The organism is Enterobacter cloacae complex sp. HYC003_NIDB (assembly GCF_056673375.1).
The window spans coordinates 3,952,395-4,010,065 of record NZ_CP114220.1 but is presented as its reverse complement, the minus strand read 5'-3'; the positions used below and the strand labels follow the sequence as shown (position 1 = coordinate 4,010,065).

Genomic DNA, 57,671 nt, shown 5'->3' with positions numbered 1-57,671 from the left:
CAGGAACAACCAGCTTACCGTTGCTACGATCAAGCACGAAGATGTTACCGGTTTTCGCCGGGGCGTAAATCACCGGTACGGTTTTACCGTTAACGGTAATGTCCGCCAGCGTCGGCTGGGACGGCATATCCATATCCCACAGATCGTGGTGAACGGTCTGGTAGCTCCATGCCAGTTTACCGGTCGTTGCGTTCAGCGCCACGATGGAGCTGGCGTAACGTTCCTGCTCCGGCGTACGGTTACCGCCCCAGATATCCGGCGTGGTCACGCCCATCGGCAGATAGACCAGGTCCAGCTTCGCGTCATACGCTGCCGGTGCCCAGGAGTTCGGTGAGTTAAAGGTAAAGGTGTGTTCATCCGATGGGATCGCGTTAGGATCTTTCGCGCCCGGGTCGAAGGCCCACAGCAGTTTACCGGTGTTCACGTCGAAACCACGGATAACGCCGGAGGTTTCACGGGTGGAGAAGTTATCCGTTACCGAACCGGCAATCACGATGGTTTTATCGGTGATGATTGGCGGGGAGGTCGGCTCATACAGGCCCGGCGTGGTGTCCGGCATGTTGGTCTGAAGATTCAGAATGCCTTTATTGGCGAAGGTTTCGCACAGCTTGCCGGTCTCAGCGTTAATGGCAAACAGGCGGCCATCGTTCACCGGCAGCATAATGCGGCGAGGACAGTCGGCAATGACTTCCGGGCTGGCATTATCGGCGCGCGCTTCGTGGTAAGAGACGCCGCGGCAGGTAATGTGCTGGAACGACGGGTTGGAGTTCAGCTGTGGATCAAAGTGCCATTTCTCTTTACCGGTAGCCGCGTCGAGCGCGAACAGACGCTGGTGCGCCGTACACAGGTAGAGCATGTTGCCCACTTTAATCGGGGTCACTTCGTTGGTCAGCTCACCCGGATCGTTTGGCATCTTCAGGTCGCCGGTACGGAATACCCAGGCTTCCTTCAGGTTTTTCACGTTGTCCGCGTTGATCTGCTTCAGCGGAGAGTAGCGTTGACCTTCCTGGTTACGACCATAAGCAGGCCAGTCACCGTCCGCCACCTGCGAAATAGCCGCAGCCGGCGTGGATTCCGCGTTCAGCGTACCGTTGATCTCCTGCGGGTCGTTAAAACCGGCCCAGGTCAGGATGCCGCCACTAATCAGCAGGGCAACGACCAGACCGGCCACGGCGCCACTGGAAGGGACGATCAGACGACGCCAGACAAACGGCAGGATCAGCCAGATACCGAAGAAGACCAGAATGTCGCTGCGCGGCGTCAACGCCCAGAAGTCGAACCCGACTTCCCAGACGCCCCAGATCATGGTTGCGAGCAGTAACGCTGCGTACAGCCACAGAGCAGATTGTTTTCTGCGTAAAAGCAGGACGGTTACGCCAACCATAACCAGACCCGCAATCGGGTAGTACCAGGAGCCGCCAATCGCGACCAGCCATACGCCACCGATTAACAAATACAGCGCGCAGAATGCGGCAAACGCGGCTGTTAATGTCACCAGTAGACGCGGCTGTTTAGTTTTTGTTTCAGCCATAGAAAAGTACTCGTCAGTTTTGTTAATTATTTGCTAGCAATTAATTATAGGTATTAACAACTGTGATCGGAATCACAAATATTGCTTTTTATAACTCATACGCCAGGCTTATCCATTTACTGGTATAATGGCTGGCTTGCGTATCGATGCCGGAGCGAGAGTCATCCGCATTGAGAGATTTTCACTAAAATCATTTGGTTAGTAATATGAAACATACTGTTGAAGTGATGATCCCGGAAGCCGAGATCAAAGCGCGTATCGCCGAACTGGGTCGTCAAATCACCGAACATTACAAGGACAGCGGCAGCGAAATGGTGCTGGTCGGTCTGTTGCGTGGCTCTTTCATGTTCATGGCAGACCTGTGCCGTGAAGTGCAGGTGCCGCACGAGGTCGATTTTATGACCGCCTCCAGCTACGGCAGCGGCATGTCCACAACCCGTGATGTGAAAATCCTGAAAGATCTGGATGAAGATATTCGTGGCAAAGATGTGTTGATTGTTGAGGACATCATCGACTCCGGCAACACGCTCTCTAAAGTGCGTGAGATCCTGAGCCTGCGTGAACCAAAATCACTGGCGATTTGTACTCTGCTGGATAAGCCTGAGCGCCGTGAAGTGCAGGTGCCGGTGGAGTTCGTTGGTTTCTCCATCCCGGACGAATTCGTGGTGGGTTACGGCATTGATTACGCGCAGCGTTATCGCCATCTGCCGTATGTTGGGAAAGTAGTGATTCTGGACGAATAATTGCGGGCTGATGCTCTCACCCCAGCCCTCTCCCACAGGGAGAGGGTGAAAACCCCCGGCTTTGTTATTTATGGTTAACGTGCTTAAGCTTGAGGTTGGCAATTCCCGAGCGGTAACGCTGTTCCAGCGTTTCGCGGTTGGTGGCGGTCACTTCCAGATTGCGTAGCAGGCCGTCGTGAATACCGTACGCCCAGCCGTGGATGGAGACCTTCTGTCCGCGTTTCCAGGCAGACTGCATAATCGTCGAGTGGCCCAGGTTATAGACCTGCTCCATCACGTTCAGCTCACACAGCGTGTCGAGACGGCGCTCCTGCGGCATTTCGCCCAGCAGTGAGCTATGTTTGAACCAGATATCACGGATGTGCAGCAGCCAGTTATCGATTAACCCCAGCTCTGTATTTTCGACCGCCGCCTGTACGCCGCCGCAGCCGTAGTGGCCACAAATAATGATGTGCTCAACCTCCAGAACGTCAACGGCATACTGAACAACCGAAAGGCAGTTGAGATCGGTATGAATAACGAGGTTAGCCACATTGCGGTGAACAAACAGTTCGCCCGGTTCAAGACCGGTCAGACGTTCGGCGGGGACGCGGCTGTCGGAACATCCAATCCAGAGAAAGCGCGGGTTCTGCGCCTGTGCCAGTTTTCCAAAAAATCCGGGGTCTTCCTCCACCAGCATTTTTGACCATAGTGCATTGTTGCTGATGAGTGTATCTATGTCGTTCATGGAGGTTAGCGACCTGTAACCAAGTGATTGCGTTGCGCTACTATAGGGTAACCCGACTTTTAATGAAACCACACAACGTGTGTCAGAACTTAAGGTAAGTTGAATTCATGGCGATTGCACTGGAGCTTGAACAGCTCAAAAAAACCTACCCGGGGGGCGTCCAGGCGCTGCGCGGGATAGATCTTAAAGTCGAAGCGGGAGATTTCTACGCGCTTCTGGGGCCGAACGGGGCGGGAAAATCGACCACCATCGGGATTATCAGCTCGCTGGTCAATAAAACGTCTGGCCGCGTTAGCGTGTTTGGCTACGACCTGCAAAAAGACGTGGTCAACGCCAAGCGCCAGCTGGGGCTGGTGCCGCAGGAGTTCAACTTCAATCCGTTTGAGACGGTACAGCAGATTGTTGTTAACCAGGCGGGTTACTATGGCGTTGAGCGCAAAGAAGCGCTGGAGCGCAGCGAAAAGTATCTCAAACAGCTTGACCTGTGGGAGAAGCGTAACGAGCGCGCGCGGATGTTGTCCGGGGGGATGAAGCGCCGCCTGATGATTGCTCGCGCGCTGATGCACGAGCCAAAGCTGCTCATTCTTGATGAACCGACCGCTGGCGTGGATATTGAACTGCGTCGTTCCATGTGGGGCTTCCTGAAGGATCTGAACGACAAAGGCACCACCATCATTCTGACCACGCACTACCTTGAAGAGGCAGAGATGCTGTGCCGCAACATCGGCATCATTCAGCACGGCGAGCTGGTGGAAAACACCTCGATGAAGAACCTGCTCTCCAAGCTAAAATCAGAGACCTTTATCCTCGATCTGGCGGCGAAAAGCGCCCTGCCGAAGCTGGAGGGGTATAACTATCGCCTGGTCGATACCTCGACGCTGGAGGTAGAAGTGCTGCGCGAGCAGGGCATCAACAGCGTGTTCTCCCAACTGAGCGCGCAGGGCGTTCAGGTATTAAGCATGCGTAACAAAGCGAACCGACTGGAAGAGCTGTTTGTCTCTCTGGTGCACGATAAACAAGGAGACAAGGCATGACGCATCTTTACTGGGTCGCGCTGAAAAGCATCTGGGCGAAAGAGATTAACCGCTTTATGCGCATCTGGGTGCAAACCCTGGTGCCGCCGGTGATCACCATGACGCTCTACTTCATCATTTTCGGCAACCTGATTGGCTCCCGCATTGGTGAGATGCACGGCTTTACCTATATGCAGTTTATCGTGCCGGGCCTGATCATGATGGCAGTGATCACCAACGCTTACGCGAACGTAGCGTCCTCATTCTTCAGCGCCAAGTTCCAGCGCAACATTGAAGAGCTGCTGGTGGCGCCAGTGCCGACGCACGTCATTATCGCCGGTTACGTGGGCGGCGGCGTGGCGCGCGGGCTGTGCGTGGGTATTCTGGTGACGGCGATTTCGCTGTTCTTCGTGCCGTTCCAGGTGCACTCGTGGCTGTTCGTGGCGCTCACGCTATTGCTGACGGCGATCCTGTTCTCACTGGCCGGCTTGCTGAACGCCGTGTTCGCCAAAACGTTCGATGACATCAGCCTGATCCCGACCTTTGTGCTGACGCCGCTAACCTATCTGGGCGGGGTGTTCTACTCCCTGACGCTGCTGCCGCCGTTCTGGCAGGCGCTGTCGCACCTGAACCCGATTGTCTATATGATCAGCGGCTTCCGCTTTGGTTTCCTCGGCATTAACGATGTCCCGCTGTTCACCACCGTTGTGGTGCTGGCGGTATTTATCGTGGCGTTCTATCTGCTGTGCTGGTATCTGATCCAGCGTGGACGTGGGCTGCGTAGCTAATCTTCTGCCCGGCGACGTTCTGTTTGCCGGGCACTTTCTTTGACAGTTATCACCGTAAACTAACCTTCACCTGGATAAACTACTCGCCTGCTAAGGAGAGACGTTATGCTGGGATGGGTTATCACCTGCCACGATGAAGAGGCACAGGAAATGCTCCTGAAGCTGGAGGCGCGATTTGGCCCTCTGGCGCAATGTCGTGCGGTAAATTACTGGCGAGGGCTGAGCACCAATATGCTAAGCCGGATGATGTGCGACGCGCTGCATGAAACCGACACCGGTGATGGCGTGATTTTTCTCACCGACAGATCGGGCGCGGCGCCTTACCGTTCAGCGGCGTTAATGAGCCATAAGCATGATAACTGTGAAGTGATCTCCGGTATCAGCCTGCCTTTACTCGAAGCGATGTATCCGCTGCGCGCAACGTTGAGCAGCGCTGAGTTTCGTCACGCCATTGTGGCGCAAGGCTCGCCGGGCGTGAGCAGCCTGTGGCACCAGCAGCAGAAGAATCCGCCTTTCGTTCTGCTTCACGATCTGTATAAGCATTAAACATTGGTATTGATGTCGCTTTTGCTACAATGGCGACTGATTTTCCGTATCGATTTATATCCCATGCTCATGCGCGTTATCTTTATCCTTCTGCTACTGGTCTCCGGTGGTGCGTCTGCCAGCCTGACCAGTCAGCAAGGCCTTCCTGCCCAATATATGCAAACCACCGAAGATGCGGCCATCTGGGCGCAGGTGGGAAATGCCGTCGTGAACGTGGGCAATGTCCGCGCCGGGCAGATCCTCGCCGTCTTTCCGGCCGCGGCGGATTACTATGAATTTCGTTTCGGATTCGGTACGGGGTTTATTGATAAAGAGCACCTGGAAAAAGTGCAGGGTAAGCAACGCGTTGAGGATAGTCTGGGCGATCTGAACAAGCCGCTCAGCAATCAAAACCTCATCACCTGGAAAGACACGCCAGTGTATAATGCCCCCAGCAGCGGAAGCGCGCCCTTTGGCACCTTAAGCGCCAATCTTCGCTATCCGATTCTTAATAAGCTGAAAGATCGCCTGAACCAGACCTGGTTTCAGATCCGCATCGGCAATCGTCTGGCGTGGATCAGCAGCCTGGATGCACAGGAAGATAACGGACTGCCGATTCTGACCTACCACCATATCCTGCGTGATGAAGAGAACACCCGTTTTCGACATACCTCCACGACAACCAGCGTACGTGCGTTTAATAATCAGATGGCCTGGTTACGCGATCAAGGCTATACCACGCTGACAATGTACCAGCTTGAAGGGTACGTGCGTAACAAGATGAACCTCCCCGCGAAAGCGGTGGTGATCACTTTTGATGATGGCCTGAAATCGGTGAGCCGCTACGCGTATCCGGTGCTGAAAGAGTATGGCTTCAACGCGACGGCGTTTATTATTTCATCCCGAATCAAAGGTCACCCGCAGAAGTGGGATCCCCGATCGCTACAGTTTATGAGCGTTCAGGAAATTAAGGCTATTCAGGATGTGTTCGACATTCAGTCTCACACCCACTTCCTGCATCGCGTAGATGGGTATAAACACCCCATCTTATTGAGCCGCAGCTATCACGTGATCCTGTTCGATTTTGAACGCTCACGGCGTGCACTGGCGCAGTTCAACCCGCGCGTGCTGTATGTTTCGTACCCGTTTGGCGGGTATGACAATAAAGCGATTAAAGCCGCGAATGATGCCGGTTTTCATCTGGCGGTGACAACGGTGAAAGGGAAGGTGAAGCCGGGGGATAATCCGTTCTTACTGAAGCGGCTGTATATTCTGAGAACGGATTCGCTGGAGACGATGTCGCGGCTGATCAGCAATCAGCCGCAGGGGTGATTACAAATACTCTATTGAGAATGTCGCCACCGCTTTGAAATTACCGGCAGCAATATCGCTGGTATATTCCATAAAATAGGCATTAAAAGGTAAATCAATGTTTTCGCTGGTGCCTACCGTGCGAAGAGGTGCATAAATTGGTGTGGGATCGTTAATTATCGGTTCTCCATGTCCCCCTGGGTTGGAGGGAAACTCTTCGTTTATTAAGACACCAACCCCTCTCGCGGCATTCGAAGTCAAGATATTGGTCAACACAACCCCCGTCCCGGGAACAGAGGTGGTTGTATTGGAGCTGACTTTATAATAAATACCCACCGTATTAGCACAACCTTTGAGCTGCAAATTAAATTGTTTATGTGGATACCAGCCGCTGTTTTTCACATCGGAGAACATAACTTCACCAAAATCAACGTTATTACTGCCGCCATTGACCATGGCTGCCTGACAGGTGGCGGCGGCAACCGGAATGCTAAAAGATGACGGCGTAATATTAAACCACCAGGGTTGGTTGTCGCTGTCCGTATGCCCTCCAATGGACATCCCACCGATTTTTTTTGACCCTTGTGGGGTTATTACCGAAACATGTTCAGGGTTACCCAGAATACTGTCTCGCTGATAAAGCTTGATTTGGATTTTCCAATTATGATCTGTTTTCGACGCGTTTATGGGAAGGTTTATCCATTGACCAGAGGAATATTGAAAATATGCTCCAGGGTTGCTATCGCTATAAACCCTCACTGCATAAGCAATCCCGTCAATATTGGTTGGCCAAAGCGCGTACCCTTCGTCGGTAGTCCCAACCACGTCGTAGGTGATATTTGACATTTGTTCACCTTCGTTTCCTGCATCGCACTGAGACCAAAGCCCTGGGGAAAGTTGTGCATTAAAGGGGCCCGCAATCTCACTAAAATGGCCCGGTATTCCCGTGTTGTAACTGGATTTAAAATAGACAGGTGAATTTGCAAGGGTATTGACAATCGTTGAGGTCCCGCCCTCGCCACTATAGCCAAAATGGCATTCACCCCAAGCATACCCTTGCAGTAGCAGTAGACTTGCCGCGAACAGTCTTGCCCATGCAAAAATATTAAACCATCCTGTGTTACTCATGAGTATATTCTTCCTGTTTACTCTAGTTATAGGTGGCATTAACCACAACACTACTCGTCACTCTTCCCGCTTTCACGAGGCCGACGTTCTGTAAGCGTGCATAAAATGGATAATCTTTCACCCAGCTATCTGCGCCTGCATCGATTAACACGCTGGAGCTACCGTCCGCGTTCAGTACATTGGTGTTTAACGCTTTTGAAAAGATAACGACACCCGTGTTTTCTGCTCCGCCTTCCAGGACCTTGGTTTCGTTGATAAACACCTGGCGAGTGCCAACCGGCCACTGCTTGCTTTGTGGCTGGAAACTGAAATCCACCGCATTTACCGAGATATTATCGCCAGAGCAACTTTCTACCCGCACTGTAAACGGGGTGCCGCTTGCTGCATCTGTAGGCTGCAAACGCGAGCTTCCATCGGGGTTATAAAACCAATTCTTACTGACCGTCGGCAGATGTACTTTTCCTCCATCTGGAATCGAAATCTGGCAGGTGTTTTCGACAATATTGGCATCAAGCGTGACATCCATGCCTGTTTCCGCTGACAGGCATGGGGCAGACCAGTGCCAGGCAATGAGTCCTGCGAAGATCACCGATCTTTTGAGAACCTTATTTTTCTGTTTGTTTGACATCTCTGCTCTGCCCATGATTATTACTGGTAAGTGACGACAAACGTCACGGGCGCGCTAACGTCACCGGCGGTGACATCTGCGATCGTTTTATCTTTTGCGATCACGATACGTGCATTCATATCTACACTAGCGGATGCACCGCTAATAGTGACGGCTTGTGACGGTTTTGTACTACAGTTCATCAGCATTCCTGATCCAGACGTTCCTTTCCAGACTTCAAAGGCCGCGCCATTACTGGCGTTAAATGAATCACCATTTTTCGCATCGCCAGAACACTCCCCTCCCGCTCCGGTGGTTGCTTGTACGCTCGCAGTTTTCACACCTGCACAGCTGCTAAAAACGATTTTGAATGGTTCGCTTCGGCTTTGAGCCACAAGGTCTGACTTAAAAACATCTCCAAATGGCAACGTCGTAATTTGTTGACCACCGCTGTTTTGGATCTGCGCAGTACAGGTCCCCGCCTCAACCGTAGAGGTAAAGGTTGCCTGAACGCTGGTAGTACCTGTAATCGCGCTACTGGCGGCGCTGAAGAGACCGGAAGAAATTGCCAGAGCAATCAGTGTGGACGATTTTATGTTCATCTTTGCGTATCCTTCCGCTTACTGGTATTCAAAGTTAAAAGTGGCAACTGCACTGAAGTCACCCGTAGTTGCAAGACCTGCTTTTGTTTCCGCCATACGGGCAATAAGGGAGACTTCTTTGCTACTGATTTCGGCCGCCGTCCAGACCAGACGTTTAGCATCATCAGTGGCATTGATGGTAAATGGCGCAGTAGGTGCAGCAGAGCGGGCGATAGACACACCGGTATAGTCTGCTTTTGTTCCGGTCGCACTATTGTTAATGATGGTATCGGAATATACCGACTTGATGCCGGTGATCGTGGTTTTTAATGACTGTAGGCTGGATGGACACTCAACGATTTTAAGCTTAAACGTTGTGCTGGCCACGTCTGAGCCCGCAGTGATATCTGCTAGCGAGGTCTTGCCACTAGTACCGATTGGAATAGTGTTATTTTTTCCATCACCTGCGCCGCCCTCAATTTTTACATCGCAGGTGGTTTCCCGCAGTGAGGCGGTAAACGTAACATCCAGATTCGTTGTTGCTGCCATAGCCTGTGAACTTAACGCCAGAGCAAGCAATGTGCTGAGGCTTGTCAGTGACAATGTTTTCTTCATTAAAAATAACTCCCTGTTAAAAAATCGTTATATCTGGCAAGTTTGGTTAGCGAGTACCGTCATCAGACCCACTTTCTGAGCAGAGGGAGTTATGTGGTAAGTCACGGTACATGTGCTGTTTGCATCACTGCCCCATACCACCCGCAGCGTTCCATTGTCTTCTACTCCACGCACATAAGCCTGACCCGCCTGACCAACGGAACCAATCGACAGCCCCTTTTCATCCAGCACGTTGGCTCCTAACGGTATAAATCCGTTATCAGAGCGATGAAGGTCGAGCAGCAATGAGCGGCCCTGGTCGGTTTCAAAATCCACCTGTACGATGGCACCACTGCGCGGCACTGACACTGTGCTGGTGCTTTTTACCTCCACGTCTGATTCCAGACTGGAAATATCGATACCTACAGTGTTCTCCCGATAGGCCGTCAGATAGGGCATAATGGCGTAACCAGAGCTGCCAATGACACCGTCACCGATGGTCAAACGAGCCCCTTTTGCACCTGGCGCATTGACCAGTGCCAGCGTATCGGTGTCACCTATACTTCCTGGTGCCAGCGTTAGACCGCCTGCATGTACCATCATTCCCCCGCTGTAACTCATGGAGTACTGACGACTGCTGTCATCGGAAGCCGAAGCAGAAAGGCTTAGCGGACCATAGGAACTGTTGTAAGTGCCATACCCGCCTAGCTGGTTAATATCACCGCTATCAGAATGGGTCGTACTGGTGTTTACGCTGTAACTGAAGCGGTAATCATCTGTATTGCCATTGGCGCTGGTGTTGAAGGAGGTATTCTTTTTAAAATCAGAACTCATACTTGTGTTAATGCTGGAGAAACCGGCTGGATGGCGCTTATGGCCCAGCAGATTCTCCAATGGAATCGTCAGATTCAGGTAAACACTGTCATCTTTCTCGCCATACTCGTCGTAGCTGCGCTGTAACGATACGCTATAGCTACCCAGCCAGAATGAGTTGTTATAACCAACGGAATATTGTGAAGTGGAACTGGTATTATTCCAGTAATCCTGCCAGCTTCCCGTCAGATATAATGAACCATAAGCATCTTTTCCGGAGCTGAGCGGTTGACTGATGTTTAGCTGAATTTGGTTCTTCATACGTTGGAAGTGATTGTATACATCGTTGCCCGTGTGCTCTGGATTACGCGATATATCCCGGTATTTAACGTCTTCTGACAGCGAAGCCGCATCGTTTAACGTCAAATAGTCTTCGGTGGAGAAGCGATACGCTGCAACGTTGAACGAGGTCTGCGTCTCTTCAACGAGCTTACTCCATGAAAGGCGATAACTTTGACCTGTCAACGTTCCTATACCATCCACATCCGCATCGGAATGTGTCACGTCGAAGGCGAACGCGCCTATATACGTGTTCATCGCAATGCCAAGCAGACCTGAGAAATAGCCCGTGTCCATATACTGCACGCCAGCGTAACCGGTAAACAGATTGCTTAAGCCGTAATAACCAGTGGCATAACCCAGACGAGGCTTATCACGAAGGCCATTGTCATTTAATTCACCAGCGCCGATATCCCAGCGGCTATACCCGGGGCGCAGTAGTTGGCTGACGGAGGAGTAGGGCACTGAAAAGGTACGTGTGCTGCCGTCTGACTCTTCAACCGTGACGATCAGGTCACTGCCATAGCCGGTTGTGCTGAGGTCATTAAGCTCGAAAGCGCCCGGTGGCACCGTGCTTTCATAAATCTTGTTTCCGTTTTGGCTAACGGTAACTTTAGCGTTACTTTTCGCTACGCCACGGATAGTGGGGGCGTAGGTTGAAATACCGCCAGGGAGCATGCGATCGTCGTTATACATGCGTAATCCACGCAGATTTAACGAGTTAAACGTATCCCCACGCGTATAGGAATCACCCACCAGTAACTGAGCTCGCAGGGAAGTGATATCACGCTGTAGATAAATATCCTGGCTTGAATAGTCGGAGCCACTTTCCTGATCCCAGTTCAATGTCCCGCGTGAACGTAAGCGCCATGGTCCCATATTCAGGCCATATTTAAGCCCGGCGTAAGCAGTATCGCTCGAACCGTCAGGCGTGTCGGAATGCCAGGCGTTAAGATCGTAGGATAATGTTCCCGCGGTAATGCCGTCTTCCCACAGAGAGGGATCGACATATCCCCCAGGACGATGTTCAACATAAATTTGTGGAACAATCAGACTCAATTCTTGTGTACCTGCATCGAAATCCCAGGAGGCACCCGTAAAAGCGTGCTGTAATTCGACACAGGTTTCCTCAGCATTTTCAACAGCACTGTCTTTGCCTGTCGCAGCCTGAATAGCCTCTGCTTTAAGGCCAATTTGCATCAATATTTTCGGGGTGAAGCAAGGTTGTGCGCGGGGAGTCCCGTTATCTTTGAAGGTGAAATCGGTAAGCAGTTTCTTTTGCCCATTAAGAACAAGCTGCGTTTTGAATGTGCCTGGTACTACCGGGTTCCCGCGGGAAAAGCGGCTAACATCAATATTGGTTCCTGTTTTGTACAGGAACTGATCGTTGAATTCGACCTCTTCACTACCAGAGGATGGCACAGCCGCACTCTCAGCGGCAAAACTTGCAGTCTGAAGGGCTGTGCATATGGCAATACAAAGAAACGAGTGGCGAAATAACATTGCTATCACTAATCCGTTAGCTACTAATTAATGTACAGTTCTTCTTAATTAACGGTGGTCTCGTGAGGTTCAGCGCCGCCGTAATCATTTATAGATGTGTAGGTCATTTTTTTAACCTTGATGGAGCCAGCCTCTTTCAGTGCGTACGACTGGCTTGCAAAAGGAGCGACCACATGCGGATCGATTTCGATTTTTTTGCCGCCGGCGCTGATATCGATTTTTGCGACGGAGACGTAATATGGGGAGTCATTACGCGCTACCAGCGCATTATTTTGCTGCGTCCATTTAAGCTGTGCTGCTGCTACAGAAGAATCGCCTTTCAAACCATCAGGCCGGAAGAACATTTTTATGCGTGTTCTAAACGCCAGCTGCAGCATATTCTGGCTGTCGGTGTCTTTGGTTTTCGGTGGCACTTCAAGCACGTTAAACCAGTACATGGTTTCGCGGTCCTGGGGCATTGCTTGTCCAAGCCATGTAATACGCACGGTTTGGCCTTTAGCTGGATCAACGCGTGAAACGGGGGGGGTGACGATAAACGGAACTTTTAGCTCTTCTGGGTTAGTGGTATCACGACCATCATCGAGCCATACCTGGACCAAAAGTGGCTTATTACCGCGGTTTTCCATTTTGACAGTAACGTCTTTTGCAGACTGCGGATAAATAACGCGCGTGCCGGAAATCACGATATCTGCAAATGCAGAGCTAGAAACTAAAAAAGCCGCGCTGCAAAACAGTGCGGTAACATTCATTTTTGAAAGGCGCATAATGTCATCCATTAAACAAACATGCGCCCACCTCATCCGTGAGCGCAGAACTAAAATGCAGCTATTACTGGTAAGACATGGTGAAAGTGACGTTGCTGCTCACTTTACCGGCCGCGATATCGTTAGTACCAGCAGCCCAGTCGGCGCTCGGAACGTACGCCACACGGTAGGCCAGAGTGCCTTTACCCGCTTCCAGTGTAGCTTCCTGAGTGTTGTTGTTCGGCTGGCCGATCATGACGCGATCGGAGCTGGTGGTGGTGTTGTTGAACAGCGCAAGACTTACGTTATCAGCATGACCGGTCACCGTTGGGTCGGTTTTAAGCGTACCGTTAGACAGTTCTGCGAACTGCTGAGAGGTAAAGGTCGCGGACGCTTTGGTCAGTGTATCCGGGCATTCGCTCAGATGCAGTTCGAACTCTTTAGACCCAACGCCAGTGTCAACGGTAGTTTTTTCCACGTCTGCCTTTTTAACTACAGGCATGGTAATGGTGACGTTATTGGCGTCAACACCGTTATTGGAAGTGATTACGCAAGTGGTGTCAGTTACCGCGCCATCAAAAGTGATCACGCCTACATCAGCCGCCATTGCAGAAACAGAGCCCATTGCCATTACAGCCACAGTTGCGGCTAAAAGAGATTTTTTGAACATTTTGAACATCCATTTATTAGAAAAGAGTTTGTAGAAAACCAATTCAGCTTTAGATTAAAAGCAGGGCGAATATAGTATTGTTTTGATTAACTTTGTATTTAAACATGCTTAAATTAATTTTTAGTTAATCTAATTTCAAGTGAGGCCGATAGTCCAGATAGTTAGCTCTTGAACTTCCAGGGTCAGGTCGTTTCTTTTGATGGTTAGCTTAATAGTAATACATGTAAAATTGTGTCTTAATAAAACCATTTTAATTTATTATTATGAAATTTCACAGGCTCATAAAATATTTTATTACTTTAATTTTTAACGAAATGAGTTTAATTCTGAAAGGGAGGGTGTGTGAAATGAGTGTTATAAGCATCAAGAGAAACGCGTGGCGTTAATATTATCACTATGAATGAGTCATCGTTGATACTATCTAAATTAATAAAACGCAGGGTGAAAAGCACAGGCTGCACATTTCTCTGCAGCCTGTAAGCGCGGATTAAGCAACCTGCACCGGAATCGCCTTCGCGGTACGTTTCATCTCATTGTCGCCTTCAAAGTAGGCTACTTTTGGCTGCCAGCGACGTGCTTCGTCGTCAGACATCATGACAAAGCTGGCGATAATCACGATATCGCCTACGTCCGCGCAGTGCGCCGCCGCCCCGTTGACGGAGATGATTTTGGACCCGCGCTCAGCGGCAATGGCGTAGGTAGAGAAGCGTTTGCCGTTATTTACGTTCCAGATATCAATGGCTTCGTTTTCGAGAATACCCGCCGCGTCGAGAAAATCCTGGTCGATCGCGCAGGAGCCTTCATAATGCAGGTCGGCCTGAGTGACTTTCACACGGTGAAGTTTACCTTGCAGCATTTTGCGAATCATTACGTTTACCTTTCATCTTCCGGGTAGAAAAACTACGCCAGCTCAACCACTTTGTTATCGATAAGGCGGGCCTGGCCGAGCCATGCCGCCACCAGAATTACCGCACGTTTGCTGGTCTCTGTAAGTGCCAGAAGCGTATCGGCATCCCGAATTTGAACGTCGTCAGCACGAAGACCTTTCTCGTTCAGCGCCTGTTCAGCCAGGGCGATAATCTCTTCTGCTGTTAACTCTTTTGCCAGCAGTTGCTCTGCCATCGTATTCATGACTTTGCTTAAGCCCGGCGCAATTTTACGCTGTTCGGCGGTCAGATAGCCGTTACGGGAACTGAGCGCCAGGCCATCTTTCGCGCGTACAATCGGCACGCCGACGATCTCGATGTCGTAGCCCATGTCGGCAACCATTTTGCGGATCAGCGCCAGCTGCTGGAAATCTTTCTCGCCAAAGCAGGCGATGTCCGGCTGCACAAGGTTAAACAGCTTGCTGACGATGGTGGAGACGCCACGGAAATGGCCCGGGCGGCTGGCGCCCTCCAGCATGGTCGAAATACCCGGCACGTCGACGTAGGTCGATTCAGTGGTACCCTGGGGATACACATCTGCGGGTGCTGGTGCGAAGACGATATCCGCATGACGTTTTTTGAGCTTCTCGCAATCTTCCTGCAAGGTACGTGGGTAGCGCGCCAGATCGTCTTCGCGATCGAACTGCATCGGGTTAACGAAGATACTGACCACCACGATATCTGCCCGGGCTCTCGCTTCATCGACCAGCTTCATATGGCCGTCGTGCAGGTTGCCCATGGTTGGAACAAGGGCGATACGTTTACCTTCCTGACGCGCCCGACGAATATGCTGACGCAGCAGCGGCAGGGTTTCTATGATTAGCACACCTGGACTCCTTAATGGAAACTGTGTTCTTCGCCCGGATAAACGCCGGACTCAACCTCGGCAATATACTGCCGCACAGCAGCACGCATGTCGCCTGCTTCTGACAGGAAATTTTTAGCAAATTTTGGAATATGGCCACCGGTGATCCCAAAGGCGTCGTGCATGACCAGAATCTGGCCATCGGTGACGTTACCCGCGCCGATGCCGATCACCGGAATCGACAGCGCCTCAGTGATACGCTTAGCCAGCTCAACCGGCACACACTCCAGCACCAGCAGCTGCGCGCCCGCGGCTTCCAGCGCCACGGCATCATCAAACAGCGTCTGCGCCGCATCGCCTCGGCCCTGCACCTTATATCCGCCAAAGATGTTGACCGACTGCGGCGTCAGCCCCAAATGACCACAAACCGGCACGGCGCGGTCAGTGAGCATTTTCACCGTATCGACCAGCCAGGCGCCGCCTTCGATTTTGACCATATTGGCGCCGGCGCGCATCACTGTCGCCGCATTTTCGAAGGCCTGCTCCGGGGTGGCATACGCCATAAACGGCAGATCGGAAAGCAGCAGGCAGGCGGGGGCACCCCGGCGCACGGCGCGGGTATGGTAAGCAATATCCTCGACCGTGACCGGCAGAGTGGAATCATGTCCTTGTACCGTCATCCCTAACGAGTCTCCGACCAGCATGACGTTGATCCCTTCTTCGGCAAACAGTTTTGCGAAGCTGTAGTCATACGCGGTGATAGTGGCGAAGCGTTTTTTTTCCTGTTTGCATTTCTGCAATAAGGAGATGGTGGTTGGTTTCATACTGTTTCCTGATGGCCCAAAAGCGAATCTTTGCGCATTCTAACAGTAACATTTGAGGGAACAATGATTTTAGGCAATCGATTAACCGCAAATAAGGAATGGTTAATCGATGCGGAGGCGGGATTACCAGCGGGCCGGTTTATCCGCGTTGAGATTTTGCAGAACGGCTTGCAGCGAGGAGCCGTCAGGGAAGGTGAGATCGGGCGCGACTTCAAACAGCGGCCAGAGCATAAACCCGCGGTTTTTCATGTCGTAATGCGGAACGGTGAGGCGTTCGGTGTTAATCACCTCGTGACCGAAAAGCATAATATCGAGATCGAGCGTGCGCGGTCCCCAGCGTTCGGCTTTGCGGACACGACCCTGCTGTAGCTCAATACGCTGGGTATTATCCAGCAGCGTTTCTGCGTCAAGGGTCGTTTCCAGCACTACGGCGGCGTTCAGATAATCAGGTTGATCCTGCGGGCCGAGCGGCGGCGTACGGTAAAATGAGGACAGCGCGACAATGCGGCTTTGGGGGATCTCTCCCAGGGCCTGCACGGCAGCGTTAACCTGCTCCAGCGGAGAGGCCAGATTGCTGCCGATGGCGATATACGCAAGGGTCATGCCGTACCTTCACGACGCGGTGCGCGTTTGCGCGGGCGACGGTGACGACGGCGCGGTGCCGGTTCATCATCCAGATCCGTAAGCATATCTTTTTGCTCCGGTGGCGCAGAAACCTGAAACTCGCCCCACCACTGCGCCAGGCGCTGTAGTTCCGGGTTCCTTTCAACTTCAGCACGCAGAGAGAGCAGATCGAACGCGGCGCGGAACTTAGGATGCTCCATCAGCTTCCAGGCGCGTTTACCCTGACGGCGGGACATACGCAGCTGAAGCTGCCAGATATCACGCACCAGCGTGGTAATACGTTTCGGGATCGCCAGCGTGCGACAGCCTTCGTCCAGCACGTCGTTTGCCGCCAGCGCGAACGCATCATAATAGGCGAGACCGCTCTCCTGGGTAATGCGCTGCGCCGTTTCCAGCAGCGGATACCAGAACATGGCCGCGAACAGGAACGCCGGATTCACGCGCATATCGTTATGAATACGGGTATCGGTGTTCTTCAACACCTGCGCAATTATCCGCTCCATTGCGCTGTCACCGTTTTCGGTGAAGTAGCGGGTAATGGTCGGGAACAGCGGCTGGAACAGGTTGTACTCACGCAGCAGGTTGTAGGTTTCAAACCCGTAGCCTGCCTGGAGCAGCTTTAACGACTCCTCAAACAGACGGGCAGGGGGCACGTCGTTGATCAGCGTCGCCAGGCGCGGGATCGGCTCTGCGGTTTCCGGGCTGATACGCATGTTCAGCTTGGCGGCGAAACGCACGGCGCGCAGCATTCGGACCGGATCTTCGCGATAGCGTGTTTCCGGCGTGCCGATCAGGCGAATCAGACCGTCTTTCAGATCCTGCATACCGCCGACGTAATCGCGCACGGTAAAATCCGCCACGCTATAGTAAAGGCTGTTGATGGTGAAATCGCGACGCTGAGCATCTTCTTCAATAGAGCCGAAGATGTTGTCACGCAGCAGCATGCCGTTTTGGCCGCGCTGGGAAGTCGTGCGATCGTTAACGCCCGCTTCGTGGTGACCGCGGAAGGTCGCCACTTCAATAATTTCCGGTCCAAACATCACGTGCGCCAGACGGAAACGGCGGCCAACCAGACGGCAGTTGCGGAATAATTTACGCACCTGCTCAGGCGTGGCGCTGGTCGTCACGTCGAAATCTTTTGGTTTTTTGCCCAGCAGTAAATCGCGCACCCCGCCGCCGACGAGATAGGCCTCGTAGCCTGCTTTATTCAGACGATAGAGCACCTTGAGGGCATTTTCACTGATATCTTTGCGGGAAATATTGTGCTGCTCACGCGGAATGACCGACATGTGTGGCTGTGCAATAGCGTCGTTCGCCATGCTCTCTTCGCGGCTCAGCACTTTACGGCAAAAATTAGCGACTCGGGTAAAAATAGTACACCTCGTAGTGTGTTTTGTTATCAAAAAAGCGGCTAATCATAGCTCAGCGCAACGCATTTGAGAATGCTGGATTTTTGGCACGGCCATAAGCGTCCAGTCAGCAATGGCCGTTTTCAGCAATTCATCCAGACTCAGATCCTGCCATTCCTGCGTTACATTCTGGTTGAGAAATCGCAGCGCGTCGATCAAAACCGGGCGCGGATCGCCGTCAGGCAGCTCCGGGGCATGATTCTGTTTCGATAGCTTATTTCCCTGTTCATTGACTGCCAGCGGCAGATGGATGTAATCCGGCACCGCCCAGCCAAACTGCTGGTAAAGCGATATTTGCCGCACGGTAGGCTCAACCAGATCCGCCCCGCGCACGATTTCCGTAACGCCCTGGAAATGGTCATCGATAACCACCGCCAGGTTATAGGCAAACAAACCATCACGACGGTGAATAATAAAATCTTCACGCGCCAGGCGTTCATCCGCCTGAATTGTTCCTGAGAGTACGTCGGTAAACTGCGTCACCGGAGAACGCTGTATCAGCCGCACGGCGGCATTCTCAGGACCGTTGTGCCGCGTACGGCAGTGGCCGTCGTAAACGCCACCCACGCTCTGAATTCGCGCCCGCGTGCAGGTGCAGTTATAGGAAAGGCCCTGTTCAGCAAGCCACGCCAGACGTTCACGGTAGGCATCATGGCGTTGAGACTGCCAGAGTATGTCGCCGTCCCAGTGAAGACCGTAATGTTCCAGCTGACGCAGAATAGTTTCTGCTGCACCGGGAACTTCACGTGGAGGATCGATATCTTCAATGCGGACCAGCCATTGACCCTGACGGGCGCGAGCCTGTAGGTAGCTGCCGAGCGCGGCAATTAATGAGCCGAAGTGTAATTCACCGGAGGGAGATGGCGCAAAGCGCCCGATATAGTGAGATTCAGACATATCAACGGTAACAAGGCGGGAGAGACTCCCGCCTTAGCTGAGTAGTGAGAGGGCAGGCGTTAGCCGGCCATCTGTTTTTCGCGGATTTCTGCCAGCGTTTTACAGTCGATGCACAGATCGGCTGTTGGACGCGCTTCCAGGCGACGAATACCGATTTCAACACCGCAGGATTCGCAGTAGCCAAAATCTTCGTCCTCGACCTTCTTCAGCGTTTTTTCGATCTTTTTGATCAGTTTGCGCTCGCGGTCACGGTTACGCAGTTCGAGGCTGAACTCTTCTTCCTGAGCGGCACGGTCGACCGGGTCCGGGAAGTTAGCTGCTTCATCCTGCATATGTGTAACGGTGCGATCGACTTCATCCCTGAGTTGATTACGCCATGCTTCAAGAATACGCTTGAAGTGCGACAGCTGGGCTTCGTTCATATACTCTTCGCCCGGCTTCTCTTGATACGGCTCCACCCCAGCGATGGCGAGAATACTCAGGGACGATGTTTTACGGTTTTGCCCTTCTTGCATGTTGCTTCTCCTTAACACGCACTATCGATCCCCGTATTGGGGGAAAAATCAGGTCGCTATAAATAGCAGATGCTTTTCCGTATGGCAATTATCTAAACGTAACACTTGACAACCCTGTGAGGAAAAGCGTATTTGCGCACGCGGCCAGAACACTTATTAGTCAATCGTCTAATCCCTTATAAGACAATGGGAAGAGAGGATCTCAGAGTCATATTATCGGCAGAAAGTTCCGCTTTATAAGCGAAAATCTCTACCCCCTGCTTTTGTGCCTCATTCAACAATTGCGCGTATTTAGGATCAATATGACGGGCCGGGGAAAACCGTTCAATGGCTGAATGCAGAACCGCAAACAGCAACACGGCGCGCTTGCCCGCCGCCGCTACACTCATTAGCTCTCGCAGATGCTTCTGGCCACGTAGCGTTACCGCATCCGGAAAGAAGCCGTTTTCCTGTTCCGCTAACGTCACTGATTTCACTTCAATATAGCACTCAGGGCGGTCTTCCGCCTGTAACATAAAATCAATTCTGCTGCCTTCATCGCCATATTTCACTTCGCTTTTTTGCGTGCCGTAACCCACCAGTTCAGGAAGCATTCCATTTGTCAGGGCTTCCTTAACCAGCTGATTTGCGCGCAGGGTATTCACGCAAATAAATGCCCCGCTTTGCGTCTCGGTCATTTCCCAGGTATGAGGATATTTGCGTTTAGTATTTTCTGATGTGGAATACCAGACCGTGTCACCCGGCGTGGCGCAACCGGTCATGGCGCCGGTGTTAGGGCAGTGCAGCGTGAGCGTTTCGCCCTCAGGGGTGATCACGTCAGCGAGAAAGCGTTTGTAACGCTGGATCAGCGTGGCGGGCTGGAGTGCAGGGCTAAACTTCATCAGGATTCCTTAACGTGTCGCCCAGCGTCCAGCGCTGAAGCGGAGTATAGCGGGTGCGTCCTTGTACAAAGGCAGATTCGTACAGCGCAAATTCATTCACCTGAAAGGACCAGTGAAAGCCCGGTGGCGGGATGGCAACGGCCTGACCCGCATCGCGCAGCAGGGTAATGTGGGGATGAAACGGCTGCGGGCTCTGATAACAGCCGCTGCGCGCGGCCTGCGCCCGCAGCATGTTGGCGAGCTGTAGCAGTCCGCGAGGGGGCTGCCGCGTCCCCAGCCAGACCACCCGAGAGCGCAGCCATTGCCCGGCATCGTCAAGATGCAGCGTAAACCCCGGCTGCGAAATGCGTCCGGCCATTGCGCTTAACGCGCGCTGCTTTTCAGCGCTTACTTCACCAAGAAAGGCTAACGTCAGGTGCATATTGGCGGCGACGACGGGGCGGCCCGCTTCCGCGGGGAAGTGGCTGGCGCGCCAGCGAACAATCTGCCGTTGAAGCGTGGTGGGTAATTCAATGGCGAAGAATAGCCGTTTTGACTCAGACATGCGCAAGACTCGGTAATGATATGCGCCGATGCTACAATGTACGCCGATTAATGTTAACCCTCTGGAGCCGTAAGTGTCCTCTTTGCCCGTCGCCGTCGTCCTTCCTGAGCTTCTCGCAGCCTTAGAACATGCGCCACAGGTTTTGCTCAGCGCGCCCACCGGAGCGGGTAAATCCACCTGGCTGCCCCTGCAAATTCTGAGCGAGGGGAGCATCAGCGGGAAAATTATCCTGCTGGAGCCACGCAGGCTGGCCGCGCGCAATGTGGCGCAGCGCCTGGCGGAACTGCTGAATGAAAAACCGGGCGAGACGGTAGGGTACCGGATGCGCGCCGAAACCTGCGTTGGACCGTCCACGCGGCTGGAGGTGGTCACCGAGGGTATTCTCACCCGTATGCTGCAAAACGATCCGGAGCTGACCGGCGTCGGGCTGGTGATCCTTGATGAATTTCACGAGCGTAGCCTCCAGGCCGATCTGGCCCTTGCGCTGCTGCTCGACGTTCAGCAGGGGCTGCGCGACGACCTTCGGTTGCTGATTATGTCGGCGACGCTGGATAACGAGCGGCTCCGGCAGACGCTCCCTGACGCGCCGATGATCTCCTCTGAAGGGCGTGCGTTCCCGGTCGAGCGCCGCTATCAGCCGCTGCCTGCCCATCAGCGTTTTGACGAAGCGGTTGCCATCGCCACCGCCGAATTGCTCCGTCAGGAACCCGGCTCGCTGCTGCTGTTTTTACCCGGCGTAGGCGAAATCCAGCGCGTACAGGAGCAGCTGGCATCCCGGGTGAACAGTGACGTTATGCTGTGCCCGCTCTACGGCGCGCTGCCGTTGGCTGACCAGCGCAAGGCGATCCTTCCCGCACCGGCGGGGCAGCGCAAAGTGGTGCTGGCAACCAATATCGCGGAAACCAGTTTGACCATCGAAGGCATTCGCCTGGTGGTGGACAGTACGCAGGAGAGGGTGGCCAGTTTTGATCCGCGTACCGGGCTGACCAGGCTACTGACGCAGCGCATCAGCCAGGCCTCAATGGTGCAGCGCGCAGGGCGAGCAGGGCGTCTTGAGCCGGGTATTTGCCTGCATTTAACCAGCGCCGAGCAGGCGGAGCGTGCGGCATTGCAGAGCACGCCTGAGATTTTACAAAGCGATCTCTCCGGGCTGGTGATGGATCTGATGCAGTGGGGCTGCCCGGACCCTGACCAGCTCACCTGGCTTAATCCTCCGCCTGTCGTGAACCTTTCCGCCGCGCGCAGCCTGCTGACCCAGCTTGGCGCGCTGGAAGGCGAGCGACTGACGGCGCGCGGTCAGAAAATGGCGGCGCTGGGCAACGATCCGCGTCTGGCGGCAATGCTGGTGGCAGCACAGGGCGACGATGAAATTGCCACGGCGGCAAAACTGGCGGCTATTCTTGAGGAGCCGCCGCGCGGTGGCAACAGCGATCTGGGACAGGCCTTTTCTCGCCATCAGGGAAACTGGCAACAACGCGCGCAGCAGCTGTGTAAACGCCTGAATTGCCGGGGCGGTTCGCCTGACAGCGATAAAGTTATCCCTCTGCTGGCCCAGGCCTTCCCGGACAGGATCGCTCGCCGTCGCGGGCTGGATGGTCGCTATCAGCTGGCAAATGGGATGGGCGCGATGCTGGACAGCGATGACGCCCTGACGCGTCACGAATGGCTGATCGCGCCGCTCTTGCTCCAGGGCAGCCACTCCCCGGACGCGCGTATTTTACAGGCGGTTGCCGTGGATATTGACGCGCTGACGCGTGCCTGCCCGCAGCTGCTTCAGCAATCTGACATCGTGGAATGGGATGATGCCCAGGGCACGCTGAAGGCGTTCCGTCGTAGCCAGATTGGCAAACTGACGCTCGGGACGAAACCGCTGGCGAAGCCGTCGGAGGAAGAGTTACACCAGGCGATGCTGAACGGCATTCGGGAAAAAGGGCTGAGCGTACTGAACTGGACGCCGGAGGCCGAACAGTATCGCATTCGCCTGCATTGCGCCGCGAAGTGGCTGCCGGAACAGGGGTGGCCAGCGGTGGATGATGAGACGCTGCTCGCGACGCTTGAACAATGGCTGTTGCCGCAGATGAACGGCGTACACTCGCTGCGCGTCCTGAAGGCGCTTGATGTTAAGGCAGCGTTACAGAATTTACTGGACTGGTCGTTACGTCAACGTCTGGATAGTGAACTGCCTGGGCATTACACTGTGCCAACCGGGAGCCGGATTGCCATTCGTTATCATGAGGATAATCCGCCGGCGCTGGCGGTTCGGATGCAGGAGATGTTTGGTGAGGCCACCACGCCGTCCATCGCTGAAGGGCGCGTGCCGTTAGTGCTTGAGCTGCTTTCGCCTGCGCATCGTCCCTTGCAGATCACCCGCGATCTGGGGGCGTTCTGGGCGGGGAGCTATCGTGAAGTGCAGAAAGAGATGAAAGGGCGATATCCCAAACACGTCTGGCCGGACGATCCGGCGAATACCGCGCCGACACGGCGCACGAAGAAATATTCGTAATGGATCGAAAAGGGGAGTGCGGCCTGATGCCCTCACCCCGGCCCTCTCCCACGGGGAAAGGGATAAACAAACTTTGAGAGATTTCTTCTTTCACTGACCTGTGCAAGATAAGAAAATCTGGCCTTTGCGCCTGAATGTTGCGGAGAAAAAGCATGGCGGGGAATGACCGCGAGCCAATAGGACGTAAGGGAAAGCCGACGCGTCCGGCGAAAGAAAAGGTAAGCCGTCGTCGCCTCAGAGATGAGGAGTATGACGATGACTATGAAGACGATTATGAGGATGAAGAACCGATGCCACGTAAAGGGAAAGGCAAAGGGCGTAAGCCTCGTGGTAAGCGCGGCTGGTTCTGGTTGCTGCTGAAGCTGTTCATTGTTTTTGTTGTCCTGATCGCGATTTACGGCGTTTATCTGGATCAGAAGATCCGCAGCCGTATCGACGGGAAAGTCTGGCAATTGCCTGCGGCAGTGTACGGCCGCATGGTGAACCTTGAGCCGGACATGTCCATCAGCAAGAACGAGATGGTGAAGCTGCTGCAAGCCACGCAGTATCGTCAGGTCACGAAAATGACCCGTCCGGGTGAATTTACCGTCCAGGCGAAAAGCATTGAGATGATCCGCCGTCCGTTCGACTTCCCGGACAGTAAAGAAGGGCAGGTGCGCGCGCGTCTGACCTTTGACGGCGATCGTCTGGAAACCATTGAGAACATGGATAACGATCGCCAGTTCGGTTTCTTCCGTCTCGATCCGCGTCTCATCACCATGCTGTCGTCCGCAAACGGCGAACAGCGCCTGTTCGTGGCGCGTAACGGCTTCCCGGATCTGCTGGTAGATACCCTGCTGGCAACCGAAGACCGCCACTTCTACGAGCACGACGGTATTAGCCTTTACTCCATTGGTCGTGCGGTACTGGCGAACCTGACTGCCGGGCGTACGGTGCAGGGGGCAAGTACCCTGACCCAGCAGCTGGTGAAAAACCTGTTCCTCTCCAGCGAGCGCTCTTACTGGCGTAAAGCCAACGAAGCGTACATGGCCGTGCTGATGGATGCGCGCTACAGCAAGGATCGTATTCTTGAGCTGTACATGAACGAGGTGTACCTCGGTCAGAGCGGTGACAACGAGATCCGCGGCTTCCCGCTGGCGAGCCTGTACTACTTTGGTCGTCCGGTAGAAGAGCTGAGCCTTGACCAGCAGGCGCTGCTGGTGGGCATGGTGAAAGGCGCGTCGATCTACAACCCGTGGCGTAACCCGAAACTGGCGCTGGAGCGTCGTAACCTGGTGCTGCGTCTGCTGCAACAACAGCAGGTGATTGACCAGGAGCTGTACGACATGCTGAGCGCGCGTCCGCTGGGCGTTCAGCCGCGTGGTGGGGTGATCTCTCCGCAGCCTGCCTTTATGCAGATGGTGCGTCAGGAGTTGCAGTCTAAGCTCGGGGATAAAGTGAAAGATCTCTCCGGCGTGAAGATCTTTACCACCTTTGACTCCGTGGCACAGGACGCCGCAGAAAAAGCGGCGGTAGAAGGTATTCCGGCGCTGAAAAAGCAGCGTAAGCTGAGCGATCTGGAAACCGCGATGGTAGTGGTTGACCGTAACACCGGCGAAGTTCGTGCCATGGTGGGCGGTGCTGAGCCGCAGTTTGCGGGCTATAACCGTGCCATGCAGGCGCGTCGTTCAATTGGTTCACTGGCAAAACCGGCGACCTATCTGACCGCGCTGAGCCAGCCGAATCTTTATCGCCTGAATACCTGGATTGCCGATGCGCCAATTTCCCTGCGCCAGCCTAACGGCCAGGTTTGGTCACCGCAGAACGATGACAGACAGTTCAGCGGCCAGGTCATGCTGGTGGATGCGTTAACCCGCTCGATGAACGTGCCAACGGTTAACCTCGGAATGGCGCTGGGCCTGCCGGCCATTACCGACACCTGGCAGAAGCTGGGGGTACCGAAAGATCAGCTGCACCCGGTGCCAGCGATGATTCTGGGGGCGCTTAACCTGACGCCAATCGAAGTGGCGCAGGCGTTCCAGACCATCGCCAGCGGCGGTAACCGTGCTCCGCTTTCCGCTCTGCGTTCGGTGATTGCCGAAGATGGCTCCGTGCTGTATCAGAGCTTCCCGCAGGCAGAACGTGCAGTTCCGGCGCAGGCGGCCTATATGACGCTGTGGACCATGCAGCAGGTTGTCCAGCGCGGTACCGGCCGTCAGCTGGGAGCGAAGTATCCGGGCCTGCATCTGGCGGGTAAAACCGGGACCACCAACAACAACGTCGATACCTGGTTCGCCGGTATTGATGGTCGTGAAGTGGTCATCACCTGGGTGGGGCGCGATAACAACCAGCCGACCAAACTGTATGGCGCGAGCGGTGCGATGTCGATTTACCAGCGCTACCTGGCCAACCAGTCTCCGGTGCCGCTGAACCTGGTTGCCCCGGAAGATATCGTTGATATGGGCGTGGACGCATCGGGCAACTTTATCTGCGGTGGCGGGATGCGTACGCTGCCGGTCTGGACGACTAACCCGGATGCGCTGTGTCAGCAAAGTCAGCCAGAAGAACCGACAGGTAACCCGTTCGATCAGTCTTCTCAACCCCAGCAGCCGCAGCAGCAACAGCCGCAGCAGCAGAATGAGAAGAAAGACAGCGACGGTGTCGCCGGCTGGATCAAGGACATGTTTGGCGGAAACTAATTAGTTTCCTGAATAAAAGGCCGCTTAATGATTAAGCGGCCTTTTTTTATATTTACATTCATTTATATTTAAAATTATTAAATTTAAAATGTAGAATTATTAATTTTTGCTTTTTTTCATCTAAAACAGAAAGTTGTGTCCGATTATTCGGGCATTATCATTTTGTGATCTAGACGTGATGAAGAATAACCTGATTAAATCCTCCCCAGAAATTTACTGACCTCTCAGGATATTCCTTAGAGGACTTCTCAACATTTTTGTATATATCAAGAATGGATGTCTTCATCATCACATATAAGGATATTGTTATGAGTAAATATGTTGTTTCAACGGTGTTGGCCAGCACGCTTATGGCTGCACTCTCTCTGCCGGTATTTGCAGCGAATGATTCTGGTACGGTAAATTTCGCCGGAAAAATTGTGGCGGATACCTGTGAAATTGATGTTGATGGCTCGGGGTCCAATACTTCCACCGTCACATTTGCAGATACTTACCCTTCTGATTTTGGCACTGACGGTCAGGTCGGGACGTCGAAGGCCTTTAAGATTGAAGTGAAAAAATGTGAGCCGCTGGTTGCCAAACTGAACCTCAAGTTCAGCGGCACCACAACGGATGCGGAATACAAGCGCCTGAAGAACGATCTTTCCGGCGCTGGCAATGCGACCAACGTTGGCATCATTGTCAGTAATGAAAATGGGACTAAGGGCGACGTGGTTTTCAACGGATCAGAACCGGAAGCCGGTACCGATGTTGCGAACGATGCCACTGGCACCACAGCATCTGTCTTTAATTACACCGCGAAAGTTATTCAGGTTGGTGATAACAAACCAACAGCAGGTCACTACTCCTCATCTGCAACGTTCGAGGTTGTTTATCGCTAAATCTATTTTGGCAGCCTGAAAGGGCTGCCTTCTGGAACGTAGTATGAATTATTTATTAAAATTGTTAGGTGGATGTTTGATTATCTCTTGCTGTTCAGTACAGGCAAGTGTGGTTCTCGGTGGCACGCGAATTATTTATCCATCGAATAAATCCGAAGTACAAATAGCACTCAAAAATAAAGACCCTCATACTCGATATCTGGTGCAAAGCTGGGTGAGTTACCCCAACGATGCAAAAGCACCTTTCATCATTACGCCGCCTGTCTATAAATTACAGGAAAATCGTCAGACCCTTTTGCACATCATTTTTACCGGCGATAAAAAAAATCTGCCCGCAGATCGCGAATCTTTATTTCTGGCGAATGTGAAATCCGTCTCGGCGTTATCACCTGACTTAAAAGACAAGAATACGCTGCAATTCGCGATGAAAACGCGTCTGAAACTGTTCTGGCGCCCTGCTGATTTGAAAGAAGCCGATGCCCTACAGGCCTATGAAAAAATCACGTTCCTCCGCCAGGGTAACAGGCTCATTGCGAAAAACCCAACGCCGTTTTACGTCTCCTTTGGCGAGCTGGCCGTGGGCGGGAAAAGTGTCCCTGTGACTGACACAAAAACCACGCCGGGGGCGATTTCAATGATGGTCGCACCTTTCAGCGAGCAATATTTTTCTGTGCCTCAATCTGCAAACGGGCCCGTGACGTGGACTGCTATTAGCGATTTCGGCGCGCAAACCTCCCAGCGCAAGCAGGCTCTTTAAACACACAATGCTGGTACCCTATGTCGTCATCTCCACTCTACAAACAGGTTCTGAAGGGAATCGCGTTAGCGCTGCTCGCGATGATCCAGCCTGTGAGTGCAGATGACGAATTTAACCTGCGGATCCTTGAGATGGACACTCCGCTGGAAAACACCTCAACGCTAAAAAATTTCATCAATGATAATGGCTTACTGCCGGGAAACTTTCTGACGACCATTATGTGGGATCGGGATGTTCTGGATAAACGCACGGTGAGTTGGATCTTGTCTGACGATAAGCAGCGCCTGTTACCGGAGCTGACCAAAGCGGATCTGCGTGCATTAGGGGTAAAAGTCGACACGATCCCGGATATGAAAGATCTGGATGATGCGGTGATAATCGATGACATCTCCCATTTTATTGATAATGCCCGCTACGATTACGACCAGGATAATCAGACCCTCAAGCTGGTGATCCCGCAAAAATACCGCGATCAGGCTGCGGCCGGGGCTATCGAGCCTAAATTCTGGGATGACGGTGCTCCCGCCGCCTGGACAAGCTACCAGTTTAGCGGCTCTCAGCAGCACTACCGTTCTGGTGAAACGTCATCTGCATGGCTTGGTCTGGAGTCGGGGATCAACCTCGGGGCGTGGCGGTTGCGTAACAACAGCACCTGGAGTGACAACGCCGGTTGGGATGCAATCGCCAGTACGCTGCAACGTGATATCAAAACCCTGCAAAGCCAGCTTGAGATAGGCCAGACGTACACTAACGGCGAGCTTTTCGACAGCGTCCAAATGACCGGCGTGAAGCTGGAAACGGATACTTCCATGCTGCCTACCAGCCAGCAGGGGTTTGCCCCCGTGGTGCGTGGTATCGCAAATAGCGATGCAAAAGTCACCATCAGGCAAAACGGCTACACCATTTATCAAAGCAACGTCTCTCCGGGGCCATTTGAGATCCGCGATTTAAGCCAGGTCACATCCGGCGCGGATCTGGAGGTGACGGTGGAAGAGGCCGACGGCAGCGAACACAGCTTCATCCAGGCCAGTGCATCGGTTCCGGTGCTACAGCGGGAAGGAGCATTTAAATATTCGCTGGCAGCAGGGCGTTATCGCGGTAATGAAGGTGAGGACGAGCCCCCTTTTCTGCAAGGGACGGTCATTTACGGCCTGCCTTATGGCGTAACAACATACGCCGGCGCGCTCGTTGCATCGTCGTATCAGGCTATGCTGGCGGGAACAGGGGCCGATCTTGGCCGTTTCGGATCGGCATCCGTGGATGTGACCGCCGCCCGTACGGCTTTTGATGATGGACGAGATGATGCCCGCGGGATGTCATGGCGTGCGCAGTATTCCAGGGATATTCCGGATACAGACACCACCGTGACGCTTGCCAGCTACCGTTATTCCACCTCAGGGTTTTATACCTTTCAGGAAGCTGTCGACCAGCGTGACAGCGAGATTGACGATGGGATTTATACCTATCGGCGAACCAATAATCGGCGCAGCCGCATGCAGGTTAATCTTTCCCAACGCGTTTCGGACTGGGGATCGGCTTACCTTAATGGCTATCAGCAGGATTACTGGAACATGGCAGGACACGAGCGCAGCGTCAGTGCGGGGCTAAGCTCCGGCTGGCGCGGTATAACCTGGTCGATAAGCTACAGCCTGACGCGTACGCCGGACGCCAATACCAATCGGCAAATGGCGTTGATGGTCAACGTACCTCTTTCACGCTGGCTAGCGAACGCCTGGTCAACTTACAGCGCCAACACTGCCAGCGGTGGATTCGTTTCGCATCAGGTAGGGATCGGCGGCACGGCACTTGAGAACAATAACCTCAGCTATAACCTCCAGCAGACCTATGCCAGTCACGATACTGGCTATGGCGGCAGTGTATCCGGGCGCTACCGGGGATCTGCCGGTGATGTCGGGCTGGGGTATAACTACGGGGGTGATAACCGACAGTGGAACTACAGCGCGCAGGGTTCAATTGTTGCGCATGAACATGGAGTAACCCTGGGGCAATCCGTCCGCGACGCCTTTGCCATTGTCCATATCAAAGATGGCGATAACGTCAAAGTACAGAACGGGCGAGGGATCTACATCGATCGCTTTGGTAACGCGATTGTCCCTTCCCTGACGGCCTACCGGAAAAACGGTATTACGGTCAACACCCAGGATCGTGAAGATATTGAAATTGCTGCCGCTACCCAGGATGTTGTCCCAACAAAAGGTGCGGCCATCTCAGCGAATTTTGATGCACGAGTGGGGAAGCGTGCGCTTATCACGCTGCTTTTCCACGGCAAGCCGGTGCCTTTCGGCGCCATTGTCACGCAGGAAAGTGCAACGGCTATCGTCGGTGATGAAGGAGAAGTCTGGCTTACCGGTCTGCATGAAGCGGTTTCCCTGAATGTGCAGTGGGGTGACGGGCGCGATCAACGGTGTGCGTGGGCGGGGGATCTCCCTCCCGGGCGCTCAGCAACTATTTTGAAAATGACGGTAGATTGCCAATGAGGCGTAGCAAAGAACTATTCATCAGCGCAATGGCTGGCCTAATCATGCTGTTTTCAGCTCCGGCCTTCGCAACTTGTACATTTACGGGAGGCGGAAGCAGCGGGGGAATTGTTACCTTCAACATTCCCGCTGTCATACAGCTTGAGCCAGATGTCCAGGTCGGTACGATTATTTACGACGCCAGCGTGGAATCAGGTGAGATCTCGCAAAGCTGTGATGATGATTCCGTTCGGGTACGTAGAGGCTATCTCTCATTGAGTGGTGCTGATGCGCGTGAAGATGTTTTACCCGGAGTGTACAAAACCAACGTGACCGGAATTGGGGTTCGCGTTGCAGCGTCTACAACCCAGTTCCCCAGCTATACCGAAGAAGACATTATCAGGCCGGAAACTTATCTTGGCACGATAAGAAGCTTTTCAACGAATTACAACTTCCGGGCTACCGCTCAGTTGATCGTTATCGGTGAGGTCGAAGAGGGCGATCTTAATACGTCCCTGTTAACCTCACATGAGACTTACGATAACCATGTGATAGGCGAAATCCGCTTTGCACCAACCAGTGTACATATCACAACAAACACCTGTAACCTGGTGGATAAAAACATCTACGTGCCGCTAGAAACGGTCAATGTGCACGATTTTAACGGTCAGTATTCCGACATCCTGACCGACAGTCGTTTCAGGATTGATATTAAGGACTGCGCAGCCGGAACAAAAATTGATTATCAGTTCACCAGTGCAGGGTCGACTGGCGTAACGGATGGCAATATCCTCAACATTGCTACCGGAGACAACGCAGCAAGCGGCGTAGGCATTCAAATCCTCGACAAGAACGATGCGGTGTTACAGTTCGACCAGAGCTACACGGCAATAACCCGTAGCCAGGACAACGTCCCGGTTGAGATCCCACTCAAAGCCCGTTACATCAAAACGGGAGAGGTTAAAGCCGGGAAAGTCGACGCCGTCGCGACTTTCGAACTCTTCTATCGTTAAGCCCTCCGGCCCGTTTCGGCGGGCTTTAGCGATCATTTCGCTAACTTCATTAACTCTCTATTTTCATCTGGTTAATTCTTAAACCCTTAAATCTTGTAGGGCCGCATACTGCTTGCTATGCAGCCAACGTTTCGCATATTATTCTGCGGTCATAATAATAATTCTCGTTTACGTTATCATTCACTTTTCCATCAGAGATCCATCATGGCGCTTTCCAATACTGCTCAGCCAATTAACACGTCGCTGCGTAAAATCGCGGTCGTCGTAGCCACAGCGGTTGCCGGCATGTCTGCTTATGCTCATGCCGCCGAAACCCCGAAAAAAGAAGAAACCATTACTGTTACTGCCGCACCGGCTGCGCAGGAGAGTGCCTGGGGGCCTGCGGCGACGATTGCTGCAAGGCAATCCGCAACCGGGACAAAAACTGACACCCCTATACAGAAAGTTCCACAGTCAATTTCTGTGGTAACGGCCGAAGAGATGGCGCTGCATCAGCCTCGCTCGGTGAAAGAAGCTCTGAGCTACACCCCGGGCGTTGCGGTAGGCACGCGCGGAGCGTCCAACACCTATGACTATCTGGTGATTCGTGGTTTTGCTGCCGATGGTCAGAGCCAGAATAACTACCTCGACGGTATGAAGATGCAGGGCAACTTCTATAACGACGCGGTGATTGACCCTTATATGCTGGAGCGCGCTGAAATCATGCGTGGTCCTGTTTCCGTTCTGTACGGAAAAAGCAGCCCTGGCGGCCTGCTGAACATGGTGAGTAAGCGTCCAACAACCGAGCCGCTGAAAGAGATCCAGTTCAAAGTGGGTACCGATAGCCTGTTCCAGACCGGCTTTGATTTTAGCGATGCAATCGACGATGACGGCGTTTACTCGTACCGTCTGACGGGCGTTGCGCGTTCGAACAATTCGCAGCAGGAGGATAAAGGCGAGCAGCGTTATGCCATCGCACCATCGTTCTCATGGCGTCCGGATGATAAAACCACTTTCACGTTCCTCTCTTACTTCCAGAACGAGCCTGAAACGGGCTACTACGGCTGGCTGCCAAAAGAGGGAACGGTTGATCCGCTGCCGAACGGCGATCGTCTGCCAACTAACTTCAACGAAGGCGCGAAGAATAATACTTATTCCCGTAACCAGAAAATGGTGGGATACAGCTTCGACCACGAATTTAACGATACCTTTACCGTGCGCCAGAACCTGCGTTATGCGCAGAACAAAACCTCGCAAAACAGCGTTTACGGCTACGGTATGTGTTCCGATCCGCTCTATTCGAGTAATCCTGCATCCAGCCCTTGCGCGAGCGTTCCTCAGTCGCAGTGGGGGCATACGCTGACTCGCCAGTATGTAATTGATAACGAGAAGCTGGAAAACTTCACTGTTGACACGCAGTTGCAGAGCAAGTTCGCGACGGGTTCTGTCGAGCATACTCTGCTAACTGGCGTTGATTTCATGCGCATGCGTAATGACATTGACTCGTGGTTCGGCTATGCCGGCTCCGTTGCACCATCTGATATCTATAACCTCGATCGTAGTGACTTCGATTTCGGTTCTCATCCTGGACCGTCAGGCGCTTATCAGGTACTGAACAAACAAAAGCAGACCGGTATTTATGCCCAGGATCAGATCGAGTGGGATAAAGTCCTGGTGACGCTGGGCGGTCGTTATGACTGGGCCGATCAGGAATCATACAACCGAGTGTTGAACACCACCTCCGAGCGTGATGACACTCAGTTTACCTGGCGCGGCGGTGTTAACTACCTGTTTGATAACGGTATTACACCGTACTTTAGCTATAGCGAGTCGTTTGAACCGGCTTCTCAGACCGGAGCGAACGGCAACGTCTTTGCACCGTCTAAAGGCAAGCAGTACGAAGCGGGCGTGAAATATGTGCCGAACGATCGTCCTATCGTCATTACTGGTGCGGTGTATCAGCTAACCAAAACCAACAACCTGATGGCTGACCCTGCGGGTTCATTCTTCTCGGTTGAAGGCGGCGAAATCCGTGCGCGTGGTGTTGAACTGGAAGCGAAAGCGGCACTGTCTGCGAGCGTGAACGTTGTGGGTTCCTATACCTACACTGATGCGGAATACACCACTGATACCAACTACAAAGGCAACACGCCAGCCCAGGTGCCTAAGCACATGGCATCCGTCTGGGGTGATTACACCATGTTTGATGGCCCGCTGTCTGGCCTGACGCTGGGTACAGGTGTCCGATATACCGGCTCCAGTAAAGGTGACCCAGCGAACTCCTTCACCGTGGGGAGCTACACCCTGGTCGATGCCCTGGTCAGATACGACCTGGCGCGCGTGGGCATGGCAGGTTCCAACATTGCGCTTCACGTGAACAACCTGTTCGACCGTGAGTATGTTGCCAGCTGCTTTAACACCTATGGCTGCTTCTGGGGTGCTGAACGCCAGGTTGTTGCCACCGCGACCTTCCGCTTCTAACCTCTTTATGGGCACGGTTCGCCGTGCCCTTTTTATTTAAGTTGGCTGACATGCAGGATAATAAAACGCAATCCGACTCCACCTTCACGCTTAACAATCTCTCCTTTCGCGTACCCGGGCGCACCTTGCTGCATCCGCTCTCTTTGACGTTTCCCGCAGGTAAAGTGACCGGTTTAATCGGGCACAATGGTTCCGGTAAATCGACGCTGCTGAAGATGCTGGGTCGTCATCAGCCGCCGTCCGAGGGCGACATATTGCTGGATGACCAGCCGCTGGCGAGCTGGAACAGTAAGGCCTTTGCCCGCAAGGTGGCCTATCTGCCGCAGCAGTTGCCGCAGGCGGAGGGGATGACGGTGCGCGAGCTGGTGGCGATTGGACGTTATCCGTGGCACGGTGCGCTCGGGCGTTTTGGCCTCGCTGACAGAGAGAAAGTGGAAGAGGCGATCGCGCTGGTTGGGTTAAAACCGCTGGCGCATCGTCTGGTGGATAGCCTGTCCGGTGGCGAGCGTCAGCGCGCATGGATCGCGATGCTGGTGGCGCAGGACAGCCGCTGCCTGCTGCTCGACGAACCCACTTCGGCGCTGGATATTGCTCATCAGGTTGACGTCCTGGCGCTGGTGCATCGCTTAAGTCAGCAGCGCGGCCTGACGGTGATTGCCGTTCTGCATGATATCAACATGGCGGCACGCTATTGCGACTACCTGGTAGCGCTGCGCGGCGGTGAAATGATCGCTCAGGGTACGCCTGCCGAACTGATGCGCAGCGAAACGCTGGAACATATCTACGGTATTCCTATGGGCATCCTGCCTCACCCAGCCGGGGCTGCACCCGTGAGCTTTGTCTACTGATGCTGGATTCAACATTCATTAGCCGCCGTCGCCTGCTGACGGCCATGGCGCTCTCACCGCTGCTGTTAAAGATGGGCCCGGCCCGCGCTGCCGCTATCGATCCGCACCGCATCGTGGCGCTGGAGTGGTTGCCCGTCGAACTGATGATGGCGCTTGGCGTGACGCCTTACGGCGTGGCCGATATTCCCAACTACACCCTGTGGGTGAATGAGCCAAAACTGCCGGACTCCGTCATCGACATTGGCCTGCGTACGGAGCCGAACCTTGAGCTTCTCACCCAGATGAAACCGTCTTATTTATTCTGGTCTGCGGGGTACGGCCCGTCGGAAGAGACCATGGCGAAGATTGCGCCAGGGCGGGGCTTTTCCTTTAGCGACGGCAAAAAGCCGCTGACCATGGCAAAAAATTCCATCCACGAGATGGCGCAGTTTCTCAACCGTGAGGCTCAGGCGAAAAAACATCTCGATGAATTTGATGCGCTGATTGATTCCCTCAAGCCGCGCTTTGCCCACCGTGGCGATCGGCCTTTGCTGATGGTAACCCTGCTGGATGCCCGCCATATGCTGGTCTTTGGAAATAACTGTCTGTTCCAGGAAGTGCTCGACAGCTTTGGCATTCGCAATGCCTGGGAAGGCGAGATGACATTCTGGGGCAGTACCGCCGTGGGTATTGACCGTCTGGCGGCGTTTCGTGATGTGGACGTGCTGTGCTTCGATCACGGGAACGAGCGCGAGATGCAAACCCTGATGGCGACCCCGCTCTGGCAGGCAATGCCGTTCGTCCGCGAGCAGCGCTTCCTGCGCGCGCCAGCGGTATGGTTCTACGGCGCGACGCTGTCGGCAATGCATTTTGCCCGCGTGCTGGACAATGCACTGGGAGGCAAGGCATGAGCACGCGTATGGCTCGTTTCCCAATGTTGCTGTTAGCGCTCATTTTTCTGGCTGCCCTGATGTTAACCGGCTTTAACCTGAGCACGGCGTTACCGCGCGATCAATGGGCAGCCGCGTTTGCCGCACCGGATATCGATAATATTCAGCAAATGCTGTTCCACTACAGCCTGCTGCCGCGTCTGGCTATCTCCCTGCTGGTCGGGGCGGGACTGGGACTGGTGGGCGTACTGTTTCAGCAGGTGCTGCGTAACCCGCTGGCAGAGCCGACCACGCTGGGCGTGGCGACGGGGGCTCAGCTGGGGATCACCATCACCACTCTCTGGACCCTGCCGGGAGCGTTAACCTCGCAGTTTGCCGCGCTGGCAGGCGCATGTGTGGTCGGTGCGCTGGTCTTTGGCGTGGCCTGGGGAAAACGTCTCTCGCCGGTCACGCTGATCCTCGCGGGGCTGGTCGTCAGCCTCTACTGTGGGGCGATCAACCAGCTGCTGGTGCTGTTTCACCACGACCAGCTGCAAAGCATGTTTATGTGGAGTACCGGCACGCTCACCCAGACCGACTGGAGTATCGTCCAGCGCCTGTGGCCGCAGCTGTTCGGCGGCGTGGTGCTGACGCTGCTGCTGCTGCGTCCGCTGACGTTGATGGGCCTCGATGACGGCGTGGCGCGCAATCTGGGGCTGGCGCTGTCGCTGGCGCGTCTGGCGGCCCTGACCCTGGCGATTGTGCTGAGTGCGTTACTGGTTAACGCCGTCGGCATCATCGGTTTTATCGGCCTGTTTGCGCCGTTGCTGGCAAAAATGCTCGGCGCACGCCGTCTGCTGGCGCGGCTGATGCTGGCTCCGCTGATTGGCGCGCTGATCCTCTGGCTTTCCGACCAACTCATTCTCTGGCTGGCGCGCGTCTGGATGGAAGTTTCCACGGGCTCGGTGACGGCCCTGATCGGCGCGCCGCTGCTGCTGTGGCTGTTGCCGCGCCTGCGCAGCATTAGCGCCCCGGCAATGGATGCCGGCGATAAAGTACATGCCGAACGTCAGTCGGTGGTGTGGTTCAGCCTTGCCGGACTGGCGGTGCTGGTTATCGCCTCGTTTGCCGCACTCTCGCTGGGACGCGACGCCACGGGCTGGCACTGGGCGACGGGGGATTTGCTGCATGAACTCATGCAGTGGCGCTGGCCGCGGATCTTCTCCGCGCTGATTGCGGGCGTCATGCTGGCGGTGGCGGGCTGTATTATCCAGCGTCTCACCGGCAACCCGATGGCAAGCCCGGAAGTATTAGGGATCAGCTCCGGGGCCGCGTTTGGCGTAGTGTTAATGTTGTTCCTCGTGCCGGGAAATGCGTTCGGCTGGCTGATGCCTGCCGGGAGTATCGGCGCGGCAGTCACGCTGATGATTATCCTGATCGCCTCCGGGCGAGGGGGGTTCTCACCTCACCGCATGCTGCTGGCCGGGATGGCGCTCAGCACCGCGTTTACTATGCTGCTGATGATGTTGCAGGCGAGCGGCGATCCGCGCATGGCGCAGATCCTGACCTGGATTTCCGGTTCAACGTACAACGCCACCGGCAGTCAGGTGGTGCATACCGGGATTGTGATGATCGTACTGCTGGCGATTGTGCCGCTGTGCCGTCGCTGGATGACCATTCTGCCGCTGGGTGGGGATACCGCCCGCGCGGTCGGGGTGGCGCTGACGCCAACGCGTATCGCCCTGTTGCTGCTGGCCGCGTGCCTGACGGCGACGGCCACCATGACTATCGGCCCGCTCAGTTTTGTCGGATTAATGGCGCCGCACATCGCCCGTATGATGGGCTTCCGCAGGACTTTGCCGCATATCGTGATCTCTGCGCTGACGGGCGGAGCGATCCTGGTCTTTGCTGACTGGTGCGGAAGGATGGTGCTGTTCCCGTATCAGATCCCGGCGGGCCTGCTGTCGACCTTTATCGGCGCGCCGTACTTTATATATCTGTTGAGAAAGCAGAGTCGGTAATAAAAGTAAACGGCAATCCTTAGATTGCCGTTTTCGTTTTTGCTTCCTCTCCCTGTGGGCTGAGGGTTCCCCACAAAATAATGCCTGCACAGACGGCCCCCTCTCCCTTGAGGGAGAGGGCTGGGGTGAGGGGGAACATACGGCTCTGGTGGTCATTCCGTTCACGTTATGTTCCTTGCTACTCTGTCACGACATGAGCGGTGAACGTGCCAGAGTGGCTCAGTCGCCACCACCCTGGCGACCCGGGCTTCCGGCGGAAAATCGCCGCTTCGCGGTACCTTCGGCTTATTCCTTCCGGCTTATCGGGTACGGGCGGAGGAAACGTCCCTGTAAAGCCCGCCCTCTCGGCGCATCCCTGCGCCTCGCCCCGACCTACAGGAAACGCCTCAGCGATTTACAGCCGGACCGAGGCATCGCTGAAAGCCCTCAGTTATTCTGAGGCAACGTTATCGCTTTTGCTTTCAAATTACTGGGGAACCCTCTCCCCCTGTGGGAGAGGGTTGGGGTGAGGGCATCAAGCCGCACATTTTACAGCTTCGCAAACACCTTACGCGCTGCGTCGATGGTGTTATTGATATATTCTTCGCTGTGTGCCACGGACATAAAGCCCGCTTCAAACGCTGACGGGGCCAGATACACGCCTTCTTCCAGCATCAGGTGGAAGAAGCGTTTGAAGCGTTCCACGTCGCATTTCACCACGTCCTGATAGCAGGTCACGGTTTTCGCATCGGTGAAGAAAATCCCGAACATCCCGCCGACGTGGTTTACCACCAGCGGAATACCCGCGTCTTCTGCGGCTTCCAGCAGGCCGTTTGCCAGCTGCGTCGTCCGGTCCGTCAGGGTTTCGTGGATACCCGGCTGCGCCACTTCGGTCAGACAGGCAAAGCCCGCCGCCATCGCAATCGGGTTACCGGAGAGCGTACCTGCCTGGTAAACAGGACCGGTTGGCGCCAGCGCGTCCATCACGTCCTTACGGCCGCCAAACGCGCCGACAGGCATGCCGCCGCCAATGATTTTGCCGAGGCAGGTCAGATCCGGCTCTACGCCGTAGTATGACTGTGCTCCCGCCAGCGCGACGCGGAAACCGGTCATCACTTCGTCGATGATCAGCAACGCGCCGAACTCATCGCACAGTGCGCGCAGGCCCGGCAGGAAATCCGGCTGCGGTGGAATACAGTTCATGTTGCCCGCCACCGGTTCAACGATGATGCAGGCGATCTCCTGCGGATACTGCTCGAACGCGGCGCGAACGGTGTTCAGATCGTTATAGGTGCAGGTCAGCGTGTGTTTCGCGAAATCAGCCGGCACCCCCGGGGAGTTCGGTTGACCGAGCGTCAGCGCGCCGGAACCGGCTTTTACCAGCAGGCAGTCGGCGTGGCCGTGATAACAACCTTCGAACTTGATGATCTTGTCACGACCGGTAAAACCGCGCGCCAGACGAATAGCGCTCATGGTCGCTTCGGTACCGGAGTTCACCATACGCACCATGTCCATCGTTGGCACCAGCTCGGTGACCAGCTCCGCCATTTTGACTTCCATCTCGGTTGGCGCGCCGAAGCTCAGGCCGCGCTGAGCGGCTTCAATCACCGCGTTGCGGATCGCCGGGTGGTTGTGCCCCAGTACCATCGGGCCCCAGGAGCCGACGTAATCGACATAGGCTTTACCATCCACATCATACAGATATGCCCCATCCGCACGTTCGATAAACAGCGGGGTGCCACCCACGCCGGTAAAGGCGCGCACGGGTGAGTTCACGCCGCCTGGGATTAGCTCGCGGGCTGCGCTGTAGAGGTTTTCAGACTTGCTCATGGCGTCGTTCCTGGTTCGTAGAAATAAGTTAAGGCAACTATTCTAAGTGATTCGGAAGAGGTTATAAAATTTTTGCCCCTCAGAAGGCTTAACAATTGTTAAGTATTTTTCAGGGGACGAGGGGATTGTCTCTGGTAGAATCCCTGCGGCCTTTTGTATGACGAAACAGAACAGGTAATGAACGAGAACACACCTTCTTTTGAACAACAACAGTTTACGCGCGCGAAGCACCGGGTCAGTATCCGGCGGCTGCTCAACCGTGACAAAACCCCGTTAGCCATTCTGCTGGCAGCCGCCGTGGTCGGTACGCTGGCCGGGCTGGTGGGGGTCGCATTCGAGAAAGCGGTCAACGCGGTGCTCAACTGGCGCATAGGTACCGTCGCCAGCTTTGCCGATCGGGAATGGCTGGTCTGGGTGTGGGCCTTTGGCCTTTCGGCGCTGTTTGCCATGGTGGGGTATTTTCTGGTGCGTAAATTCGCACCTGAAGCAGGTGGCTCGGGGATCCCTGAAATTGAGGGGGCGCTGGAGGAGCTACGCCCGGTTCGCTGGTGGCGGGTGCTTCCTGTGAAATTTATCGGCGGGATGGGAACCCTCGGGGCGGGCATGGTGCTCGGTCGGGAAGGGCCAACGGTACAGCTGGGCGGTAACGTCGGGCGCATGGTCGGCGATCTGTTCCGTATGCGCAGCGCCGAAGCACGGCATACGCTGCTGGCGACGGGGGCCGCAGCGGGGCTGTCTGCGGCGTTTAACGCGCCGCTGGCGGGTATCCTGTTTATCATTGAAGAGATGCGCGCCCAGTTCCGCTACAACCTGATCTCCATTAAAGCGGTGTTTACCGGCGTGATTATGTCGAGCATTGTCTTTCGCGTCTTTAACGGCGAAGGAGCGGTGATTGAAGTTGGCAAGCTGACCAATGCGCCGGTCAATACTTTATGGCTGTATCTGGTTCTTGGGATGATTTTTGGCGTCGTCGGCCCGCTTTTTAACACCCTGATTTTACGGGCGCAGGATATGTTTCAGCGCATCCATGGCGGAAATACCACGAAATGGGTGCTGGTGGGAGGCCTGCTTGGCGGCGTGTGCGGGATCCTCGGCTTTATCGAACCTAATGCGGCGGGCGGCGGTTTCGGCCTGATTCCCATTGCCGCGGCGGGGAATTTCAGCGTAGGCCTGCTGCTGTTTATGTTTATTTCACGCGTCATCACCACGGTATTGTGCTTCTCCTCTGGCGCCCCGGGCGGCATTTTCGCTCCGATGCTGGCACTGGGGACGCTGCTGGGTACGGCGTTCGGGATGGCGGCGGCGGCAGGTTTCCCGGCCTACCATCTGGAGGCGGGGACGTTTGCGGTTGCGGGAATGGGGGCGCTGCTGGCGGCCTCCCTGCGCGCGCCGCTGACCGGGATCGTACTGGTGCTGGAAATGACCGACAATTACCAGCTCATTTTGCCAATGATCATTACCTGTCTCGGCGCGACACTATTAGCCCAATTCCTGGGTGGAAAACCGCTATACTCCACCATTCTTGCCCGTACCCTGGCGAAACAGGAAGCTGAACAGGCCCTGAAGCAGAATACTTGAATGAATTACCAGGGTATTAGATAATGACAAAAAGAATTGGGTGATTTTTGCCCAATAGCAGTCGCAGTATTCATGGGAGCATAAGATGAGTGATGACGTAGCGTTGCCGCTGGAATTTACCGAAGCAGCAGCGAAAAAAGTGAAAACCCTGATTGCCGACGAGGACAATCCGGATCTGAAACTGCGTGTTTATATTACCGGCGGCGGCTGTAGTGGCTTCCAGTATGGTTTTACCTTTGACGATCAGGTTAACGATGGTGATATGACTATCGAGAAACAGGGCGTCGCGCTGGTGGTTGACCCGATGAGCCTGCAATATCTGGTGGGCGGTTCAGTGGACTACACTGAAGGTCTGGAAGGTTCGCGCTTTGTGGTGACTAACCCGAATGCGACCAGCACCTGCGGGTGTGGTTCTTCGTTCAGTATTTAAGCCTGAATGCAGATTGTAGGCCCGGTAAGCGAAGCGCTACCGGGCTTATAAACGACGCCTATCTTGAATTTTCATCCAGCGCAAACGTCGGCAGCTTCAGGTGCCAGCGTATCGCCGCTAAACGGATCACCAGCGTGACCACCATCCCCAGCATCGCCGCATTCTCCAGCGGGACAGCAAAGGTGTAATACGCCGTGGCGTGAACAATCCCCCCGATGATACAGGCCGTCGCGTAGATTTCCGTTCGCAGGATCATCGGGACTTCTCGCGCCAGTATGTCGCGAATAATCCCTCCGCCCACGCCGGTTAACACGCCCATACAGATCGCCACCAGCGGGCCAGTCCCGGCAATAAAGGCTTTATTCACGCCTATTCCCACAAAGACCGCCAGACCGACGGCATCCAGCACCGGCAATATCCATTTTGGCAGTCTGCGAGGCTGACGAACCAGCACGATGGTTAACAGGCAGGTGACCATCGCCACCACCAGATCCGTGGGATCTTTTACCCAAAATACCGGGCCATTTGCCAGCGCCATATCGCGGATCGTTCCGCCTCCCACCGCCGTAACAACGCCGAGTACCAGTACGCCAAAAGGGTCCATGCGCAGTTTTCCGGCAAGCAAAACGCCGGAGATAGCAAAAACGGCTGTGCCAAGAATATCCAGCCAATACACGAGCATCGTTAAATCCTCGAAGGGGGTATTTATCTGTTTGAGTGACTCTCTGCCAGTTCGGCGCAGAGTTGTTTTGCGGCGAGGATAATACGCGGGCTGGCGCGTTCAAACCAGTCGCTGTTGAGTGCGATGACCGGAATTTTAAGCTGCCGATGCCAGAATTGTTCTATTTTAGGAATCTCGCTCGCATTTCCGACCACCACAATGGCCTGCGGTTGTCGCGCAAGAACCTGCTCACGACTGACCTGGGGCCAGGGAACCCGGCTTTCGGCAAAGATATTTTCACCTCCACAGGTTTCAAGCACCTGGTTCTGGATCGAGCCTTTCCCGGTAGTGAACAGCGGCTGGCTGCCAAATTGCAGAAAAACGCGTTGTTTCGGTTGCGTGCCGTATCGGGCTTTTAGCGCGGCATAGTCGTTGAGCATCTGCTGTGCAGCCTGCCCGGCGCGTTGGGGGGTAGGGCTGAAGGGCGCGAGGTCACGGAGGGTTTGCGCCACCTGTTCGATGCTCACCGCGTCCACCCATTTTACCGTTATTCCCAGCGAAGATAGCTGGTTCACCTGCCGTTCGGCATTACCGCCGCGCCAGGCGAGGACCAGATCGGGCTTCAGCGCCACGATGCGTTCCAGGTTCATTCCCTGCCAGGTGGCAACCTGTTCGATATGGGCGGCCTGCGGTGGATAATCGGAAAAGCTGCTCACCGCAACGGGCGTGATCCCGGCGGCAAACGCCAGTTCCGTATTGGCAGGGGAGAGAGTGATCACCCGCGGCGCGGCGATGAGCCAGGCCGGAGCGAGCAGAAGCAGGGCGGCCAGCGCCCTGAATGACACCTTACCCACGCGCCAGTTTCTGCACCAGGGTTTCCACCATCACGGTGGACTGTTTGGCCGCAACGGCCAGGAATTCGTCGAAGCTGATGTGGGACTGCTGGTCCGCCACGTCAGAGATCGCGCGAACGACCACGAACGGCACGCTGAAGTTATGGCATACGTGCGCGATGGCCGTGGCTTCCATCTCCACGGCCACAGCCTGCGGGAAGTTATGACGGATTTTCGCCAGACCGACAGAACCGTTGATAAAGGCATCGCCGCTGACGATCAGGCCACGCACCGCATTGAGGTTCAGCTCGTTAATGCAGCTTTCAGCGGCGGCAATCAGCTGATCATCCGCTTTAAACCCGGCCGGGCAGCCCGGAAGCTGACCATATTCGTAGCCGAATGCGGTGACATCTGCATCGTGATAACGCGCTTCGTCGGAAACCACGATATCGCCCACTTTCAGCGTCGGCGCCAGACCGCCCGCAGAACCCGTATTAATGATAACGTCAGGCTTGCAGCGCTCAAGCAGCAGGGTCGCGCCCAGTGCCGCTGCAACTTTACCGATGCCTGATTTCAGCAGAGCCACGTCAACACCGTTCAACTGGCCGGTGTAGATCTCACAGCCACCGAGGGAGAGGGTCTGACGGTTCTCAATTTTGTCACGCAGCAGCGTAACTTCTTCTTCCATTGCACCAATAATGCCGATTTTCATAGATTTACTCGCGATGTGCCTTGTTAAGATGCATAGTCTATCATGCGGTTAAGGGGAAACGCATTCTCACGCGGGGGAGCACATGGCACCAATCGATTTTCGCACCAAAATTAACTGGCACCGACGTTTCCGTTCGCCACAGGGCGATAAGAGCGAACATGAGATCCTGCGCATTTTCGAAAGCGATCGCGGACGCATCATCAACTCGCCCGCCATCCGTCGGTTACAGCAAAAAACCCAGGTGTTCCCGCTGGAGCGTAACGCCGCGGTGCGTACGCGGTTAACGCACTCCATGGAAGTGCAGCAGGTGGGGCGCTACATTGCGAAAGAGATCCTCAGCCGTCTCAAAGAGCAACGTCTGCTGGAAACCTACGGACTGGATGAACTGACCGGGCCGTTCGAAAGCATCGTTGAGATGGCCTGCCTGATGCACGATATCGGCAATCCTCCCTTTGGTCATTTCGGCGAGGCCGCCATCAATGACTGGTTTAAACAGCGGCTTTTTCCCTCTGACGCCATAAGCCAGCCGCTCAGCGATGACCGCTGTGTGGTACGCGATTTATGCCTGCGTGAAGGCGAAGATAGCCTGAACGATCTGCGCCGTAAGGTGCGCCAGGATCTGTGTCATTTCGAAGGTAACGCGCAGGGGATCCGTCTGGTGCACTCCCTGATGCGGATGAATCTGACCTGGGCCCAGGTGGGCTGTATTCTTAAATACACGCGTCCCGCATGGTGGACCGGAGAAACGCCCGCCACGCATAGCTACCTGATGAAAAAACCGGGCTATTACTTATCGGAAGAAGCATACATCGCGCGGTTGCGTAAAGAACTGTCTCTGACCCCTAATGGCCGTTTTCCATTGACATGGATTATGGAAGCGGCTGATGACATTTCTTATTGCGTGGCCGATCTGGAAGACGCGGTGGAAAAAAGAATATTCAGCGTCGAGGAGCTGTATCAGCATCTTCATGATGCCTGGGGAGAGCATGAAAAAGGTTCTCTGTTTGCGCAGGTCGTCGAGAATGCCTGGGATAAATCGCGTTCAAATTCGCTGAGCCGCAGTACCGAAGATCAGTTCTTTATGTATTTGCGGGTGAACACGCTGAATAAACTGGTGCCGTATGCGGCCGCCCGTTTCATTGATAATTTGCCGATGATATTTAGCGGGGAATTTAATCACGCCCTGCTGGAAGATGAGAGCAGTTTTAGTCAGCTTCTTGAATTATATAAAAACGTGGCTGTTCGCCATGTTTTCAGCCACCCGGATGTCGAGCAGCTGGAGCTGCAAGGATACCGGGTTATCAGCGGGTTGCTGGAGATTTATGGCCCGCTGCTCCAGCTGACGGTCGATGAGTTTAGCGAGCTGGCAAATAATGAACGTGTTCGCCGCCTGCCGATTGAATCTCGTCTCTATCAGAAGCTTTCAACCCGCCACCGGCTGGCATACATTGAAGCCGTCAGTAAAATAGATCGCCATTCTTCCCAATGGGCAGTCATGGAATATTATTATCGCTGTCGTCTTATCCAGGACTATATCAGCGGGATGACAGATTTGTATGCCTGGGATGAATACCGCAAGCTTATGGCCGTTGAATAAGCCATGAGTTTTGTAAAGACGACCAATAAATTTTTACTTTTTCCATAAACTTAATCCCGGAACTAAGCGGTATAAAACGAATCTGAGTTACACAGCAATTTTGCGTTATCTGGTAAATCGAGATTGAGAAACATGAAAAAAACCACATTAGCAATGAGTGCACTGGCTCTGAGTTTAGGTTTAGCGCTGTCCCCTCTGGCGATGGCGGCCGAGACAGCTTCCTCGGCAGCGACTGCGCAGCAGATGCCAAGCCTGGCCCCGATGCTCGAAAAAGTGATGCCATCGGTGGTGAGTATCAACGTTGAGGGCAGCACGACCGTCAATACGCCGCGTATGCCGCGTAATTTCCAGCAGTTCTTCGGCGATAATTCGCCATTCTGCCAGGACGGCTCGCCATTCCAGAGTTCTCCGTTCTGTCAGGGCGGCGGCGCAGGGGATGACGGTCAGGGCGGCGGCCAGCAGCAGAAATTCATGGCACTCGGCTCGGGCGTTATTATTGATGCAGCGAAAGGCTACGTGGTGACCAATAACCACGTGGTAGATAATGCTAACACCATTAAGGTGCAGATGAGCGATGGCCGTAAATTCGATGCCAAAGTGGTTGGTAAAGACCCGCGCTCCGATATCGCGCTGATTCAAATCCAGGATCCGAAGAACCTGACGGCGATTAAGCTTGCCGACTCTGACGCGCTGCGCGTGGGTGACTACACCGTCGCCATCGGTAACCCATTTGGTCTGGGCGAAACCGTGACCTCGGGTATCGTCTCTGCGCTGGGACGTAGCGGCCTGAATGCGGAAAACTATGAAAACTTCATTCAGACGGATGCGGCCATTAACCGTGGTAACTCCGGCGGTGCGCTGGTTAACCTGAACGGTGAGCTGATCGGTATCAACACCGCTATCCTGGCACCGGACGGTGGCAACATCGGTATCGGCTTTGCTATCCCGAGCAACATGGTGAAAAACCTGACTGCACAGATGGTGCAATATGGACAGGTGAAACGCGGTGAGCTGGGGATCATGGGTACCGAACTGAACTCCGAGCTGGCGAAAGCGATGAAAGTGGACGCTCAGCGCGGCGCATTCGTAAGCCAGGTCATGCCGAACTCTTCGGCGGCGAAAGCCGGCATTAAAGCGGGTGACGTGATCACCTCTCTGAACGGTAAGCCGATCAGCAGCTTTGCCGCCCTGCGTGCGGAAGTGGGTTCTATGCCAATCGGCAGTAAAGTGACCCTCGGCCTGCTGCGTGAAGGTAAGCCGGTTAACGTGAGCCTGGAACTGCAACAGAGCAGTCAGAATCAGGTGGATTCCAGCACCATCTTCAGCGGTATTGAAGGTGCTGAAATGAGCAACAAAGGGGCAGATAAAGGCGTGGTGGTGAACAACGTGAAAGCGAACTCACCTGCTGCCCGTATCGGCCTGAAAAAAGGTGATGTGATCATGGGCGCTAACCAGCAGCCGGTGAAAAACATCGCTGAACTGCGCAAAATTCTCGACAGCAAGCCGTCCGTGCTGGCACTGAATATTCAGCGTGGTGATACCTCTATTTATCTCCTGATGCAGTAATCTTCTTAAGCCCCTGTTCGCAGGGGCTTTCTCTTTTCTGTGACCTTTCCCACAAATCCATACATCTCTCTCTGCCTTTGGGCATCTGCACAATGCAGCCTTAGCTGAACTTCCCTATTCTTGAGCTCTGCTCACGGGAGGGTTATATGGCTGGCTGGCATCTTGATACCAAAATGGCGCAGGATATCGTGGCGCGAACCATGCGCATCATTGATACCAATATCAACGTAATGGATGCCCGTGGGCGCATTATCGGCAGCGGCGATCGTGAGCGTATTGGGGAATTGCACGAAGGGGCGTTGCTGGTGCTCTCTCAGGGGCGCGTGGTCGATATCGATGACGCCGTGGCGAAACATCTCCACGGGGTCCGTCAGGGGATCAACCTGCCGCTGCGTCTGGAAGGAGAGATTGTTGGCGTTATCGGTCTGACCGGCGATCCTGAATCGCTGCGTAAATACGGCGAGCTGGTCTGCATGACGGCGGAGATGATGCTGGAGCAGTCGCGTCTGATGCATCTGCTCGCCCAGGACAGCCGCTTGCGTGAAGAGCTGGTGATGAATTTGATTCAGGCGGAGGAGCACACGCCTGCCCTGAGCGAATGGGCGCAGCGTCTGGGTATCGACCTGAATCAGCCGCGCGTAGTCGCCGTTATTGAGGTGGATAGCGGCCAGCTTGGTGTGGACAGCGCCATGGTGGAGCTACAGCAGCTGCAAAACATGCTGGCGACGCCGGAGCGTAACAACCTGGTGGCGATTGTCTCTTTGACGGAAATGGTGGTGCTCAAGCCTGCGCTTAATCAGTTTGGTCGCTGGGACGCGGAAGATCATCGTCGCCGCGTTGAGCTGCTCATCGAGCGCATGAAGGAGAACGGACAGCTCCGTTTTCGCGTCGCGCTGGGAAATTACTTTACCGGGCCGGGAAGTATTGCCCGTTCATGGCGAACGGCGCGCACCACCATGATGGTAGGGAAACAGCGCATGCCGGAGAGCCGCAGTTATTTCTATCAGGATCTGATGCTGCCGGTCCTGCTCGACAGCCTGCGCGGTGGCTGGCAGGCCAACGAGCTGGCGCGTCCGCTTGTGCGTCTGAAAGCGATGGACAACAACGGGCTGCTGCGCCGCACGTTGCAGGCATGGTTCCGGCATAACGTGCAGCCGCTGGCAACGTCAAAAGCGCTGTTTATTCACCGTAATACGCTGGAGTATCGGCTAAACCGGATCTCGGAACTGACGGGGCTGGATTTAGGGAATTTTGACGACCGGCTATTGCTGTATGTGGCGTTGCAGCTGGATGAACAGAGATGATGCTGTTTGCCGGGTGGCGGCTTCGCCTTACCCGGCCTACATGCGTTCATAGGCCCGGTAAGCGAAGCGCCACCGGGCAATAAAACGGCTCATTTGTTACGCGTCAATTTCTCAAGATCCGCTTCAATCTCGCTGATCTTATTGGTGACTACGCTTTCCAGGTGACGCAGGTCGTCAAGGATCTTACGTTTCAGATCGACTTCGCTGCGGTCGCGCTGGCAGATTTGATCGAGTTCGTCGATCACGTAGCGCAGGTTAGGGCTGATTTCCTGTACTTCTTTATATCCCTGACCGATACCGTCAGCGACAACGGTCTTACGCTGGCGAGGGTATTTAAACTTCACGCTTTTGGCGAAGAACTCTCCTTTGTCCTTGTGAAAATAGATTTTCAAAATATCGTTATTGGCTTCCTGACGGAGACTATAACGATCAATTTCATCAGGATTGGTAATGCCCAGACTTTTCAGATTATCGTACATAGCGGTACCCTTGATCTCAACATAACCTATGAATAATTAACGAAAAAATCTATTTTCGCCACCTTCGGATATAAAAAAAGCGGGGTTGCCCCCGCTTTTTGTTATACCCGATTAATCGATGGTGCGCAGCAGTTCATTGATGCCCACTTTACCGCGCGTTTTCGCGTCCACTTTTTTCACGATGACCGCGCAATACAGGCTGTATTTGCCATCTTTAGACGGCAGGTTGCCGGAAACCACAACGGAACCAGCTGGAACGCGGCCGTAGTGAATTTCACCGGTTTCGCGATCGTAAATACGGGTGCTCTGGCCAATATAAACGCCCATGGAGATCACAGAACCTTCTTCGACGATCACGCCTTCAACCACTTCGGAACGTGCGCCGATGAAGCAGTTGTCTTCGATGATGGTTGGGTTAGCCTGAAGTGGCTCAAGAACGCCACCGATGCCCACACCGCCGGACAGGTGAACGTTTTTACCGATCTGCGCGCAGGAGCCGACGGTAGCCCAGGTGTCCACCATGGTGCCTTCGTCAACGTAGGCGCCGATGTTCACGTAGGATGGCATCAGCACGGTGTTGCGTGCGATGAAGGCACCCTGACGAACGGCCGCGGGTGGTACTACGCGGAAGCCCTCTTTCTGGAAGCGCGCTTCGTCGTAATCCGCAAATTTCATTGGCACTTTATCGAAGTAGCGGCTTTCTGCTCCGTCGATAACCTGGTTATCGTTGATACGGAAAGAGAGCAGCACAGCTTTCTTCAGCCATTGATGAGTAACCCACTGACCGTCGATTTTTTCTGCCACGCGCAGCGCGCCGGAATCCAGCAGGGAAATAACCTGGTTTACCGCTTCACGGGTCACGGTATCCACATTTGCCGGAGTGATGTCGGCGCGACGCTCAAAAGCGGACTCAATAACGTTCTGTAACTGCTGCATTGTTTACTCTTTCCATTTCACTAAAAAACACGTCACCCTTTATCGTTTGGATTGAGGGCTGCTGTCAACCGTTGTTGCACTTCAAGTTGCAGGTCATTATTAAGGGCACGCCGGTCGGCCGTCGCGATTATAAATAAATCTTCTACTCGTTCGCCAATGGTTGTAATTCGGGCGCCGTGAAGCGAAATTCCCAGATCGGCAAAAACCTGACCGACGCGGGCGAGCAGCCCTGGCTGGTCGAGCGCAATCAGCTCAAGGAACGATTTACGGTCGGTATGGGTCGGCAGGAAATTGACCTCGGTATCGACGGTAAAGTGGCGCAGTTTTGCCGCCTGACGACGCGGCTGCGGAGGTTGCCAGCTGCGCTGCGTAATCGCCTGCTCGAGGCCAAAGCGTATCCCCTCATGCCTGTCCGACGACAGCGGGCTGCCGTCCGGCTCCAGCACAATAAAGGTGTCCATCGCCATGCCGTCGCGGGTGGTAAAAATCTGCGCGTCGTGCACGCTCAGGTTACGCCTGTCCAGCTCGGCACAGACCGCTGCAAACAAATAAGGCCGGTCCGGACTCCAGATAAAGATCTCTGTCCCGCCGCGCGTGGCCTGCGGGCTGAGCAGAATCATCGGTTTTGTCAGGTCGTGCTTCAGCAGATGCCGGGCGTGCCAGGCAAGCTGGTTTGGGCTGTGGCGCACAAAGTAGTTGGCGCGACAGCGCGCCCAAATCTGATGCAGCGCCTCTTCGTTGATGTTATCCATGCGCAGCAGAGCCAGCGCCTGCAACTGATGGTGGCGCACACGCTCGCGCATGTCGGGGGTGTTCTGCATCCCGCGACGCAGCTGTTTTTCGGTGGCGAAGTAGAGTTCGCGCAGCAGGCTCTGCTTCCAGCTGTTCCACAGGGTTTCGTTGGTGGCGCAGATATCGGCTACCGTCAGGCAGACCAGGTAGCGCAGGCGGTTCTCCGTTTGCACTTCCTCGGCGAACTGCTTGATCACTTCCGGATCCTGAATATCACGACGCTGAGCGGTAACTGACATCAGCAGATGATGGCGAACCAGCCAGGCGATAAGCTGCGTTTCACGCGAGTTCAGGCCGTGCAGCTCGGCAAATTTCAGCACGTCCTGGGCACCGAGTACGGAGTGGTCGCCGCCGCGACCTTTGGCGATATCATGGAACAGGGCGGCGATCAGGATCAGCTCCGGGTGCGCCAGACGTGGCCACAGATCAACGCACAGCGGATGGCGGGATCGCGTCTCTTCTTTAGCGAAGCTTTCCAGCTTCAGCATGACGCGGATTGTGTGCTCATCTACCGTATAGGCGTGAAACAGGTCGAACTGCATCTGCCCGACAATATGCGACCACTGGGGCATATAGGCCCACAATACGCTGTGACGGTGCATCGGCAGCAGACCGCGGCTGACGGCGCCCGGATGACGAAGCATGCTCAGGAACAGCGAGCGCGCCTCCGGGATGTAACACAGCGGCTGCTTCAGATGGCGTCGTGCATGGCGCAGATGACGCAGGGTGGTGGAGTAGATCCCGGTGATCGTGCTGTTGCGCACCATGGTGTAGAACATTCGCAGGATCGCTTCCGGTTCGCGAATGAACAACGTTTCGTCGCGCAGATCGATAAGCGTGCCGCGCAGCTGAAATTCGTCATCAATCGGACGCGGTTTTTCGTCTGCCGTCAGCGCGAGGATCGCCTCATCGAACAGCTGTAACAGCATCTGGTTTAGCTCAGAGACGCGGCGGGTGACGCGGAAGAAATCCTTCATCATTTGCTCGACCGGCTCGTTGCCCTCGCCCTGGTAATTCAGGCGCTGCGCCACGCTGAGCTGTCGGTCAAACAGCAGGCGGTTATCGTAGCGGGTGACTTCCAGGTGCAGGGCAAAACGGATGCGCCACAGCAGATGCAGACACTCATTGAGTTCGTTACGTTCGGCTTCGGTCAGAAAACCAAACCCGACCATTTCGTCCAGCGATGTTGCCCCAAAATGGCGACGGGCGACCCATTGCAGCGTGTGGATATCGCGCAGGCCACCGGGGCTGCTTTTAATATCCGGTTCGAGATTATAGCTGGTACCGTGATAGCGCTGGTGGCGCTGGTTTTGTTCTTCGACTTTCGCGGCGAAGAATTTTTCCGAAGGCCAGAAGCCGTCGCTAAAGATGTGCTTTTGCAGTTCGAGGAACAGCGCAACGTCGCCAATCAGCAGGCGGGTTTCAATCAGGTTGGTGGCGACGGTCAGGTCAGATAACCCTTCCAGCAGACACTCTTCCAGCGTGCGTACGCTGTGGCCCACTTCCAGCTTTACGTCCCAGAGCAGGGTCAACAGTTCACCGATTTTCTGCGCCCGATCGTCCGGCAGTTTTTTACGGCTTAAGATCAGCAGGTCGATATCAGAGAGTGGATGCAGTTCACCCCGGCCATAGCCGCCGACCGCAACCAGCGCGACGTCGCTCACCTGTCCGAAACCGTAGTCGATCCACAGACGTTGCAGGAGCTGGTCGATAAATTCGGTGCGCGCTTCAATGAGCTGTTCGGCCGAAATGCCTGCGTCAAATGCGTTACCCAGCCAGCGATGGAAAACCTCCATGTGGGCTTTGATATGCGCGCAGGTCAGCTCATGTGGTGGCCAGACGCCCGGGTTATCAGGCTGGTCGGGGAGGGTGGGAAGTGCTGTATTAGCATACTGTTCGGGTAAGAGATTACTCATCGTGCGCCACCCATAAGAAAAAGCTATCGCCATTAAAAAAGCCGGCATTCGCCGGCTTCTTATCACTCAATGTTCGTCAGTATCGCCGGGATGGTGTCATCCTTGCGCAACGTCATAATTTCGCAGCCGTTGTCTGTAACCACAATAGTATGCTCGTACTGGGCAGACAAGCTTCTGTCTTTGGTTTTTACCGTCCAGCCATCTTTCATGGTACGGATGCGGTAATCACCCGCGTTGACCATTGGTTCGATAGTGAAGGTCATGCCCTTTTGCAGCACTACGCCACCGTCGTCTGCATCGTAGTGCAGAACCTGCGGTTCTTCATGGAACACACGACCAATACCGTGACCGCAATATTCGCGCACCACGGAGAAACCTTCCGCTTCCACAAATTTCTGGATTGCGGCACCGATGGTGCGCAGGCGGATGCCCGGCTTCACCATTTTCAGCGCCAGGTAGAGGCTCTCTTGCGTCACTTTGCACAGACGCTCGCCCAGAATCGTCGGCTTGCCAACGATGAACATCTTAGAGGTGTCGCCGTGGTACTCGTCTTTAATCACGGTCACGTCGATGTTGACGATGTCGCCATCTTTCAGCAGTTTTTCGTTGTCCGGAATGCCGTGGCAAACCACTTCATTAATAGAGATGCAGACGGATTTCGGGAAACCGTGATAGCCAAGGCAGGCGGAGACCGCGTGCTGCTCGTTGACGATATAGTCGTTACAGATGCGATCCAGTTCGCCAGTGCTGACGCCCGGTTTCACAAACGGCTCGATCATTTCCAGCACGTCCGCGGCCAGACGACCGGCGACGCGCATCTTTTCAATTTCTTCAGGTGTCTTAATAGAGATAGCCATGTAATCTGTCCATCGGTGTCGATTTTTTCGACAATACTAGTGTAAGTGTTGTCAATGGTATCAGTCAGGCGCACCCCGTGCCAAATTGAGAATCATTAACAGCACACTCCGCCAACAATTATTGGTTTCTGGCCGTGTTTTGTGATATAAAGCGCGCCGGACTTCCGATCCATCTCAGATACACAGGCTGGACGGGAGCGACAAATCTCACTTTGTGTAACAACACACACGTATCGGCACATATTCCGGGGTGCCCTTCGGGGTCGGTAATATGGGATACGTGGAGGCATAACCCCAACTTTCAATATAGAGGTTTTAAACATGGCAACTGTTTCCATGCGCGACATGCTCAAGGCTGGTGTTCACTTCGGTCACCAGACCCGTTACTGGAACCCGAAAATGAAGCCTTTCATCTTCGGCGCACGTAACAAAGTTCACATCATCAACCTTGAGAAGACTGTACCAATGTTCAACGAAGCCCTGGCTGAGCTGAACAAGATCTCTTCCCGTAAAGGTAAGATTCTGTTCGTTGGTACTAAGCGCGCTGCAAGCGAAGCTGTGAAAGATGCTGCTAACAGCTGCGACCAGTTCTTCGTGAACCATCGCTGGTTGGGCGGCATGCTGACCAACTGGAAAACTGTTCGTCAGTCCATCAAGCGCCTGAAAGATCTGGAAACCCAGTCTCAGGACGGTACTTTCGATAAGCTGACTAAGAAAGAAGCGCTGATGCGTACTCGTGAACTGGACAAGCTGGAAAACAGCCTGGGCGGTATCAAAGATATGGGCGGCCTGCCAGACGCGCTGTTCGTAATCGATGCAGACCACGAGCACATCGCAATCAAAGAAGCTAACAACCTGGGTATCCCGGTATTCGCTATCGTTGATACCAACTCCGATCCGGACGGTGTTGACTTCGTTATCCCGGGTAACGACGACGCAATCCGTGCTGTTAGCCTGTACCTGAGCGCTGTAGCTGCTACCGTTCGTGAAGGCCGTTCCCAGGATCTGGCTTCTCAGGCGGAAGAAAGCTTCGTAGAAGCTGAATAATAAGGTTTTACCCCTTATTAGTACCGTGTATGAATAGGGGCCCATTATCGGCCCCTTTTTTCAATTTATACTGTTTGGCTCCCGGCCGGGCAGTTCACATCTCCCGAGGATTTAAGAATGGCTGAAATTACCGCATCCCTGGTAAAAGAGCTGCGTGAGCGTACTGGCGCAGGCATGATGGATTGCAAAAAAGCGCTGACCGAAGCGAACGGCGACATCGAGCTGGCAATCGAAAACATGCGTAAATCCGGTGCGATCAAAGCAGCTAAGAAAGCAGGCAACGTTGCTGCTGACGGCGTGATCATCACCAAAATCGACGGCAACTACGGCATCATTCTGGAAGTTAACTGCCAGACTGACTTCGTTGCTAAAGATGCTGGTTTCCAGGCATTTGCTAACAAAGTTCTGGACGCAGCGGTTGCAGGCAAAATCACTGACGTTGAAGTTCTGAAAGCACAGTTCGAAGAAGAGCGTGTAGCGCTGGTTGCTAAAATCGGTGAGAACATCAACATCCGTCGCGTTTCTTCCCTGGAAGGCGATGTTCTGGGCTCTTACCAGCACGGCGCGCGTATCGGTGTTCTGGTTGCGGCTAAAGGCGCTGACGAAGAGCTGGTTAAACAGCTGGCAATGCACATCGCTGCAAGCAAACCAGAATTCGTTAAGCCAGAAGACGTGTCTGCTGAAGTGGTAGAGAAAGAGTACCAGGTTCAGCTGGACATCGCGATGCAGTCTGGTAAGCCAAAAGAAATCGCAGAGAAAATGGTTGAAGGCCGCATGAAGAAATTCACCGGCGAAGTTTCTCTGACTGGCCAGCCTTTCGTAATGGATCCAAGCAAGTCTGTTGCTCAGCTGCTGAAAGAGCACAACGCTGATGTAACTGGCTTCATCCGCTTCGAAGTGGGCGAAGGCATCGAGAAAGTTGAGACTGACTTCGCAGCAGAAGTTGCTGCAATGTCCAAGCAGTCTTAATGATTGAAAAGGAGCCGCCTGAGGGCGGCTTCTTTTTGTCACCCGTCTCACGAAATCAGACAGGCTCCAGTATCGCTGTGCTGATTTGCGACATATCATGTCGCCAGAATTAACCCCATCTTAATCGTTGACAGTCTCAGGAAAGAAACATGGCTACCAATGCAAAACCCGTGTACAAACGCATTCTGCTTAAGCTGAGTGGCGAAGCGCTGCAAGGATCGGAAGGCTTCGGTATTGACGCAAGCATCCTTGATCGCATGGCACAGGAAATCAAAGAACTGGTCGAACTGGGTATTCAGGTTGGCGTGGTCATTGGCGGTGGCAACCTTTTCCGTGGTGCTGGTCTGGCGAAAGCGGGGATGAACCGCGTAGTGGGCGACCACATGGGTATGCTGGCAACCGTGATGAATGGCCTGGCGATGCGTGATGCGCTTCATCGCGCCTATGTGAACGCTCGCCTGATGTCCGCTATTCCTTTGAATGGCGTATGCGATAACTACAGCTGGGCAGAGGCCATCAGCCTGCTGCGCAACAACCGCGTGGTGATCCTCTCCGCCGGTACGGGTAATCCGTTCTTTACCACCGATTCCGCAGCCTGCCTGCGCGGTATCGAAATCGAAGCCGATGTGGTGCTGAAAGCGACCAAAGTAGATGGCGTGTTTACTGCCGACCCGGCAAAAGATCCTTCAGCGACCATGTACGATCAGCTGACCTACAGCGAAGTGCTGGAAAAAGAGCTGAAAGTGATGGATCTTGCCGCCTTTACGCTGGCTCGTGACCACAAACTACCGATCCGTGTCTTCAACATGAACAAGCCAGGCGCGCTGCGTCGCGTTGTTATGGGCGAAAAAGAAGGCACTTTGATCACGGAATAATTTCCGTCGGCGATAAATACAGGTAAGATTCCGCTTTATTTCGACGTGGTATCTTACCCGGGCGCGCCTTTGGCGTTGTCATGAATTAAACGCGACTATACTTAGCACACCTGTAGCGCTGTGCTGGCGGATAGTCTGCCTGAGACAAGTTTTCAAGGATCCGTAACGTGATTAACGACATCAGAAAAGATGCTGAAGTACGCATGGAAAAATGCGTAGAAGCGTTCAAAAACCAAATCAGCAAAATCCGTACTGGCCGTGCTTCCCCAAGCCTGCTGGATGGCATCATCGTAGAATATTACGGTACGCCAACGCCTCTGCGTCAGCTGGCGAGCGTGACGGTAGAAGATACCCGTACCCTGAAAATCAACGTGTTCGACCGCTCAATGAGCCCGGCCGTTGAAAAAGCAATCATGGCATCTGACCTGGGTCTGAACCCAAGCTCAGCCGGCGCGGATATTCGCGTTCCACTGCCTCCTCTGACGGAAGAGCGTCGTAAAGACCTGATCAAAGTAGTGCGTGGCGAAGCTGAGCAGGGTCGTGTTTCCGTGCGTAACGTGCGTCGCGATGCGAACGATAAAGTGAAAGCCCTGCTGAAAGAAAAAGAGATCAGTGAAGATGACGATCGTCGTTCTCAGGACGACATTCAGAAAATGACCGACGCGGCCATCAAGAAAATTGATGCGGCGCTGGCAGAAAAAGAAGCGGAACTGATGCAGTTCTGATTTTCGCTGTACACTGATAAACGCCGTTCAGAAGGACATTGGGTCTTGCTGGCGGCGTTTTGCTTTTATCTGGTCTAACTTTTGGGCATCTCATGAAGCATCTCACTCTCCTCGGCTCGACCGGCTCTATCGGTTGCAGCACTCTCGACGTTGTACGTCATAATCCTGACAGCTACACCGTAGCCGCGCTTGTGGCCGGAAAAAACGTGCAGCGAATGGTCGAACAGTGCCTGGAGTTTACCCCCCGTTTTGCGGTGATGGATGATGAAGAGAGCGCCCGCCAGGTGAAAGCGCTGTTGCAGGAGAAGGGCTGCCGTACCGAGGTGCTCAGCGGGCAACAGGCGGCGTGCGATATGGCCGCGCTTGATGAAGTTGATCAGGTCATGGCGGCAATCGTCGGGGCGGCGGGTCTTCTGCCGACGCTTGCCGCTATTGATGCGGGGAAAGATGTCCTGCTTGCGAACAAAGAGTCGCTGGTCACCTGTGGACGCCTCTTTATGGAGGCGGTAAAACAGCGTGGGGCGCGTCTTTTGCCGGTCGATAGCGAGCACAACGCGATTTTTCAGAGTTTGCCTCAACCTTTTCAACAAAACCTGGGGTACGCTGACCTGGAGCAGAATGGCGTTGTGTCGATTCTGCTTACCGGGTCTGGTGGCCCGTTCCGTGAAACGCCACTGTCTGAATTGAGCGCAATGACGCCGGATCAGGCGTGCCGTCATCCGAACTGGTCAATGGGGCGTAAGATCTCCGTCGATTCGGCCACCATGATGAACAAAGGTCTGGAATACATTGAAGCTCGCTGGCTGTTCAATGCGTCGGCGAAACAGATGGAAGTGCTGATCCACCCGCAGTCGGTGATTCACTCGATGGTGCGCTATCAGGACGGCAGCGTGCTGGCCCAGCTGGGCGAACCGGATATGCGTACGCCTATTGCTCATACGATGGCGTGGCCAAACCGCGTTAAATCGGGCGTTAAACCTCTCGATTTTTGTAAGCTGAGTTCACTGACGTTTAGCGAGCCTGATTACGACCGTTATCCCTGTCTGAAACTGGCGATG

At 54.3% G+C, this 57,671-nt stretch carries 51 protein-coding genes (2 of these 51 cut by a window edge); 25 read left to right on the top strand and 26 right to left on the bottom strand.

Annotation, left to right across the window (positions count from 1 at the left end; all coding sequences use genetic code 11):
- A protein-coding gene (locus O1722_RS19250) for a glucose/quinate/shikimate family membrane-bound PQQ-dependent dehydrogenase (RefSeq protein ID WP_003856304.1) crosses the window boundary here: on the bottom strand, positions 1-1,531 show its 5' portion. 860 nt of this gene lie to the left of the window's left edge; 1,531 of the gene's 2,391 nt are visible here — the first part of the coding sequence; the start codon lies at positions 1,529-1,531; its stop codon lies off the left edge, out of view.
- 206 nt (positions 1,532-1,737) lie between these two features.
- Here O1722_RS19250 and hpt point away from each other — a divergent pair, with 206 nt between their 5' ends.
- Positions 1,738-2,274: a hypoxanthine phosphoribosyltransferase gene (hpt, locus tag O1722_RS19245; protein ID WP_003856303.1), complete on the top strand. Its 537-nt coding sequence runs from the start codon at positions 1,738-1,740 to the stop codon at positions 2,272-2,274.
- A gap of 64 nt (positions 2,275-2,338) precedes the next feature.
- Here hpt and can read toward each other — a convergent pair whose 3' ends face one another.
- A complete protein-coding gene (can, locus tag O1722_RS19240) occupies positions 2,339-3,001 on the bottom strand; it encodes a carbonate dehydratase (protein ID WP_003856301.1) in 663 nt (220 codons plus the stop codon).
- A 107-nt stretch (positions 3,002-3,108) separates the two neighbouring features.
- Between can and O1722_RS19235 the strand changes: the two genes are divergently transcribed.
- The 4 genes from O1722_RS19235 to O1722_RS19220 all read left to right on the top strand — a co-directional run bounded on the left by O1722_RS19235 (position 3,109) and on the right by O1722_RS19220 (position 6,659).
- Entirely contained in the window at positions 3,109-4,035 is a 927-nt protein-coding gene (locus tag O1722_RS19235; protein ID WP_017383763.1) for an ABC transporter ATP-binding protein, read from the top strand.
- A complete protein-coding gene (locus O1722_RS19230; protein WP_032652590.1) occupies positions 4,032-4,802 on the top strand; it encodes an ABC transporter permease in 771 nt (256 codons plus the stop codon). Before O1722_RS19235 ends, O1722_RS19230 begins: the two co-directional genes overlap by 4 nt.
- Before the next feature lie 105 nt (positions 4,803-4,907).
- Complete coding sequence (locus tag O1722_RS19225) at positions 4,908-5,348, top strand: PTS sugar transporter subunit IIA (protein ID WP_015572698.1); 441 nt, start codon at positions 4,908-4,910, stop codon at positions 5,346-5,348.
- A 63-nt stretch (positions 5,349-5,411) separates the two neighbouring features.
- Positions 5,412-6,659 (top strand): polysaccharide deacetylase family protein, encoded by a 1,248-nt coding sequence (locus tag O1722_RS19220; RefSeq protein WP_033486453.1) that lies wholly within the window; start codon positions 5,412-5,414, stop codon positions 6,657-6,659.
- Here O1722_RS19220 and O1722_RS19215 read toward each other — a convergent pair whose 3' ends face one another.
- The 16 genes from O1722_RS19215 to thpR form a co-directional block, all read right to left on the bottom strand.
- On the bottom strand, positions 6,660-7,766 hold the full coding sequence (locus O1722_RS19215; RefSeq protein ID WP_058686583.1) for a fimbrial protein: 1,107 nt from the start codon (positions 7,764-7,766) through the stop codon (positions 6,660-6,662).
- A 22-nt stretch (positions 7,767-7,788) separates the two neighbouring features.
- Positions 7,789-8,394, bottom strand: coding sequence for a fimbrial-like protein (locus O1722_RS19210; protein WP_479954373.1), 606 nt, complete (start codon positions 8,392-8,394; stop codon positions 7,789-7,791).
- Between the two features lie 20 nt (positions 8,395-8,414).
- Complete coding sequence (locus tag O1722_RS19205; RefSeq protein ID WP_072203305.1) at positions 8,415-8,975, bottom strand: fimbrial protein; 561 nt, start codon at positions 8,973-8,975, stop codon at positions 8,415-8,417.
- Between the two features lie 18 nt (positions 8,976-8,993).
- A complete protein-coding gene (locus tag O1722_RS19200; RefSeq protein ID WP_050515866.1) occupies positions 8,994-9,569 on the bottom strand; it encodes a fimbrial protein in 576 nt (191 codons plus the stop codon).
- 27 nt (positions 9,570-9,596) lie between these two features.
- Positions 9,597-12,203 (bottom strand): outer membrane usher protein, encoded by a 2,607-nt coding sequence (locus tag O1722_RS19195; RefSeq protein ID WP_033486456.1) that lies wholly within the window; start codon positions 12,201-12,203, stop codon positions 9,597-9,599.
- 44 nt (positions 12,204-12,247) lie between these two features.
- The gene (locus O1722_RS19190; protein ID WP_370532108.1) at positions 12,248-12,952 is read right to left on the bottom strand and encodes a fimbrial chaperone; all 705 of its coding nucleotides are present in this window, start codon (positions 12,950-12,952) and stop codon (positions 12,248-12,250) included.
- A gap of 79 nt (positions 12,953-13,031) precedes the next feature.
- Positions 13,032-13,616 (bottom strand): fimbrial protein, encoded by a 585-nt coding sequence (locus O1722_RS19185; RefSeq protein ID WP_033486457.1) that lies wholly within the window; start codon positions 13,614-13,616, stop codon positions 13,032-13,034.
- A gap of 487 nt (positions 13,617-14,103) precedes the next feature.
- Complete coding sequence (gene panD / locus O1722_RS19180; RefSeq protein WP_032671421.1) at positions 14,104-14,484, bottom strand: aspartate 1-decarboxylase; 381 nt, start codon at positions 14,482-14,484, stop codon at positions 14,104-14,106.
- Between the two features lie 32 nt (positions 14,485-14,516).
- Entirely contained in the window at positions 14,517-15,368 is an 852-nt protein-coding gene (panC, locus tag O1722_RS19175; RefSeq protein ID WP_003856282.1) for a pantoate--beta-alanine ligase, read from the bottom strand.
- Between the two features lie 11 nt (positions 15,369-15,379).
- The gene (panB, locus tag O1722_RS19170; RefSeq protein WP_015572705.1) at positions 15,380-16,171 is read right to left on the bottom strand and encodes a 3-methyl-2-oxobutanoate hydroxymethyltransferase; all 792 of its coding nucleotides are present in this window, start codon (positions 16,169-16,171) and stop codon (positions 15,380-15,382) included.
- 123 nt (positions 16,172-16,294) lie between these two features.
- A complete protein-coding gene (gene folK / locus O1722_RS19165) occupies positions 16,295-16,774 on the bottom strand; it encodes a 2-amino-4-hydroxy-6-hydroxymethyldihydropteridine diphosphokinase (RefSeq protein WP_015572706.1) in 480 nt (159 codons plus the stop codon).
- The gene (gene pcnB, locus O1722_RS19160; protein ID WP_026080645.1) at positions 16,771-18,168 is read right to left on the bottom strand and encodes a polynucleotide adenylyltransferase PcnB; all 1,398 of its coding nucleotides are present in this window, start codon (positions 18,166-18,168) and stop codon (positions 16,771-16,773) included. The genes folK and pcnB overlap by 4 nt, the downstream gene beginning before the upstream one ends.
- A gap of 42 nt (positions 18,169-18,210) precedes the next feature.
- Positions 18,211-19,101, bottom strand: coding sequence for a tRNA glutamyl-Q(34) synthetase GluQRS (gluQRS, locus tag O1722_RS19155; RefSeq protein WP_033486458.1), 891 nt, complete (start codon positions 19,099-19,101; stop codon positions 18,211-18,213).
- Positions 19,102-19,160: 59 nt separating this feature from the next.
- Positions 19,161-19,616 carry an RNA polymerase-binding protein DksA gene (gene dksA / locus O1722_RS19150; RefSeq protein WP_001155232.1) on the bottom strand — a complete coding sequence of 152 codons (456 nt, stop codon included), beginning with the start codon at positions 19,614-19,616 and terminating at the stop codon, positions 19,161-19,163.
- A 176-nt stretch (positions 19,617-19,792) separates the two neighbouring features.
- On the bottom strand, positions 19,793-20,497 hold the full coding sequence (sfsA, locus tag O1722_RS19145; protein ID WP_017694492.1) for a DNA/RNA nuclease SfsA: 705 nt from the start codon (positions 20,495-20,497) through the stop codon (positions 19,793-19,795).
- A complete protein-coding gene (thpR, locus tag O1722_RS19140; RefSeq protein WP_003856249.1) occupies positions 20,487-21,041 on the bottom strand; it encodes an RNA 2',3'-cyclic phosphodiesterase in 555 nt (184 codons plus the stop codon). Before thpR ends, sfsA begins: the two co-directional genes overlap by 11 nt.
- 73 nt (positions 21,042-21,114) lie before the next feature.
- Between thpR and hrpB the strand changes: the two genes are divergently transcribed.
- The 10 genes from hrpB to fhuB all read left to right on the top strand — a co-directional run bounded on the left by hrpB (position 21,115) and on the right by fhuB (position 37,527).
- Positions 21,115-23,544: an ATP-dependent helicase HrpB gene (hrpB, locus tag O1722_RS19135; RefSeq protein ID WP_033486474.1), complete on the top strand. Its 2,430-nt coding sequence runs from the start codon at positions 21,115-21,117 to the stop codon at positions 23,542-23,544.
- A gap of 152 nt (positions 23,545-23,696) precedes the next feature.
- Positions 23,697-26,222: a bifunctional glycosyl transferase/transpeptidase gene (gene mrcB / locus O1722_RS19130; protein WP_015572709.1), complete on the top strand. Its 2,526-nt coding sequence runs from the start codon at positions 23,697-23,699 to the stop codon at positions 26,220-26,222.
- 272 nt (positions 26,223-26,494) lie between these two features.
- Complete coding sequence (locus O1722_RS19125; protein ID WP_050515867.1) at positions 26,495-27,103, top strand: fimbrial protein; 609 nt, start codon at positions 26,495-26,497, stop codon at positions 27,101-27,103.
- A 43-nt stretch (positions 27,104-27,146) separates the two neighbouring features.
- Positions 27,147-27,860 carry a fimbrial biogenesis chaperone gene (locus O1722_RS19120; protein ID WP_032103211.1) on the top strand — a complete coding sequence of 238 codons (714 nt, stop codon included), beginning with the start codon at positions 27,147-27,149 and terminating at the stop codon, positions 27,858-27,860.
- A gap of 20 nt (positions 27,861-27,880) precedes the next feature.
- On the top strand, positions 27,881-30,358 hold the full coding sequence (locus O1722_RS19115) for a fimbria/pilus outer membrane usher protein (protein WP_033486477.1): 2,478 nt from the start codon (positions 27,881-27,883) through the stop codon (positions 30,356-30,358).
- Between the two features lie 44 nt (positions 30,359-30,402).
- Positions 30,403-31,350, top strand: coding sequence for a fimbrial protein (locus O1722_RS19110; protein ID WP_223230156.1), 948 nt, complete (start codon positions 30,403-30,405; stop codon positions 31,348-31,350).
- Between the two features lie 204 nt (positions 31,351-31,554).
- On the top strand, positions 31,555-33,810 hold the full coding sequence (fhuA, locus tag O1722_RS19105; protein ID WP_033486478.1) for a ferrichrome porin FhuA: 2,256 nt from the start codon (positions 31,555-31,557) through the stop codon (positions 33,808-33,810).
- A gap of 50 nt (positions 33,811-33,860) precedes the next feature.
- Positions 33,861-34,658, top strand: coding sequence for a Fe3+-hydroxamate ABC transporter ATP-binding protein FhuC (gene fhuC / locus O1722_RS19100; protein WP_033486479.1), 798 nt, complete (start codon positions 33,861-33,863; stop codon positions 34,656-34,658).
- Complete coding sequence (gene fhuD, locus O1722_RS19095) at positions 34,658-35,548, top strand: Fe(3+)-hydroxamate ABC transporter substrate-binding protein FhuD (protein ID WP_003856240.1); 891 nt, start codon at positions 34,658-34,660, stop codon at positions 35,546-35,548. The genes fhuC and fhuD overlap by 1 nt, the downstream gene beginning before the upstream one ends.
- Positions 35,545-37,527: a Fe(3+)-hydroxamate ABC transporter permease FhuB gene (gene fhuB, locus O1722_RS19090; RefSeq protein ID WP_017383744.1), complete on the top strand. Its 1,983-nt coding sequence runs from the start codon at positions 35,545-35,547 to the stop codon at positions 37,525-37,527. Before fhuD ends, fhuB begins: the two co-directional genes overlap by 4 nt.
- Before the next feature lie 528 nt (positions 37,528-38,055).
- Here fhuB and hemL read toward each other — a convergent pair.
- On the bottom strand, positions 38,056-39,336 hold the full coding sequence (gene hemL / locus O1722_RS19085) for a glutamate-1-semialdehyde 2,1-aminomutase (protein ID WP_058686582.1): 1,281 nt from the start codon (positions 39,334-39,336) through the stop codon (positions 38,056-38,058).
- Between the two features lie 177 nt (positions 39,337-39,513).
- On the opposite strand from hemL, the gene clcA reads away from it, so the two are divergent.
- Together clcA and erpA are read left to right on the top strand one after the other, a co-directional pair.
- Positions 39,514-40,914, top strand: coding sequence for a H(+)/Cl(-) exchange transporter ClcA (gene clcA / locus O1722_RS19080; RefSeq protein WP_033486481.1), 1,401 nt, complete (start codon positions 39,514-39,516; stop codon positions 40,912-40,914).
- An 85-nt stretch (positions 40,915-40,999) separates the two neighbouring features.
- Positions 41,000-41,344, top strand: coding sequence for an iron-sulfur cluster insertion protein ErpA (gene erpA / locus O1722_RS19075; RefSeq protein WP_003856230.1), 345 nt, complete (start codon positions 41,000-41,002; stop codon positions 41,342-41,344).
- Between the two features lie 58 nt (positions 41,345-41,402).
- Here the strand turns inward: erpA and O1722_RS19070 are convergent, their stop codons facing one another.
- Genes O1722_RS19070 through mtnN form a run of 3 tightly spaced genes read right to left on the bottom strand, consistent with a single transcriptional unit; the run spans position 41,403 to position 43,550 of the window.
- Positions 41,403-42,026 (bottom strand): TRIC cation channel family protein, encoded by a 624-nt coding sequence (locus O1722_RS19070; protein WP_003856227.1) that lies wholly within the window; start codon positions 42,024-42,026, stop codon positions 41,403-41,405.
- Positions 42,027-42,049: 23 nt separating this feature from the next.
- Positions 42,050-42,859: a vitamin B12 ABC transporter substrate-binding protein BtuF gene (gene btuF, locus O1722_RS19065; RefSeq protein ID WP_033486483.1), complete on the bottom strand. Its 810-nt coding sequence runs from the start codon at positions 42,857-42,859 to the stop codon at positions 42,050-42,052.
- Positions 42,852-43,550 carry a 5'-methylthioadenosine/S-adenosylhomocysteine nucleosidase gene (gene mtnN / locus O1722_RS19060; protein WP_033486484.1) on the bottom strand — a complete coding sequence of 233 codons (699 nt, stop codon included), beginning with the start codon at positions 43,548-43,550 and terminating at the stop codon, positions 42,852-42,854. Before mtnN ends, btuF begins: the two co-directional genes overlap by 8 nt.
- Positions 43,551-43,632: 82 nt before the next feature.
- Here mtnN and dgt point away from each other — a divergent pair, with 82 nt between their 5' ends.
- The 3 genes from dgt to O1722_RS19045 all read left to right on the top strand — a co-directional run bounded on the left by dgt (position 43,633) and on the right by O1722_RS19045 (position 48,017).
- Entirely contained in the window at positions 43,633-45,147 is a 1,515-nt protein-coding gene (gene dgt, locus O1722_RS19055; protein ID WP_033486485.1) for a dGTPase, read from the top strand.
- A 132-nt stretch (positions 45,148-45,279) separates the two neighbouring features.
- On the top strand, positions 45,280-46,713 hold the full coding sequence (gene degP, locus O1722_RS19050; RefSeq protein ID WP_015572718.1) for a serine endoprotease DegP: 1,434 nt from the start codon (positions 45,280-45,282) through the stop codon (positions 46,711-46,713).
- A gap of 146 nt (positions 46,714-46,859) precedes the next feature.
- Positions 46,860-48,017 carry a CdaR family transcriptional regulator gene (locus tag O1722_RS19045; protein ID WP_003856217.1) on the top strand — a complete coding sequence of 386 codons (1,158 nt, stop codon included), beginning with the start codon at positions 46,860-46,862 and terminating at the stop codon, positions 48,015-48,017.
- 89 nt (positions 48,018-48,106) lie between these two features.
- Here the strand turns inward: O1722_RS19045 and O1722_RS19040 are convergent, their stop codons facing one another.
- The 4 genes from O1722_RS19040 to map form a co-directional block, all read right to left on the bottom strand.
- Entirely contained in the window at positions 48,107-48,496 is a 390-nt protein-coding gene (locus O1722_RS19040) for a DUF3461 family protein (RefSeq protein ID WP_015572719.1), read from the bottom strand.
- Between the two features lie 111 nt (positions 48,497-48,607).
- Positions 48,608-49,432: a 2,3,4,5-tetrahydropyridine-2,6-dicarboxylate N-succinyltransferase gene (gene dapD, locus O1722_RS19035; protein WP_003856214.1), complete on the bottom strand. Its 825-nt coding sequence runs from the start codon at positions 49,430-49,432 to the stop codon at positions 48,608-48,610.
- A 32-nt stretch (positions 49,433-49,464) separates the two neighbouring features.
- A complete protein-coding gene (gene glnD, locus O1722_RS19030) occupies positions 49,465-52,140 on the bottom strand; it encodes a bifunctional uridylyltransferase/uridylyl-removing protein GlnD (RefSeq protein ID WP_023295946.1) in 2,676 nt (891 codons plus the stop codon).
- Positions 52,141-52,202: 62 nt separating this feature from the next.
- A complete protein-coding gene (map, locus tag O1722_RS19025; protein WP_032652626.1) occupies positions 52,203-52,997 on the bottom strand; it encodes a type I methionyl aminopeptidase in 795 nt (264 codons plus the stop codon).
- A 321-nt stretch (positions 52,998-53,318) separates the two neighbouring features.
- Here map and rpsB point away from each other — a divergent pair, with 321 nt between their 5' ends.
- The 5 genes from rpsB to ispC form a co-directional block, all read left to right on the top strand.
- Positions 53,319-54,044, top strand: a complete 726-nt coding sequence (gene rpsB / locus O1722_RS19020; protein WP_003856207.1) for a 30S ribosomal protein S2 — start codon at positions 53,319-53,321, stop codon at positions 54,042-54,044.
- A gap of 117 nt (positions 54,045-54,161) precedes the next feature.
- Positions 54,162-55,013 carry a translation elongation factor Ts gene (gene tsf / locus O1722_RS19015; protein WP_015572722.1) on the top strand — a complete coding sequence of 284 codons (852 nt, stop codon included), beginning with the start codon at positions 54,162-54,164 and terminating at the stop codon, positions 55,011-55,013.
- Between the two features lie 149 nt (positions 55,014-55,162).
- Complete coding sequence (gene pyrH, locus O1722_RS19010; RefSeq protein ID WP_002889306.1) at positions 55,163-55,888, top strand: UMP kinase; 726 nt, start codon at positions 55,163-55,165, stop codon at positions 55,886-55,888.
- Positions 55,889-56,055: 167 nt separating this feature from the next.
- Entirely contained in the window at positions 56,056-56,613 is a 558-nt protein-coding gene (gene frr, locus O1722_RS19005) for a ribosome recycling factor (protein ID WP_017383739.1), read from the top strand.
- 92 nt (positions 56,614-56,705) lie between these two features.
- Positions 56,706-57,671 carry the 5' portion of a 1-deoxy-D-xylulose-5-phosphate reductoisomerase gene (gene ispC, locus O1722_RS19000; protein WP_015572723.1) on the top strand. 234 nt of this gene lie beyond the right edge of the window, so only the first 966 of its 1,200 coding nucleotides appear in the window; the start codon lies at positions 56,706-56,708; the stop codon falls past the right edge of the window.

Bases quoted from the DNA above. Each gene is read 5' to 3' on its own strand.
- O1722_RS19125 (WP_050515867.1), top strand. From the start codon at position 26,495: ATGGATGTCTTCATCATCACATATAAGGATATTGTTATGAGTAAATAT.
- dapD (WP_003856214.1), bottom strand. From the start codon at position 49,432: ATGCAGCAGTTACAGAACGTTATTGAGTCCGCTTTTGAGCGTCGCGCC.
- pyrH (WP_002889306.1), top strand. From the start codon at position 55,163: ATGGCTACCAATGCAAAACCCGTGTACAAACGCATTCTGCTTAAGCTG.
- O1722_RS19210 (WP_479954373.1), bottom strand. From the start codon at position 8,394: ATGTCAAACAAACAGAAAAATAAGGTTCTCAAAAGATCGGTGATCTTC.
- O1722_RS19215 (WP_058686583.1), bottom strand. From the start codon at position 7,766: ATGAGTAACACAGGATGGTTTAATATTTTTGCATGGGCAAGACTGTTC.
- thpR (WP_003856249.1), bottom strand. From the start codon at position 21,041: ATGTCTGAGTCAAAACGGCTATTCTTCGCCATTGAATTACCCACCACG.
- O1722_RS19220 (WP_033486453.1), top strand. From the start codon at position 5,412: ATGCTCATGCGCGTTATCTTTATCCTTCTGCTACTGGTCTCCGGTGGT.
- gluQRS (WP_033486458.1), bottom strand. From the start codon at position 19,101: ATGTCTGAATCTCACTATATCGGGCGCTTTGCGCCATCTCCCTCCGGT.
- O1722_RS19120 (WP_032103211.1), top strand. From the start codon at position 27,147: ATGAATTATTTATTAAAATTGTTAGGTGGATGTTTGATTATCTCTTGC.
- rpsB (WP_003856207.1), top strand. From the start codon at position 53,319: ATGGCAACTGTTTCCATGCGCGACATGCTCAAGGCTGGTGTTCACTTC.
- O1722_RS19235 (WP_017383763.1), top strand. From the start codon at position 3,109: ATGGCGATTGCACTGGAGCTTGAACAGCTCAAAAAAACCTACCCGGGG.
- O1722_RS19045 (WP_003856217.1), top strand. From the start codon at position 46,860: ATGGCTGGCTGGCATCTTGATACCAAAATGGCGCAGGATATCGTGGCG.
- map (WP_032652626.1), bottom strand. From the start codon at position 52,997: ATGGCTATCTCTATTAAGACACCTGAAGAAATTGAAAAGATGCGCGTC.
- sfsA (WP_017694492.1), bottom strand. From the start codon at position 20,497: ATGAAGTTTAGCCCTGCACTCCAGCCCGCCACGCTGATCCAGCGTTAC.
- O1722_RS19200 (WP_050515866.1), bottom strand. From the start codon at position 9,569: ATGAAGAAAACATTGTCACTGACAAGCCTCAGCACATTGCTTGCTCTG.
- dksA (WP_001155232.1), bottom strand. From the start codon at position 19,616: ATGCAAGAAGGGCAAAACCGTAAAACATCGTCCCTGAGTATTCTCGCC.
- fhuA (WP_033486478.1), top strand. From the start codon at position 31,555: ATGGCGCTTTCCAATACTGCTCAGCCAATTAACACGTCGCTGCGTAAA.
- O1722_RS19040 (WP_015572719.1), bottom strand. From the start codon at position 48,496: ATGTACGATAATCTGAAAAGTCTGGGCATTACCAATCCTGATGAAATT.
- folK (WP_015572706.1), bottom strand. From the start codon at position 16,774: ATGACCCTTGCGTATATCGCCATCGGCAGCAATCTGGCCTCTCCGCTG.
- O1722_RS19070 (WP_003856227.1), bottom strand. From the start codon at position 42,026: ATGCTCGTGTATTGGCTGGATATTCTTGGCACAGCCGTTTTTGCTATC.
- panB (WP_015572705.1), bottom strand. From the start codon at position 16,171: ATGAAACCAACCACCATCTCCTTATTGCAGAAATGCAAACAGGAAAAA.
- fhuB (WP_017383744.1), top strand. From the start codon at position 35,545: ATGAGCACGCGTATGGCTCGTTTCCCAATGTTGCTGTTAGCGCTCATT.
- degP (WP_015572718.1), top strand. From the start codon at position 45,280: ATGAAAAAAACCACATTAGCAATGAGTGCACTGGCTCTGAGTTTAGGT.
- fhuC (WP_033486479.1), top strand. From the start codon at position 33,861: ATGCAGGATAATAAAACGCAATCCGACTCCACCTTCACGCTTAACAAT.
- hemL (WP_058686582.1), bottom strand. From the start codon at position 39,336: ATGAGCAAGTCTGAAAACCTCTACAGCGCAGCCCGCGAGCTAATCCCA.
- O1722_RS19110 (WP_223230156.1), top strand. From the start codon at position 30,403: ATGCTGTTTTCAGCTCCGGCCTTCGCAACTTGTACATTTACGGGAGGC.
- dgt (WP_033486485.1), top strand. From the start codon at position 43,633: ATGGCACCAATCGATTTTCGCACCAAAATTAACTGGCACCGACGTTTC.
- O1722_RS19185 (WP_033486457.1), bottom strand. From the start codon at position 13,616: ATGTTCAAAAAATCTCTTTTAGCCGCAACTGTGGCTGTAATGGCAATG.
- O1722_RS19190 (WP_370532108.1), bottom strand. From the start codon at position 12,952: ATGAATGTTACCGCACTGTTTTGCAGCGCGGCTTTTTTAGTTTCTAGC.
- panD (WP_032671421.1), bottom strand. From the start codon at position 14,484: ATGATTCGCAAAATGCTGCAAGGTAAACTTCACCGTGTGAAAGTCACT.
- O1722_RS19225 (WP_015572698.1), top strand. From the start codon at position 4,908: ATGCTGGGATGGGTTATCACCTGCCACGATGAAGAGGCACAGGAAATG.
- tsf (WP_015572722.1), top strand. From the start codon at position 54,162: ATGGCTGAAATTACCGCATCCCTGGTAAAAGAGCTGCGTGAGCGTACT.
- erpA (WP_003856230.1), top strand. From the start codon at position 41,000: ATGAGTGATGACGTAGCGTTGCCGCTGGAATTTACCGAAGCAGCAGCG.
- fhuD (WP_003856240.1), top strand. From the start codon at position 34,658: ATGCTGGATTCAACATTCATTAGCCGCCGTCGCCTGCTGACGGCCATG.
- clcA (WP_033486481.1), top strand. From the start codon at position 39,514: ATGAACGAGAACACACCTTCTTTTGAACAACAACAGTTTACGCGCGCG.
- O1722_RS19195 (WP_033486456.1), bottom strand. From the start codon at position 12,203: ATGTTATTTCGCCACTCGTTTCTTTGTATTGCCATATGCACAGCCCTT.
- can (WP_003856301.1), bottom strand. From the start codon at position 3,001: ATGAACGACATAGATACACTCATCAGCAACAATGCACTATGGTCAAAA.
- O1722_RS19115 (WP_033486477.1), top strand. From the start codon at position 27,881: ATGTCGTCATCTCCACTCTACAAACAGGTTCTGAAGGGAATCGCGTTA.
- O1722_RS19205 (WP_072203305.1), bottom strand. From the start codon at position 8,975: ATGAACATAAAATCGTCCACACTGATTGCTCTGGCAATTTCTTCCGGT.
- hpt (WP_003856303.1), top strand. From the start codon at position 1,738: ATGAAACATACTGTTGAAGTGATGATCCCGGAAGCCGAGATCAAAGCG.
- glnD (WP_023295946.1), bottom strand. From the start codon at position 52,140: ATGAGTAATCTCTTACCCGAACAGTATGCTAATACAGCACTTCCCACC.
- mtnN (WP_033486484.1), bottom strand. From the start codon at position 43,550: ATGAAAATCGGCATTATTGGTGCAATGGAAGAAGAAGTTACGCTGCTG.
- mrcB (WP_015572709.1), top strand. From the start codon at position 23,697: ATGGCGGGGAATGACCGCGAGCCAATAGGACGTAAGGGAAAGCCGACG.
- O1722_RS19230 (WP_032652590.1), top strand. From the start codon at position 4,032: ATGACGCATCTTTACTGGGTCGCGCTGAAAAGCATCTGGGCGAAAGAG.